This is a genomic window from Candidatus Goldiibacteriota bacterium (genome assembly GCA_016937715.1).
GTDB lineage: Bacteria > Oederibacteriota > PGYV01 > PGYV01 > PGYV01 > PGYV01.
This window is the reverse complement of sequence record JAFGWA010000014.1, coordinates 1-50,862: the sequence shown is the minus strand read 5'-3', so window position 1 is coordinate 50,862 and position 50,862 is coordinate 1. Positions and strand designations below refer to the sequence as shown.

48 protein-coding genes are annotated in these 50,862 nt (G+C 43.3%); 4 read left to right on the top strand and 44 right to left on the bottom strand.

Annotated features, from left to right (window positions below):
• The 25 genes from JXR81_02005 to JXR81_01885 form a co-directional block, all read right to left on the bottom strand.
• Positions 1-3,515: hypothetical protein (locus JXR81_02005; protein MBN2753620.1), on the bottom strand; the 3,515-nt coding region annotated here is incomplete at its 3' end.
• A gap of 664 nt (positions 3,516-4,179) precedes the next feature.
• Entirely contained in the window at positions 4,180-5,556 is a 1,377-nt protein-coding gene (locus JXR81_02000) for a Do family serine endopeptidase (GenBank protein MBN2753619.1), read from the bottom strand.
• A 68-nt stretch (positions 5,557-5,624) separates the two neighbouring features.
• Entirely contained in the window at positions 5,625-6,947 is a 1,323-nt protein-coding gene (locus JXR81_01995; protein MBN2753618.1) for a DUF4340 domain-containing protein, read from the bottom strand.
• Positions 6,944-8,473, bottom strand: a complete 1,530-nt coding sequence (locus JXR81_01990) for a GldG family protein (protein MBN2753617.1) — start codon at positions 8,471-8,473, stop codon at positions 6,944-6,946. The genes JXR81_01995 and JXR81_01990 overlap by 4 nt, the downstream gene beginning before the upstream one ends.
• A 2-nt stretch (positions 8,474-8,475) precedes the next feature.
• On the bottom strand, positions 8,476-9,252 hold the full coding sequence (locus JXR81_01985) for an ABC transporter permease subunit (protein ID MBN2753616.1): 777 nt from the start codon (positions 9,250-9,252) through the stop codon (positions 8,476-8,478).
• Positions 9,242-10,192 carry an ATP-binding cassette domain-containing protein gene (locus JXR81_01980; protein MBN2753615.1) on the bottom strand — a complete coding sequence of 317 codons (951 nt, stop codon included), beginning with the start codon at positions 10,190-10,192 and terminating at the stop codon, positions 9,242-9,244. The genes JXR81_01985 and JXR81_01980 overlap by 11 nt, the downstream gene beginning before the upstream one ends.
• A gap of 21 nt (positions 10,193-10,213) precedes the next feature.
• Positions 10,214-11,347 carry a J domain-containing protein gene (locus JXR81_01975; GenBank protein MBN2753614.1) on the bottom strand — a complete coding sequence of 378 codons (1,134 nt, stop codon included), beginning with the start codon at positions 11,345-11,347 and terminating at the stop codon, positions 10,214-10,216.
• Between the two features lie 575 nt (positions 11,348-11,922).
• Positions 11,923-13,566 (bottom strand): chaperonin GroEL, encoded by a 1,644-nt coding sequence (gene groL, locus JXR81_01970; GenBank protein MBN2753613.1) that lies wholly within the window; start codon positions 13,564-13,566, stop codon positions 11,923-11,925.
• A gap of 53 nt (positions 13,567-13,619) precedes the next feature.
• On the bottom strand, positions 13,620-13,907 hold the full coding sequence (gene groES / locus JXR81_01965; protein MBN2753612.1) for a co-chaperone GroES: 288 nt from the start codon (positions 13,905-13,907) through the stop codon (positions 13,620-13,622).
• A 34-nt stretch (positions 13,908-13,941) separates the two neighbouring features.
• Positions 13,942-15,876, bottom strand: coding sequence for a molecular chaperone DnaK (gene dnaK, locus JXR81_01960; protein ID MBN2753611.1), 1,935 nt, complete (start codon positions 15,874-15,876; stop codon positions 13,942-13,944).
• 226 nt (positions 15,877-16,102) lie between these two features.
• Positions 16,103-16,729 carry a hypothetical protein gene (locus tag JXR81_01955; protein MBN2753610.1) on the bottom strand — a complete coding sequence of 209 codons (627 nt, stop codon included), beginning with the start codon at positions 16,727-16,729 and terminating at the stop codon, positions 16,103-16,105.
• Positions 16,726-16,878 (bottom strand): hypothetical protein, encoded by a 153-nt coding sequence (locus JXR81_01950; protein MBN2753609.1) that lies wholly within the window; start codon positions 16,876-16,878, stop codon positions 16,726-16,728. The genes JXR81_01955 and JXR81_01950 overlap by 4 nt, the downstream gene beginning before the upstream one ends.
• Positions 16,875-18,053 (bottom strand): hypothetical protein, encoded by a 1,179-nt coding sequence (locus tag JXR81_01945; GenBank protein MBN2753608.1) that lies wholly within the window; start codon positions 18,051-18,053, stop codon positions 16,875-16,877. Before JXR81_01945 ends, JXR81_01950 begins: the two co-directional genes overlap by 4 nt.
• Positions 18,050-19,261 carry a beta-propeller fold lactonase family protein gene (locus JXR81_01940; GenBank protein ID MBN2753607.1) on the bottom strand — a complete coding sequence of 404 codons (1,212 nt, stop codon included), beginning with the start codon at positions 19,259-19,261 and terminating at the stop codon, positions 18,050-18,052. Before JXR81_01940 ends, JXR81_01945 begins: the two co-directional genes overlap by 4 nt.
• Entirely contained in the window at positions 19,261-19,665 is a 405-nt protein-coding gene (locus JXR81_01935) for a hypothetical protein (protein ID MBN2753606.1), read from the bottom strand. The genes JXR81_01940 and JXR81_01935 overlap by 1 nt, the downstream gene beginning before the upstream one ends.
• Before the next feature lie 35 nt (positions 19,666-19,700).
• Positions 19,701-20,624 (bottom strand): protein translocase subunit SecF, encoded by a 924-nt coding sequence (gene secF, locus JXR81_01930; GenBank protein MBN2753605.1) that lies wholly within the window; start codon positions 20,622-20,624, stop codon positions 19,701-19,703.
• A 13-nt stretch (positions 20,625-20,637) separates the two neighbouring features.
• Positions 20,638-21,975: a protein translocase subunit SecD gene (secD, locus tag JXR81_01925; GenBank protein MBN2753604.1), complete on the bottom strand. Its 1,338-nt coding sequence runs from the start codon at positions 21,973-21,975 to the stop codon at positions 20,638-20,640.
• Between the two features lie 31 nt (positions 21,976-22,006).
• The gene (locus tag JXR81_01920; protein MBN2753603.1) at positions 22,007-22,927 is read right to left on the bottom strand and encodes a transketolase family protein; all 921 of its coding nucleotides are present in this window, start codon (positions 22,925-22,927) and stop codon (positions 22,007-22,009) included.
• A 17-nt stretch (positions 22,928-22,944) separates the two neighbouring features.
• On the bottom strand, positions 22,945-24,732 hold the full coding sequence (locus JXR81_01915) for a bifunctional hydroxymethylpyrimidine kinase/phosphomethylpyrimidine kinase (GenBank protein MBN2753602.1): 1,788 nt from the start codon (positions 24,730-24,732) through the stop codon (positions 22,945-22,947).
• Between the two features lie 187 nt (positions 24,733-24,919).
• Positions 24,920-27,424, bottom strand: a complete 2,505-nt coding sequence (locus tag JXR81_01910) for an NTP transferase domain-containing protein (protein ID MBN2753601.1) — start codon at positions 27,422-27,424, stop codon at positions 24,920-24,922.
• A 235-nt stretch (positions 27,425-27,659) separates the two neighbouring features.
• Positions 27,660-28,115 (bottom strand): PilZ domain-containing protein, encoded by a 456-nt coding sequence (locus JXR81_01905; protein MBN2753600.1) that lies wholly within the window; start codon positions 28,113-28,115, stop codon positions 27,660-27,662.
• Positions 28,112-28,582: a PilZ domain-containing protein gene (locus tag JXR81_01900; GenBank protein MBN2753599.1), complete on the bottom strand. Its 471-nt coding sequence runs from the start codon at positions 28,580-28,582 to the stop codon at positions 28,112-28,114. Before JXR81_01900 ends, JXR81_01905 begins: the two co-directional genes overlap by 4 nt.
• Positions 28,583-29,007: 425 nt before the next feature.
• Positions 29,008-29,286 (bottom strand): pyrimidine/purine nucleoside phosphorylase, encoded by a 279-nt coding sequence (locus JXR81_01895; GenBank protein MBN2753598.1) that lies wholly within the window; start codon positions 29,284-29,286, stop codon positions 29,008-29,010.
• Positions 29,287-29,301: 15 nt separating this feature from the next.
• Entirely contained in the window at positions 29,302-31,563 is a 2,262-nt protein-coding gene (locus tag JXR81_01890) for a vitamin B12-dependent ribonucleotide reductase (protein MBN2753597.1), read from the bottom strand.
• A 354-nt stretch (positions 31,564-31,917) separates the two neighbouring features.
• Positions 31,918-32,280, bottom strand: coding sequence for a tautomerase family protein (locus JXR81_01885; GenBank protein MBN2753596.1), 363 nt, complete (start codon positions 32,278-32,280; stop codon positions 31,918-31,920).
• 136 nt (positions 32,281-32,416) lie between these two features.
• Between JXR81_01885 and JXR81_01880 the strand changes: the two genes are divergently transcribed.
• A complete protein-coding gene (locus JXR81_01880; protein MBN2753595.1) occupies positions 32,417-33,124 on the top strand; it encodes a glycosyltransferase family 2 protein in 708 nt (235 codons plus the stop codon).
• Positions 33,124-33,903 carry a sulfite exporter TauE/SafE family protein gene (locus JXR81_01875; GenBank protein ID MBN2753594.1) on the top strand — a complete coding sequence of 260 codons (780 nt, stop codon included), beginning with the start codon at positions 33,124-33,126 and terminating at the stop codon, positions 33,901-33,903. Before JXR81_01880 ends, JXR81_01875 begins: the two co-directional genes overlap by 1 nt.
• Before the next feature lie 168 nt (positions 33,904-34,071).
• On the opposite strand, the gene JXR81_01870 is transcribed toward JXR81_01875, so the two are convergent.
• The 15 genes from JXR81_01870 to JXR81_01800 form a co-directional block, all read right to left on the bottom strand.
• The gene (locus JXR81_01870) at positions 34,072-35,085 is read right to left on the bottom strand and encodes a DUF4065 domain-containing protein (protein ID MBN2753593.1); all 1,014 of its coding nucleotides are present in this window, start codon (positions 35,083-35,085) and stop codon (positions 34,072-34,074) included.
• Between the two features lie 19 nt (positions 35,086-35,104).
• Positions 35,105-35,404: a hypothetical protein gene (locus JXR81_01865; GenBank protein ID MBN2753592.1), complete on the bottom strand. Its 300-nt coding sequence runs from the start codon at positions 35,402-35,404 to the stop codon at positions 35,105-35,107.
• Between the two features lie 198 nt (positions 35,405-35,602).
• Positions 35,603-36,148, bottom strand: a complete 546-nt coding sequence (locus tag JXR81_01860; protein ID MBN2753591.1) for a membrane protein insertion efficiency factor YidD — start codon at positions 36,146-36,148, stop codon at positions 35,603-35,605.
• On the bottom strand, positions 36,145-36,696 hold the full coding sequence (locus tag JXR81_01855; protein ID MBN2753590.1) for an isoprenylcysteine carboxylmethyltransferase family protein: 552 nt from the start codon (positions 36,694-36,696) through the stop codon (positions 36,145-36,147). The genes JXR81_01860 and JXR81_01855 overlap by 4 nt, the downstream gene beginning before the upstream one ends.
• Before the next feature lie 21 nt (positions 36,697-36,717).
• The gene (locus JXR81_01850; GenBank protein ID MBN2753589.1) at positions 36,718-37,101 is read right to left on the bottom strand and encodes a hypothetical protein; all 384 of its coding nucleotides are present in this window, start codon (positions 37,099-37,101) and stop codon (positions 36,718-36,720) included.
• Between the two features lie 195 nt (positions 37,102-37,296).
• Complete coding sequence (locus JXR81_01845) at positions 37,297-38,319, bottom strand: VWA domain-containing protein (protein ID MBN2753588.1); 1,023 nt, start codon at positions 38,317-38,319, stop codon at positions 37,297-37,299.
• Between the two features lie 67 nt (positions 38,320-38,386).
• Positions 38,387-39,385 carry a VWA domain-containing protein gene (locus JXR81_01840; GenBank protein ID MBN2753587.1) on the bottom strand — a complete coding sequence of 333 codons (999 nt, stop codon included), beginning with the start codon at positions 39,383-39,385 and terminating at the stop codon, positions 38,387-38,389.
• A complete protein-coding gene (locus JXR81_01835; protein ID MBN2753586.1) occupies positions 39,382-40,263 on the bottom strand; it encodes a DUF58 domain-containing protein in 882 nt (293 codons plus the stop codon). The genes JXR81_01840 and JXR81_01835 overlap by 4 nt, the downstream gene beginning before the upstream one ends.
• 24 nt (positions 40,264-40,287) lie before the next feature.
• Positions 40,288-41,271: a MoxR family ATPase gene (locus JXR81_01830; protein MBN2753585.1), complete on the bottom strand. Its 984-nt coding sequence runs from the start codon at positions 41,269-41,271 to the stop codon at positions 40,288-40,290.
• A 356-nt stretch (positions 41,272-41,627) separates the two neighbouring features.
• The gene (locus JXR81_01825; GenBank protein ID MBN2753584.1) at positions 41,628-42,377 is read right to left on the bottom strand and encodes a L,D-transpeptidase; all 750 of its coding nucleotides are present in this window, start codon (positions 42,375-42,377) and stop codon (positions 41,628-41,630) included.
• A 1-nt stretch (position 42,378) separates the two neighbouring features.
• Positions 42,379-43,419: an AAA family ATPase gene (locus JXR81_01820; protein ID MBN2753583.1), complete on the bottom strand. Its 1,041-nt coding sequence runs from the start codon at positions 43,417-43,419 to the stop codon at positions 42,379-42,381.
• 191 nt (positions 43,420-43,610) lie between these two features.
• On the bottom strand, positions 43,611-44,462 hold the full coding sequence (locus tag JXR81_01815; protein ID MBN2753582.1) for a DUF89 family protein: 852 nt from the start codon (positions 44,460-44,462) through the stop codon (positions 43,611-43,613).
• A gap of 31 nt (positions 44,463-44,493) precedes the next feature.
• Positions 44,494-45,429, bottom strand: a complete 936-nt coding sequence (locus tag JXR81_01810) for a radical SAM protein (GenBank protein ID MBN2753581.1) — start codon at positions 45,427-45,429, stop codon at positions 44,494-44,496.
• 13 nt (positions 45,430-45,442) lie between these two features.
• Positions 45,443-45,757, bottom strand: coding sequence for an MTH1187 family thiamine-binding protein (locus JXR81_01805; protein MBN2753580.1), 315 nt, complete (start codon positions 45,755-45,757; stop codon positions 45,443-45,445).
• Positions 45,758-45,845: 88 nt separating this feature from the next.
• Entirely contained in the window at positions 45,846-46,499 is a 654-nt protein-coding gene (locus tag JXR81_01800) for a hemolysin III family protein (protein MBN2753579.1), read from the bottom strand.
• Between the two features lie 300 nt (positions 46,500-46,799).
• Between JXR81_01800 and serS the strand changes: the two genes are divergently transcribed.
• Together serS and JXR81_01790 are read left to right on the top strand one after the other, a co-directional pair.
• Positions 46,800-48,074, top strand: a complete 1,275-nt coding sequence (gene serS, locus JXR81_01795; GenBank protein MBN2753578.1) for a serine--tRNA ligase — start codon at positions 46,800-46,802, stop codon at positions 48,072-48,074.
• A 17-nt stretch (positions 48,075-48,091) separates the two neighbouring features.
• Positions 48,092-48,313 carry a hypothetical protein gene (locus JXR81_01790; protein ID MBN2753577.1) on the top strand — a complete coding sequence of 74 codons (222 nt, stop codon included), beginning with the start codon at positions 48,092-48,094 and terminating at the stop codon, positions 48,311-48,313.
• A gap of 98 nt (positions 48,314-48,411) precedes the next feature.
• On the opposite strand, the gene JXR81_01785 is transcribed toward JXR81_01790, so the two are convergent.
• From JXR81_01785 to JXR81_01770, 4 genes are all read right to left on the bottom strand, one after another.
• Positions 48,412-49,032, bottom strand: coding sequence for a nitroreductase family protein (locus JXR81_01785; GenBank protein ID MBN2753576.1), 621 nt, complete (start codon positions 49,030-49,032; stop codon positions 48,412-48,414).
• Positions 49,033-49,113: 81 nt separating this feature from the next.
• Complete coding sequence (locus tag JXR81_01780) at positions 49,114-49,302, bottom strand: hypothetical protein (GenBank protein MBN2753575.1); 189 nt, start codon at positions 49,300-49,302, stop codon at positions 49,114-49,116.
• Between the two features lie 124 nt (positions 49,303-49,426).
• Positions 49,427-50,482: a hypothetical protein gene (locus tag JXR81_01775; protein ID MBN2753574.1), complete on the bottom strand. Its 1,056-nt coding sequence runs from the start codon at positions 50,480-50,482 to the stop codon at positions 49,427-49,429.
• A 75-nt stretch (positions 50,483-50,557) separates the two neighbouring features.
• A partial coding sequence (locus JXR81_01770; protein ID MBN2753573.1) for a hypothetical protein occupies positions 50,558-50,862 on the bottom strand: 305 nt, incomplete at its 5' end.

The following is a 50,862-nucleotide window of genomic DNA, read 5'->3' as shown; positions in this document are numbered from 1 at the left end:
GGTGTTGATGTAAATGTTATTGTCCCCGTTGCCGTATGCGTAACCGTAGGCGACGCGGTTACAGTAGCCGTCGGTGTTGCCGTTAATGTCACTGTCGGCGTGTCTGTCTGTGATACGGAATTTGACGGCGTGGCCGTTAGAGTCTGTGTAGGAGTTGATGTAAATGTTATTGTGCCTGTCGCCGTATGCGTAACCGTAGGCGACGCGGTTACTGTAGCCGTCGGTGTTGCCGTTAATGTCACTGTCGGCGTGTATGTCTGTGATACAGTATTGGTAGGAGTAGCCGTTAAAGTCTGCGTGGGTGTGGCTGTAAAAGTTATTGTGGATGTCGGCGTATCTAAGACTGTATTTGTAGACGTAGGCGTTGCTGTAAATGTAATTGTCGGAGTATCTGTCTGCGACACCGAATTTGTAGGCGTTGCTGTTAATGTCTGAGTCGGCGTTGCCGTAAATGTTATAGTCCCTGTCGCGGTAAACGTGACCGTTGGCGTTGCTGTAACAGTCATAGTAGGCGTTGCCGTTGCTGTGACCGTAAATGTTATAGTCTGCGTGGCGGTGAGTGTGGACGTCGCGGTCACAGTCACAGTGGGCGTTGCCGTAAATGTTATCGTACCGGTCGCCGTAAACGTGACCGTAGGCGTGGATGTCACTGTCATTGTGGGCGTTGCAGTTGCCGTTACCGTAAAAGTAATTGTCTGCGTTGCCGTAAGCGTTGACGTCGCGGTCACAGTCACAGTGGGCGTTGCCGTAAATGTTATCGTCCGTGTGGCGGTAAACGTAACCGTAGGTGTTGCCGTTACCGTCATTGTCGGCGTTGCCGTTCTTGTTGCCGTAAATGTTATTGTCTGCGTTGCCGTAAGCGTTGATGTCGCGGTCACAGTTACCGTTGGCGTTGCCGTAAATGTTATCGTCCGCGTGGCGGTAAACGTAACCGTAGGCGTTGCCGTAACAGTCATTGTGGGAGTTGCCGTTCTTGTTGCCGTAAATGTTATTGTCTGCGTTGCCGTAAGCGTTGATGTCGCGGTCACAGTTACCGTTGGGGTTGCCGTAAATGTTATTGTCCGCGTGGCGGTAAACGTAACTGTCGGTGTTGCCGTAACAGTCATGGTGGGCGTTGACGTTCTTGTCACCGTAAACGTTATAGTCCGTGTGGCGGTGAACGTGACCGTTGGCGTGGATGTTACTGTCATTGTGGGAGTTGCCGTTCTTGTCACCGTAAACGTTATCGTCCGCGTGGCGGTAAAAGTAATTGTCCGCGTTGAAGTAAGCGTCGATGTGGGCGTTGCTGTATTTGTTATTGTATAAGTGATTGTTCTTGTAGAAGTCGGCGTGGCAGTCCGCGTAAAGGTGACAGACGGCGTCGCTGTTAAAGTACTGGTCGGCGTGCTTGTAAGCGTCCTTGTGCGCGTTACTGTTAAGGTGGCTGTACGTGTCGCGGTTCTTGTTACTGTCCTTGTCACAGTCCTTGTAGCAGTGGGCGTGGGCGACGCGCATAAATTATGCATATCAACGGTTGATACTATTGTAGGCGTTGTCTGATAGGCCAGCGATGCAAGATTATACCAGTCGCACCCCACGCGCGTGTCCATACGAACCCTTATAGGCAATGTATAACACCCGGTAAAACCGGGCGATGTAAAACTGACAGTGTAATCACGCACTTTACCGCTTCCACTGTGGGAAACACTGCTTATTCCGGACACAGGATTACCAATATAGTAAGGATCAAGATAACTCCAGCTGTCGGTGGAAGATGACCAGTCATCTCTTATAACCAGACTCCCAGAAGACACAGCGCCTCCTGTATTACATATCTGAATATTAAATGTTATTTCATCACCCGCCACGATACCTGTGGTCTTACTTGCCGATTTTACTATTGTGAAATTCGGCGGCATTGTAGGTGTCATTGTAGGCGTTATCGTCCTTGTCACCGAAGGTGTAAATGTCGGCGAGCAGTAATTATTCATAACCACGGTTGAAACAATTGTGGGCGAACCCATATAGCTGTTAAGGGTCGCGTCATTATGCCAGGGCCCGCAGCCGTAATTGTTAGCCGAATGCACACGGTACTCTAAATCCACGCACCCTGTAAAACCGGGCTGCTGAAAATGGATGTTAAAAGTCCTGTAATCATTGCCGCCGGTTGTATCATAATAATCTATTCCAACCGCGGGGTTGTCCACATTATACGGGCCGTCAAACTGCCAGTCCCCCGGCGCTGATGTCATATCGTCATAAATTGTCATTACGCCCTGCCACGCGGCGCCGCCCGTATTGCACAGGTGTATTGTGTAAGTAAGGTAATCGTTATTTCCGCTTACAGTTGTTTTACTTGCCGATTTTACCATTGTAAATACCGGCGGATCCGGGCAGTAATTTTCAACCACCGCAGTTGCCACAACCGTCGGCGACGCAAGGTAAGTTAAATTTGCCGTATTATCCCAGACATCGCAGAAAGTGGGAGAGCCGCTGTAAAGTTTTACAGCGTAATTGTAATCATAACATGTATCAGCAGGAAATCCGTTTGCAAAAGTAATAGAACCTGTCTGTCCGCTGCCGCTATAATCAATAAAACCAAGCATGGTATCAGTGTAATCATTTGGCCAGAAATACTGCCAGTCATCAACCGCGCTTGACCAGTCATCCGCAATTGTTACAGGATTCCCTGAAGTTCCTCCGCCCGTATTGCAGATGTGCAGCGTGAACGTAACTTCATAAGGGGTTGTAAGCCCCACATTTGTGGCCGGGTTTGCGGTCTTACTTAATGTAAAGTGCGGCGGTTCGGGAGTGGGGTCTATAGTAAGGTCAAATCCCTGCCTTGTGAATATTTCTTTGCAGTCACCGTCAGTGGTTTCAGAATCAGTGGAATAACTTAGCGCAGGCAAAAGACTGTTTGTGGCAGGATCATAAATTCTTTTGCCGTATTTCAGCCCCTCTTCATACTGCGGCAGATTCCACGATAACCCGGAATTATCCTGATCGTACAGCGGGTCATACCAATTAAGCCCCGCATACTGCGGAATATCGCCTGCAGGACAGGAATCATCGTAATACAAATCAATATTTGCAATATCCGCGCTGCTGACATAAGAATGGCCGCCTTCAGCACACACAACATCAAGGCTGTAAGATGTCCAAAGTTCATACGCGCCGGTGTTAAGCGTCCTTACAGAAATCACATTTCCTGTGGGCTGCAGCAAAGCAAGCTGCGCGGCATCTAAACTGATACAAAGAGGAGCAGGAGGCCCGGGGCTTCCGCTTATATCGGAATAAGGAAATGCTGAATCCACTTCTCCGCCGGGAAAATCCCATAAATCCGTATTGGTTATCAATGTGCCGTTTAAATACACCTGTGCTATGTCATCAACAGCCGCGCAAAGCTGGGCAGAAGCGGGGGTGCATGCAGAATAAGCAGGGGTATTAATAAGAATTATTACCATTGCCAAAAAAACTGCAATGAAGGCAATTTTTCTTATTGCGGCTGTCTTTCTTACCGCTTTTTTCCCTTTCATCGCATCCCCCTTAAACGAGAGCGCATTCCTTAATTATATTAGACATCATAACTATAAAATAGTTCCCCTAATTAATGAGTTTAACAGATATTTATATACCTGTCAAAAGAATTAAAAAAACCGGAGGGATAGAAGGTCGGATGCACGTAGGGACGGTAAAAACAGATGGTCGGATGGTCGGATGCACCGAGGGACGGAAGTTAAAATAAATATACCACCAAACATCAAAACAAGATTCGGGTGAGTTGCCTCGGGTTTAAAACAGGGGTTGGGTGTGTTTTTTCAGTACGTGCCGCGAAAGAATGGTATGTATGCGTCAGGGGCGTTTTAATGCAACGCCGGCAAATATGTATGTGCCGCAAACCCGCGATTGCCAATGAATTAACATACCTGTTGATTTCAAGTTTGTTTGAATACAAGAATACCAATTTGCGGCGCGTGCTGAAAAAACACACCCAACCCCTGTAAAAACGGAGGAATAACTCCTTCCAAGTCAAAACCCGGCTATCATGCCGTTGTACTGCCGAGCCGCTGGTTTTTCTTCCGTCCCTCCGTGCATCCGATCATCCAATCCTCAGTTCTTTCCGTCCCTCGGTGCATCCGTGCATCCGTCCCTCAGTTTTTCACCAAGCATCTAACCTTCCAAGCATCCAAGCATCCGGCTTCACTGCCTTATCGTAAACGCCAGGTATATCATCGCGTTTCTGCGTTCAATTAACATTACCACTTCACTGCCCCTGCCAAGCTTTCCCGTGACCGAATTAAACACATCTGAATTTTTTATCCTTACGGTATTTATTTCGTGAATAATATCACCTTTCATTACGCCGGCCTCATCCGCCACCGAACCGGGTTCTACATTTACCACCACAACTCCGGCTGTGGAATCCGTACCATACTGCCTTGCATATTCTTCATTCATGTCAACCACAAGCATCCCAAGCGAACCGGACTGCGCTTTTTCGCTTACCTGCGCGGTTTCAGCTTTACTTCTGTCAAATATTTTCACTTTAAGTTCTTTTTCCGCGCCTTTCCTTGACACCTTTACAATAACAGTCTTGCCCACAGGCGTGCTTGCCACAAGCGACTGAAGCTCGCGGTATTTTGTAACTTTTTTTCCGTCAAACCGCGTGATTACGTCGCCGTTTTTGATGCCGCCTTTTTCCGCCGGGCTTTCTTTGAATACCTGCGAAATAAGCACGCCTTCTTTTACCTTGAAATGTTTTGCCAGTTCGGGGGTAAGTTCCTGTATGCCCACGCCCAGCCATCCCCTTACGACTTTTCCGCCGTGCGTGATATCATCATAAATTTTTCTTGCCATGTTTGACGGTATCGCGAAACCCACACCGTCATATCCGCCGGAAGCGGAAGAAATCGCGGTATTTATCCCCACAACTTTCCCTTCCAGATCAACAAGCGGGCCGCCGGAATTTCCCGGATTAATAGCGGCATCTGTCTGCAGAAAATCATCATACGCGCCGGCGCCTATTACCCTGCCCTTGGCGCTTATTATCCCCTGCGTAACTGTTTTTTCAAGTCCAAACGGACTTCCAATCGCCACCACCCAGTCGCCCACTTTTATCGCGTCCGAATCGGCAAGCACCGCGGCCTTTAAACCTTTTGCGTCTATTTTTATAACTGCAAGGTCGGTTTCTTTATCAACGCCTATAACCTTTGCCTTATACTCTTTTTCATTGAAAAGTTTTACGGTTATTTCATCGGCTCCTCCCACCACGTGATTATTGGTAAGGATATATCCGTCATCTGATACTATAAAACCGCTTCCTAAACTTCTTCTTTTTATGGAATTGTCCCGCCCGCTCTGCGGAGGAACTCCGAAGAATTCCTGCATAAAGGGATCATTAAAAAACCTGTCATAATAAGGGTCGCGCTGCCTTTTTTCAATTTTAACGGTTGAAATATTTACCACAAAAGGCTCCGCAATCTGCGCGATTTCACTGAAACTTGAAGGTATCATGGGCACTGCCGGAAGGGTAAAAGGAAACATAAAAACCAACAACAAGACGATAAGTTTTTTCATAAATTACCTCCTGTTTTTTTACAAACCTTACTGATATTTGACGTCTGCCTTTTTAAAAAAGTTCAAATTTAAAAACTGTCAAATCCCGGCAGATTAATGCTATTCATCTTATTTTTATCAAACGAAAACACGCCGTCAGCCGTCTTTATATAATATAATTCCCCGTCTGCTTTATCACCAAAGATGACATTGATATCTTCAGCGCCCGTTTTTTTCATTATGATTTCAAGCGAAGGCTGTGACCGTGTAAAAAATTCCGCCTTTGCTCCGGCATCAAATTTTTCAGCGTACTCCATCTGCCTTATCGCGGAAATTACCGCCCCTGTATCTGTTATTTTTTTCTCTTCTTTGGATAAACCTTGCGCTTTAACGGTCTTCCATTTTTTATCTTTTCCCCTGGCTCCCTCAATAAACTTATTTTTGTATTTAATCTCCACCCTGTCAACACCGTCATCTTCAATCACAAGTATCTGTTTATTTAAAATTTCATCCGCTTTTGGAATATTTGTATAAATGTAATCCGGCAGTTCAAATATTCCGGGAACACCCTGCGCTTTGGCAAAAACAGATTTTTTCACTCCGTCCAGAACACCAAAATAAACAGTCTTTTTGCCGTCAGATGTTGTCAGAACAACCTTCTGCGAAGGTAACGCAAGGCCGAACTTAGCCGCGTCTTTGTCAGCTTCAAAATACTTAACCGCGCTGTTTTTCATATAAGCAATTATTGCGCCCGCCCTGTCTTTCTTTACAGCAGCCTTAAACGGTTTTATAAGATTCCAATTGCCTTTATCATCTTTCTCAAGCGTATATTTCCTGTCTTTTAAATCAATTTCCACGGCGCTTACGCCGGGCTCTTCTATTTTAAACAAACCTTTATTCCTGAAATCAAACAGCTTTTTTTCGGAATACCTTTTAAGTATGCTGTCAATTATATAGAAATTGTCGTCTCCATTTTTTACCACGTAAGCGTAGCTTTCCGTGGGGTTTTCATCGCCAAAATCAACAAAATATTCGCTGTCCGCATAAAACTTAAAACCCGTGTTCTCTTTTTTTCCAAGGCCGTATTCTTCCGGGTCTCCATCTTCAATTTTTCTTTGCACCTTTGCCTGCGCGAAATCTTTCAGCATTCCATTTATCATTCCGTCATCAGCCGGCGCTTTCAAAGGCGTTTCAAGCATCCATGTATCACCCTGTTTTATGACGGTAATGATTTCTTTCCCGTTATTGACCGTAATTTTATTTACAGCGCCTTCATCAAATCCCGGAAAAAGTTTTTCCTGTTCCGCCTTTTTTTCCTTATCGGCGCTTTTCTTTTTAATTTCCACAAAATAATAGTACGCGCCAAGCAGCGCGAAAATTATAAGCGCCGTCACGGTCTTATTCGGCTTCATGGCTTTCTTCTCCTTAAAAACACCAGTATTCCCGCCGTTATCACCAGCAGGGGAAGCACAATTATGGGTATTACAAACAGCATTGTTCCGTGTATTTTGGTTATAAACAGGGGCTCAAAATTCCTTCCCTTCGGCCTTATGGATATCATGTCCGAATCCCGCGCCAGAAAACTTACCACATTTAAAAACATATCCCTGTTTCCCGACGAAGCTATAAAAGTATTATTGGCAAACTCACTGCTGCCAAACACCGCCATCGCGGCTTTTGCCGCCAGGGTATTGCCTTCATTTGTAATTTCCGTAACCGCACTGACTACAAGCGGCCCTTCTATATCTTTTGAATCAAGCCCTGCCTTTGCTTCCTTTATACCCGCAAGGTCTGTTTCGCCCCAGCTGCCGGGATTTGTGCGTGACAGCGATACCGCATTGCCGGACAGTTCAAACGTACGGCACATTGGAAGAAAGGTCGCGACAGTGAAGCCCTTTGTAATTTCATGGCTTTCATACGATGAAATAACGGGCATAAGAAAATCACCGCCAAGCATCCTGCTTATCTTATCCACCACTATGTCGTTATGCGGTTTAAATCCGTATGCGGCAATCAGACTTTCAAGATTGGGCAGTTTTACAAGCGGAGGATAAAGCACAAACACCCTTCCGTTATTGGAAATAAAATCCTTTATCACCTTAATTTCACGCGGAAAAAAATCAGCCTGCGGGCCGGCTACTATAAGCACGGCCGCGTCGCGCGGCACAGATGTCATCGTAAAAAGTTCCACCTGTTCGGCTTCATAATTCTGTGAAGCAAGGGCTTTTTTTGCCGACCCATATCCGGATTTATCATTGGCAGGAGAATCAATCGACGGCTCTCCGTGGCCTTTTGTAAAATATACCTTCTTCTTTATATCGCTTGAAAGCCTTATAACGGCGTTTGTAAAACCTTCTTCAGTAAGGTCATCCACCGTTTCCGATGTATTATTATCTTTCCTGCTTATTACCACAACGCCGTAACGGTCCACGTTGAATTTTTTCCCCATCGCGGGATTTTTATCCGCGTCAACAGGGTTATATCTGAACTTTGAATTAATTTTTTCATATGATCTAAGCGTGTCTTCCACCTGCATATTTCTTGCGGTAACAGAATAGAAGTAATACGCGTCCATGTCTTTCTTTAATGCCTGAAGGGTCTTTTTGGTCTGATCAGACAGGGAATATTTTTTATTTTTCGTCAGGTCAAACTGTTTCGCGTTGGATATTGCCACAGCCAGTACAAGCGCAGCTATACCCATAACTAAAAGCGAATAAACAACAGAATTTATTCCCTGCTTCGCGTTTTTTCCGGACAGCGCCGTTATAATGGTTTTTCTCTCCATAAAAACGGTATAACCAGCGCAGACAAACCCAAGCACGAGCGAAATAAGCGCGGCTGTATTAAATTTTCCTATAAGCGCCGCTGACAGCCCTGAAAGCATTATAAGCACAAGCCCGGTTATCAGCAGTATTTTATTTAATAAATTATTGTTCATCTTTATCCCCTCCACTGTTTTGATTCAAGCACGCGAAGGCTTAAAAAATAGAAAATAAACATAAATACCCCGTAATACGCAAGGTCAGCGGTATCAATTACGCCTTTGCTGAAACTGTCATAGTGCCGTATGACGGACAGGTTTGAAAGCACCCTTCCCAATGCCGGGTCCACTACAGCGCTTAACCAGTCAATTATCCAGATAAACAAAAGCACCGCAAAAGTGATTACCGCCGCCACTATCTGGCTGTCGGTAAGCCCGGATATAAATGTGCCCAGCATTATAAAAGCGCCGCCTAAAAGCATAAGCCCAAAAAAGCCGCCGATTACCGGCGCCATATCAAAGTTAGCGGACAGTTTTAATGTAATCACGGACGACATGGCCCCTGTAAGCATTGCAAGAAAGACCGTGTACGCGCCGCAGAATTTTGCCGCCACCACAGCGGCATCGCTTACGGGAAAAGTGAAAAGCAGTTCCATTGTACCTTCGCGTTTTTCTTCCGCGAACGTCCTCATGGTTATCAGCGGCAGTATAAGAAGAAGTATGAACGAAATATTAAAAAACCACGGCCGAAAAATTCCATCCAGCGTGGTCAGGTCCATCATATTCTGCTGGTACGTGTTCATGCTTCTTAACGACACTTCGGAATAGTAATTGGCGATAGACGCGAAAAAATATCCGGAAATAGCCATAAAAACCACTATTAGAACGTACGCAATTGGCTGGCTGAAAAATATCCTTATTTCTTTTTTATACAGTCCGGTAAATTTACTGAACATTTTCATCCTCCCTGGTGACAAGCTTCAGGAAAACGTCTTCCAGTGTAAGCTGTTCGCGCTTTAATTCCAGAAGCGCCCATTTATTGCGCGCTATACTCTGCACAATTTCGCGCCTTAAATCCGCGCCTTCAGCCGTATCAATTGTATAGGTATAAATCCCCGGTTCTATTTCGTTTTTTTCTTCAGCAGATGAAACACCCTTAATGGCAAGCATTTCCTTAATAAATTTATCTTTAGGGGCTTCAACTTCAAGGTGTATTCTTGCACCTTTGTTAAAAGTCTTTTCAAGGTCAGCGACATTATCCTGCGCTATTATCCTGCCTTCATTGATGACAATAACTTTATCACACGTGACGCTTACTTCAGGCAGAATGTGGGTGGACAGTATTATGGTGCGGTCGCCGCTCATTTTTTTTATCAGCGTCCTTATTTCTTTTATCTGTTTTGGGTCAAGCCCTGACGTGGGCTCGTCAAGTATCAGCACCTTTGGGTCATTTAATATTGCCTGTGCAAGCCCCACCCTTTGCTTATAACCCTTGGAAAGTTTTCCTATTATGGAATTTTTAACACCTGTCAGCCCTGTCTCTTCCATCACGCGCTCTATCGCCGCTTTCTTATCGCCTTTGGCCACGCCTTTTATATCAGCTATAAATTTCAAATAATCACTTACAGACAACTCTTTGTAAAGCGGTACGTTTTCAGGCATGTATCCAATCTGCTCTTTTACCTTTATGGGTTCTTTGGTGATATCATAACCCGCCACTTTTACAGTTCCCGCTGACGGCGGAAAAAAACCTGTAATCATCCTCATAGTGGTGGTTTTGCCCGCGCCGTTAGGCCCAAGAAAACCTATAATTTCACCCTTGTTAACGGTAAAGGTGACGCCATCCACCACAGTTTTACCGCCGAATTTTTTGCTTACATTGACAAGTTCTATCATGGCCTCTCCCCTTAAGCGTTTTCAGTACTTCATATCTTTTAATTTTGCAAGTTCCTGTATAAGCTTTTTTTCTTTATCATTTAACTTCAAGGGAATTTCCACGTTTATAACAATAATAAGGTCGCCGTTTTTACCCGTCTTTATATTCTTGGCGCCCTTTCCTTTTATTTTTTGCGCCGACCCCGGCTGAGTGCCTGCGGGAATTTTTACCTTTACCGCGCCGTCCGTAAGAGGTATTTCAATTTCTGAACCCAAAGCCGCCTGCGCAAGATTTATTGACGCGCCGTAATAAAGGTCGTCGCCCCTGCGTTCAAACTGCGCGCTTTCTTCAACGCCAAAAATCACATACAAATCACCGCGGCCGCCTTTGCCATAATCGCCGTGCCCGCTTATTTTTAACTTTGTCCCGTCAGTCACGCCCTGCGGTATTTTTATCCTTATTTTTTCTATCTCTTTTTCACTGCCCGTACCGGCGCATTTTATGCATGGGGTTTTAATCACGGTGCCTCTTCCGTCACAATTGGGGCAGGGTTTATTTATCATAAAACCGCCCTGTGAAAAATGTATGCTTCCGCTGCCATTGCATGTGGGGCACTGCTGCACGCCTGTGCCGGGCGCAGCACCGGTGCCGCCGCACAATGTGCACTGCGAAGCACGGGGTACTTTTACAATAGTTTCGCCGCCTTTTAAAGACAGGTCAAAAGGAATTTTTATTCTTATGTTTACATCATCGCCTTTTTGCGGGGCGGCTGACCTGCCGCGGCTTTGCCCTCTGCCTCGCTGCCCGTTTTCAAAGAACATATCAAAAATATCAGAAAATCCGCCGGAGCGGTTCTGCCCGAACATATCGCCAAAAATTGATGAAAAATCCACATTCCCCTGATAATTACCATTCTGTCCGCCGCGTCCCATATTGGAAAAATCATAGCCGCCCGCCTGCGCCTGTTTTAATTTTTCATACTGAGCTTTTTTTTCAGTGTTGGAAAGCACTTCATACGCTTCACTTATCTCTTTAAAGCGCTCTTCCGCGGCTTTGTCGCCGGGATGCGCGTCAGGATGATATTTTTTTGCAAGCTGGCGGAATGCTTTTTTTATATCATCATCGCCAGCTTTGTCGGTTAACCCAAGCACTTTATAATAATCTTTTAACTGCATATAAGACACCTTTTCTTTCTGAATTTGCGCCTGTCTTAAAGTACAAACTTCGCCCTGATAAAACCGTGGTGTAAATGCCGTAATACAAAAAGTATACATTAAAATAAAACTTAAACACGCGCCGGGTGTATTTTTTTATGACTCCTGCCCAAGTTCCCTGTATCCCCCGAAATCCGGATTTAATGCAGCGCCGGCAAATCCGTACCTGTCGGGAGTAAGCGTATGCCAACGAATAAACTTACTGAAATTTTCAAGCTTTCATGACTGCAAGCATACCAATTTGCAGGAGGCATAAAAAAATATATCCGGCGCGTGTAATTATTACACTTAAATATTTATCAAAGAACACAAAATAGAACGACTGCACATTGCATGCCGCGGCCTTTTTCAAGGCCGCGGTCAGCAATATGTAATCTTTTAAACCATCCCGCTTCGCCATAAGTTAATTATAATGGCTCCGGGGATAAATAAAATCTATTTCATTAACTCAGGCGTCAGCCTTCGGCATTCCACCTGAGTAAGCGCCGCTAAGCCTCAGCTGCAGCCTTTCGGCTTTGCTTCGGCAAGCGTTCCGCTTACATCATATCCATTCCGCCGCCCATTCCGCCCATGCCGCCCGGCATAGGTGAATGTTCTTTCTTCTCGGGGATGTCTGTTATCATTGATTCGGTTGTTAACAGCAGCGCGGAGATTGAAGCTGCGTTCTGTAACGCGGAGCGCGTTACCTTTGTAGGGTCGATAATTCCGGCCTTTACAAGGTCCTTAATCTGCCCGTCATTGGCGTCAAAGCCCATGCTTGAATCTTTTTCTTTTAATACCCTGTCAATAATGATGGAGCCTTCAAAACCCGCGTTGGCCGCAATCTGCCTTATAGGGGCTTCCAGCGCCTGCTTAATAATCTTCACGCCTATTGCTTCTTCCGCGTCTGAAAGGTTTAAAGTATCCAGCACCTGCGAGCATCTTAAAAGCGCGACGCCGCCGCCCGGTACTATTCCTTCTTCAACAGCCGCCCTTGTGGCGTGAAGCGCGTCTTCAACGCGCGCTTTCTTTTCTTTCATCTCTGTTTCTGTCGCGGCGCCCACGTTAATTACCGCAACTCCGCCCGCTATCTTGGCAAGCCTTTCCTGAAGTTTTTCCCTGTCGTAATCAGAAGTTGTTTCTTCAATCTGTTTCTTAATCTGTCCGGCCCTTGCGTCTATTTTCTTCTTATCTCCGGCGCCTTCCACTATTGTGGTATTGTCTTTATCCACTGTTATTTTCTTTGCCTGTCCAAGGTCTTTTATTGTGGCCTTTTCAAGTTTTAATCCAAGTTCTTCGCTTATTACTGTTCCGCCCGTAAGAATGGCTATGTCTTCAAGCATTGCCTTTCTTCTGTCGCCGAATCCCGGCGCCTTAACCGCAACGCATGTGAAAGTGCCGCGGATTTTATTTACAACAAGCGTCGCAAGCGCTTCGCCTTCAACCTCTTCAGAGATTATAAGGATAGGCCTGCTCTGCTGAACCACTTCCTGCAGTATAGGAAGCAGGTCTTTCATGTTTGATATCTTTTTGTCATGAATAAGAATGTAGGCATTTTCCATTTCCGCAACCATCTTGTCGGCATTGGTCACAAAATACGGAGAAGCGTAACCCTGGTCAAACTGCATGCCTTCCACCACGTCAACGTGTGTTTCAATTCCCTTTGCTTCTTCAACGGTTATAACGCCGTCTTTTCCAACTTTGTCCATTGCGTTGGCAATCTTTTCGCCTATTTCGCTGTCATTATTGGCGGAAATTGTGGCAACCTGCGCTATTTCTTTTTTATCCTTTATCGGTTTTGAAATCTTTTTCAGTTCCGCGATAACCGCGGCCGATGCCTTTTCAATTCCCCTTTTAACCGGCATGGGATTTGTTCCCGCTGTGATGTTCTTAAGCCCTTCTGTGAAGATAGCCTGTGTTAACACAGTGCCTGTCGTGGTGCCGTCGCCGGCGTTATCTGACGTTTTGCTTGCAACTTCTTTAATAAGCTGAGCGCCCATATTTTCAAAAGGGTCTTCCAGGTCAACTTCTTTTGCTATGGTCACGCCGTCATTTGTAATGGTAGGCGAGCCGTACTTTTTATCAAGAACCACATTGCGTCCCCTTGGCCCAAGCGTCACTTTTACAGCGTTGGCCACTTTGTCAATACCGGCCTTTATGGACCTTCTTGCGTCTTCTCCGAACTTCATCTGTTTTGCCATCTTTCTGTTTCCTCCTGTATTAAATGTTTTATTTTTTAATTTGTTATCGTTAATTACTCTATTACAGCCAGCACGTCTTCGTCTGTCATTACAAGATATTCCTTGTCATCCATTTTTATTTCTGTTCCGCCGTACTTGGAATAAAGGACTTTGTCGCCCTTTTTAAGGTCCATAGGCTTCCTTTTTCCGTCTTCCATAATTGCTCCCGGGCCTGCTTCAACAACTTCGCCCTTTGAAGGTTTCTCTTTTGCTGTGTCCGGAATGATAATTCCGCCTTTCTTTGTTTCTTCTTCTTCAAGCGGTTTTACAATGATGTGATTCCCAAGCGGCCTTAATTTCATAATTCTGTTTCCTCCTTTAAATTTTTATTAAAATCTATTTTTTCTTTTTGTCTTCATCCACAACTTCATATTCCGCGTCAACAACACCGTCTTTGTCTTTCTTTTCGCCTGTGCCTTCTGCTCCTGCAGCTCCGGTTTCAGCTCCTGGTGCTCCGGCTGCTCCGGGCTGTGCGCCCGCGTACATCTTCTGCGCCACAGTATGGAACTTATTGGTAAGTTCTTCCATTGATTTTTTCAGGTCTTCCGAAGAAGCTTCGTTTTTAACTTTTTCTTTAAGCGATGCCACCGCGGCCTCTATGTCTTTCTTTTCCTGTTCTGTCACTTTATCGCCGGCTTCTTTAAGAGATTTTTCCACGTTATACGCAAGCGATTCAGCCTGATTTTTTGTGTCAATAGCCTCTTTCTTTTTCTGGTCTTCAGACCTGTGCGCTTCCGCGTCTTTTACAATGTTTTCAATTTCATCCTTGTTAAGCCCGGAAGACGCCGTAATGGTTATCTTCTGCTGCTTATTGGTCGCCATGTCCTTTGCGGAAACATTGATTATGCCGTTGGCGTCAATGTCAAACGCAACTTCAATCTGCGGAATTCCGCGCGGCGCCGGCGGGATGCCGTCAAGATGAAAACGGCCTATTGTCTTGTTTCCGGACGCCATGTCGCGCTCGCCCTGAAGCACGTGTATTTCCACGCTGGTCTGGTTATCAGCAGCGGTGGAAAACACTTCCGATTTTTTTGTGGGAATCGTGGTATTCCTGTCAATAAGCCTGGTGAAAACACCGCCAAGCGTTTCAATGCCAAGCGAAAGAGGGGTAACATCAAGCAGAAGCACGTCTTTAACCTCTCCCTGAAGCACGCCCGCCTGAATGGCAGCGCCTATCGCCACGACTTCATCCGGGTTTACGCCTTTATGCGGGTCTTTACCGAAAAGTTTCTTTACTATTTCCTGTACCGCGGGCATCCTTGTCATTCCGCCCACAAGCACCACTTCATCTATGTCTTTGGCTTCCATTCCGGCATCGCGAAGCGCGTCTTTAACCGGCTGAACAGTCCTTTCAACCAAATTACCCACAAGCTGTTCCAGCTTTGACCTTGTCATTGTCATAACAAGGTGCTTTGGCCCGCTTGCGTCAGCTGTTATAAAAGGAAGGTTAATTTCTGTCTGCATGGTGGATGAAAGCTCTATCTTGGCGCGTTCCGCGGCTTCTTTTAATCTCTGCAGGGACATCCTGTCTGTCCTTAAATCTATTCCGTTTTCTTTTTTAAATTCTTCGGCAATCCAGTTCATTATCGCCTGGTCAAAGTCATCGCCGCCAAGATGCGTGTCGCCGTTTGTGGACTTAACTTCAAATACACCGTCGCCTATTTCAAGAATTGAAATATCAAAAGTTCCGCCGCCAAGGTCATATACGGCTATCTTTTCATTTTTTGCCTTATCAAGCCCGTAAGCAAGAGAAGCCGCGGTGGGTTCGTTAATTATCCTTAATACTTCCAGGCCCGCAATTTTACCCGCGTCCTTTGTAGCCTGACGCTGCGAATCGTTGAAATACGCCGGCACCGTAATAACCGCCTGCGTTACAGTTTCGCCAAGATAACTTTCAGCGTCGGCTTTAAGCTTTGCAAGCACCATTGCGGAAATTTCCGGCGGGCTGTAACGTTTGCCCATTACTTCAGCATGCGCGTCGCCGTTGTTTGCCGCGACTATGTGGAAAGGAACTTCTTTGGTTTCCGTTCCAACTTCAGAATGCTTTCTTCCCATAAAACGCTTGATGGAAAAAATTGTATTTTCCGGATTGGCAACCGCCTGCCTTTTTGCCGGCAGCCCTACCACCCTTCCCCCGTCTTTTGAAAAACCCACAACCGACGGCGTAGTTCTGTTGCCTTCCGCATTTACAATTACTTTTGGTTCTTTTCCTTCCATTACCGCAACGCAAGAATTAGTGGTACCAAGGTCAATTCCGATAACTTTTCCCATCTTATCCATCTCCTTTTCCAGAGTTCAAAATCAAATATTGTAATCCTTCCATTTATTATATATAGCAATTGCTATGCCGGAATTTTTTGCCTTATTTTATAAAGGTTTTATTTCTGATAAGAAGAAATAGCGTTTCATTTTGAAACATGCTATTTTTTTGTTTGTTTTATTATGAAACGTTCTATAGGCAGGCCATATTAACTCTATCTAATAAATTGAAGCCTATTTAAAAATTAGCAACGCCTTTCAAAACCATTATCAGCAACGCCTGAAGCGAAAAAATGAAGAATAATATAGCACCAATACGCTGCGAATAACCTGATTTCAGTTTTATATAATGGAAAAGTACAAAATAAAAAACCGCTGATATTACAACAGTTAAAACTGCCTCCCCTGCCGCGGGTATTGAAACAGAAAACACAGGCCACAGATACATCAATATTTTAGTTATTTCACTGTTTAAATTCTTATCCGCGTTTTGTGCCAGCAAAGCAAAACAGACAGTGGATATTATACCGGCAGGCAGAATTATAAACGCTGCCATAACCCCCGCGCCTCCATAATATGCCGCACCGGCCTGAGCGCTTACCGCCAATAAAGCGATAAAAACATTTGATTCATTTTCACCATTTTTACCGGCAATAAATATAACGCCCGCGCAGAAAATGAAAGAATATACAGCAGCCGCATAAGCGCTTTGCCCGGTAAAATATAGCGCAAAAATTCCGGCGGTAATTACCGTCAGCACATAATCATTTATTAAAAAACGCTTCTTAAACCCCGTCCCAAGCTGCCTTATGCAAAACAGAATTATCAACAGTATAAATACCGAAAAGAAATATAACAAGTTCATTTGTCATCACCTTCAAAAAACACAAATACCAGCCCGCATATAACAGCGGCTGACGCGGCAAAAAACACCGCAGGCACGGCGCCCGCCGCGCCCGCTATTGCAAAAACCGCGCCCGCAGAGGCGAATATCAGCATTCCCGACATGTTCACAACACCCCTCCGCGGTATAAAATAAAGATAAACGAAACAGAAACAAACAAAAATTTAAAGGTATCCGCCGAAATAAAAATATTTTTTATAAAACCGGGGTTAAGTTTAGAAATTACCCCAAGTATTATTATAAGATTATTTACAGCGCTCACCAAAAATAAAGCCGCTCCAACATACCCCGCCATCTGAAGAAACTGATTCCGCGGAGGAAATAAAAAAATCACGCTTAAGGCAAAAATTTCCGCTGCCAGGGTTAAAAAAGAAATAATTACAGGAAGCGCCGGTTTAACAATTTCATCCGGCCTGAATTTCAGCTGTGTTACATTGCCCGAAGCATCTTTATGCCTGCTTAAAAGCGCAAAAGCGGCAAATATCAGAACATAATATACGCCGGCGCCTTTTAACATTAAACCCGCGCCTTTGGTAAAAAGTATTCCAAACATGAATAAAAACAGGATTGACACTGACCCCGCAAAGAAGAATTCACCGCGGTTTTCCTGCGTGATTGTATTGTAAACAGATACCGCCATAAAAAATATAAGCGCGCCGGCTATCGCATAAGGGTTAAGCAGGCCCGCCAGCGCGGTTAAGGTTATCAGTTCAAAATAAATACCCATTAACATTTCGGGCTTTGCCCCTTTTTCCGTTAAACCGTTTTTATTGCTTAAAAGCGCGCTATTGGAAGAAGCAAGCGCGAAAAAGAAACCCATACTTTGAAAAAATACGGTATTACCCGCGCTTAAAAACAGCACGCAAGCGGCAGAATAAAAAGCTTTCTGCGCTGAAAGTTCCCTGTTAATTCCTGACGCGTATAAAAGCGCAAAACCCGCTCCGGCAAAAGCCGCAGCTTTTAAAGCAGGTGTCTGCGTATTTAACGATACCATAACGCAAAACATAAATAGAAACATGGCTTTTATATCTTTACTTCCCGACAGAACCGCCATTATTAAAAGCACACACGCGGCAGACGCGGACATGGACGAAAGTGAAAAACGCGCGAAAACAGCGTCCGCACCCGCGGTATACAGCACCGCATAAGCGGCAATTATTCCCGCGGCCGCAAAAAAAGCGCTTTGCGCTTTTTGCATGATTTTAGCGTTCATTACGCTTATTAAAAAACCGGAAAACATAATAATAAGCGGCAGAAAAATAAGATACCGTTCTATAAACGTCATATCAGCCCGTTGACCTGTATTATCACAATTTTATTATCTTTTCTTGACGCCACAAAAAGTTTTCTTCCGTCTTTTGAAAATGCCATATTGCCGGGAAGGGTTCCTGCGTCAAATTTCATTGTATGCTCTGCCTGTCCCGTTTTAACATTCACCGATACCACTTCATCTTTTAAAGGTACACTTAAAAAGATGTGCCTTCTGCTTCTGGAAACCGCCCCTGCCGAAGGGCCGCCCGGAACAATAATGCTTTCCGTAATCCTGTATCGCGCCATATCAAATACAGTAACGCTGCCTTTTCCGTTATATGAATATTCCCATTCATTTACAACAGCAAGCTCTTTTTTATTCAGCTGCAGCAGCGCCACAGGCGACGTACCCGTCTGCGCCCTTGTAAAAACAATCTGCCTTTTCTCCGTTTCCGCCACTTCTATTGTATTTGTGTATTTGCAGGTAATGTACAGATACTTACCGTCAGGCGATAAAAACAGAGCCGAAGGCCATCTGCCCGATTCTATTTTGCCCGTCACTTTTTTCTGCGCGATATCTATCACGGATATCCTGGAAGAACCCATGTTGGCGGCATAAATAAGCCCTTTTTTAGCGTCATATACAACCGCGGCAGGAAACTGCCCTTCGGTGGATATACTGTATGTTTCTTTTGTTACGGTATCATAAACCGTTACCGTTCCGGACAGCCTGTCAGCGGATATTATTTTTTTATCCTGTTTTATTATATCGCAGGGATACCCTCCCGCCTGAAACTTATATTTTTCCTTCAAATCTCCGCCAAAAACCTTAACAGTATTTCCGGTCAGGCTGCCCACAATAAGTTCATCATCCTGCGACACGTAAACTTCACCCGGGGTAAATTCAAGTTTAATTTCACCCGTGACCGCCGGCATTTCCGGCTTGCCCGCGCATCCGTTAAAAAAAATAAGCGACACAAGCAGGACGCCCGCAGCCAGATAATACTCTTTTTTTATTTTCACAACGCCGCCCGCTGATGCCATAAAATAAAAACAGAATAAAACCCCCGCCAGAAATACTGTATACTGCACAGCCATACCGCCGCCCAGTATAAGATAAATAATCCCCGCTTTAAGCATAAGCGCGGACATAATAAGAAAACCTTTTTTATCGCCTTTATAAAAAAGAAAATATACGCTTATCACGGCTGCAGCCGTCAAAATAACAATAAAAACAGCCATTATTCTTTACTCCTTAAAGTATTAATCAGCATTCCGGCTGAATACAGGCATAAAAACACCAGCGATGATGAAAGAATATTACCGCTTAATGTGACATAACCGGCAAAAAAACCGGCAGCACCCCTGTAAATCGCAAATACAATGACAGCGGCTGACAGCAGAAACGGCAGAATATCCCGGAAACTCCAGGGTGATTTTTCGTCGCACCGAAAAATTAAAAGATCAGCGGCAAAAGAAAAGAAAGCAAATATCATGGAAGCCCCCGCGTCAATTCCCATTGACCGCATGCACGCGAAAATTCCGGCGCTGCATGCCGCCAGAAAAAGAAAAGCAGCGCGGCTGTTATTTATAAAATAAACAGCCGGCTGCATTATAAGCAAAATAGCTATAATAAATATCTGCACGGTCAAAGCCCTTTAAGCGGCAAAGCAAGCCGCTTTTATTTTACCGTCCTGTGTTTTTTCTCAAACATTTCCCAGTCATATACCATGGGGCTTGCCACAAATACCGAAGAATAAACACCAAGCACTATTCCGATTACAAACGAAAAAGAAAAGTTAAAGAGCACGCTGCCGCCATAAAATAAAAGCGCTGCCGCCACAAACATGGTTGTTAAAGCGGTTATTACGCTTCTGCTTAGAACCTGGTTTATGCTGGAATTCATTATTTCATTTAAAGGCTGTTTAAGGATGTTTTTCATGTTTTCCCTTATTCTGTCAAATACAACAACCGTATCTGTCAGCGAATAACCCGCAAGGGTTAAAAGCGCTGTTACAACCAGAAGGTCAATTTCTTTATTAAACAGGACAAGTATACCTATAACAACAATAACATCATGGAAAGTTGCAAGTGTGGCCGCTACCGCGAATTTAAACTTGAACCTTATCCATATATATATAAGTATACCCACAAGCGCCCAGAATACAGCAAGAAAAGCTTTCTCTTTAAGCTGTGAAGATACTACAGGCCCCACTTCACTTGTACCGGATACGGTAATTGCCTTGTCGCCTGTCCCTGCGGCAAGCGCGGACACAATTTTCTGTTCCGCCTGTCCTGCTTCCGCGTCTTTTACCCCTATCCTTATCATAAACTCATTACTGTCAGCGCCGCCCACCTGCTGAATAACCGCTTTACTGAAATCATTTTTAGTCATTACATCCCTTATCGTGCCCACCGTCATCGGCGCGCTGAACTTAACCTGCACAGTGGAACCGCCGGTAAAATCAAGCCCCATATTCGCGGTACCGGTAATAACCTTAAAAATACCAAACAGGCCGTTAAGCAGAAGTATCGCGGAGATTACATACGCGATCTTTCTTTTTCCGATAAAATCAAACTTTGTGTTTTTTATCAATTCAATCATTTTTCATACTCCTTTATATACTTAAGGTTTTATAATTTTTTCTTAAATCAAAAACAGACTTTGTAACAAAGAATGCCGTGAAGAGGCTTATGGTAATACCCCAGAACATGGTAACCGCAAATCCCCTGATAGGGCCGGTGCCAAACTGGAACAATATCGCCGCAGTGATAAGCGAAGTCACGTGAGAGTCAATGATAGTCCAAAGCGCCCTATTGTAACCCGCGTCAATGGCCGCCCTGATTGTCTTTCCTGTTCTTAGTTCTTCCCTGATTCTTTCAAGTATTAAAATATTAGAGTCAACCGCCATACCCAAAGTAAGCGTAATACCCGCGATACCCGGAAGCGTAAGCGTGGCGTCAAGCGCGGCAAGCACGCCAAAAATGAAAATAACATTAAGGGCAAGCGCGAAATCAGCTATGATACCCGACATTCCATAATAAATTGCCATGAAAACTAAAACCAATATCGCGCCGATAAACATGGACATCATACCTTTTTTAACAGCGTCGGCTCCCATTGAAGGCCCTATTATCTGCTTGTTGACAATCTTGACAGGGGCAGGCAGGGCGCCGGCCCTTAATATAAGCGCAAGGTCCCTTGAAGTATCAATTGTAAAGTTGCCTTCTATAACGCCTTCGCCGCCGCTTATCCTGCTTTTGATAACAGGCGCGGAATATACTTTATCATCCAGTACAATTGCCAGGTTTCGGTTTACATTGTCGCCCGTGATTTCGGCAAACTTTCTGCCGCCCGCGGGTGATAATTTAAATCCTACAACAGGCTCTCCGTACTGTCCCATCTGCACTTTCGCGTCAACAAGGTCAGCACCGGTAATTAAATCTTTTTTTTCTATAACATAGCGTTCGCCTTCCTTGCCTTCCAGCACCATTACTTCTGCCGGTACTTTTGCAGGGTCAATATTTCCGTCAACATCCGTCATTTCCGTTACTTTATACCTTTCACTTACAAGCTTGAATTCAAGAAGCGCGGTCTTGCCTATGATATCAAGCGCGCGGTTTGTATCTTTAATACCCGGAAGCTGGATAACAATATACTTATCGCCTTCCCTTTGAATTAAAGGTTCTGCCACTCCAAGCGCGTCAATCCTGTTCCTTAAAATTTCAAGGGCACGCGACACGGCTTCTTCAAGTTTTATGTTTTCCGGCAGCTTGGTTTCATCCACGGCAAGCTTTAAAAGCATGCCGCCCTGAAGGTCAAGCCCAAGTTTTATACTTCCTTTTTTAGTGACATTTCCTTCCGCGTCCTTTACGTCCAGCGGCGGCCATATCTGCCATACCGCAAGGATTAATAACGCGAATGTTAAAGCAGCAACAAACTGAATCTTTCTCATCAAATTTCCTCCTTATATAATTATTTCTATTTTATCTGTTAAGCAGTTTTTTTGCTTCTGCAGCTATATTATTGCCTGATAAACCGTATTTATTAAATAATGCTTCCGGTTCGCCGGATTCCGCGAACATGTCCATCATACCTATTCTTTTTACCCTTACAGGCAGATTTTCCGAAAGCACTTCACACACGGCGGAACCAAGCCCGCCTATTATGCTGTGTTCTTCTATTGTTATCACATTGCGCGTCTTTCCCGCGGACTGAATAATCATCTTCGCGTCTATGGGTTTAATTGACGGCATGTGTATTATCTCCGCGGATATACCTTCTGACGCAAGCAGCTTATTCGCTTCAAGCGCTTTGAACAACATAACACCGGTGCTGATAACGGTTATATCTTTGCCTTCTTCCGCGATTATTCCTTTTCCAAATTCAAACTTATAATTTGAATCAAATACCACCGGCGTGTTCATCCTTGCCAGCCTTAAATACACCGGCGAATCGTAATAATCCGCAAGGTATTCAACTATTTTTTCCGCTTCAACAGAGTCGGCCGGCGCAATTACTTTCATATTAGGTATTGCCCTCATTATGGCAATGTCCTCGCACGCCTGGTGCGTGGGGCCGTCTTCGCCCACGGATATTCCCGCGTGCGTCACAGCTATTTTTACAGGTAAGTTCGGATAGCAGATGGAATTTCTTATCTGTTCCCATGGCCTTCCGGAACCGAACATGGCAAAGGTGGAAGCAAAAACGGACATTCCGGATGCCGCAAGGCCCGCGGCTGTTCCCATTAAATCCTGTTCCGCGATTCCCATATCAAAAAATCTTTCAGGATAAACTTTTCCAAAACGCGCGGTCTGCGTGGACTTTGCAAGGTCCGCGTCCAATACAACCAGATTCTTATGCGTCGCGCCAAGCTTTGCCAGCGTGTCGCCGTATGTATTTCTCATTGATGTGGGTTTTGCGCTCATTTGCATTTGCACCCTCCAAGTTCATTAAGGGCTTTTTCTGTCTCTGCCTCGTTGGGCGCGGCTCCGTGATATTCAACTTTTCTTTCCATAAACGACACGCCTTTGCCTTTAATTGTCCTTGCTATTATTATGGTCGGGATTCCCTTGACCTTTTTTGCCTCTTCAAAAGCTTCCATTATTGCTTCAATGTTATGACCGTCAATTTCTATTACGTTCCAGTTAAACGCCTTCCATTTTTCCACCACAGGTTCAAGCCCGCATTTTACCTGTCCTATGCTGCCGTCTATCTGAAGCCCGTTGTAATCAAGAATCGCGCATACATTGTCAAGCCTTCGGGTATACGCGGACATGGCCGCTTCCCATATCTGGCCTTCCTGTATTTCGCCGTCGCCAAGCATTACATATACCCTGCTGTCTTTTTTCTGCAGTTTAGCGGCAAGCGCCATTCCGTTTGCTATTGATAATCCCTGTCCAAGCGAACCGGTTGTCATGTCAACGCCCGGAGTTTTTTTCATGTCAGGATGTCCGGACAGGTCCCCGTCAATTTTCCTTAACTGCCATAGTTCTTCTTCTTTTATAAATCCCGCTTCGGCAAGCGCCGTATAAAGCGCGGGAGCAGCATGGCCTTTTGAAAGGACAAAACGGTCGCGTTCTTCCCATTTTGGATTTTTGGGGTCAATCTTCATAACGTGTTTATAAAGCACGGCAATAATATCAGCCGCGGACAGCGACCCTCCCGGATGGCCCGAACACGCGTATCCAAGCATTTTGATTATATTGACTCTCATTTTCAGCGCTGTCTGTTCCAGCATTTTTATGGTGTCTGTGTATTTCTTATAGCTTCCGCCCGCCTTGTGATGTTCCGCCAGAAATGAATCCAGCTGCGCTTTGTCCGGAAGCCCTTCCTGCGCGCCTATTGTCTGCGTCACTATAGCGCCTGCCGCGTTGCCGCAGTCAATGGCGTCAATTACAAATTTACCGTCAGCAATGGCGCACGCAACCGCCCCAACAAAAGCATCCCCGCCGCCCACGGTGTCTTTTACATCCATACCATAACCGTGAAATACGGTGGAGCCGTGTTCATTTACAAGAAGCGTGCCTTCTTTTCCCATTGTTATAATTACGTGATTAACGCCAAGCTTGCGCAGTTCATTGCCCGCAAGCGAGCCGGTTTCCATGTGTGATATAAGCCTGTTTGTAAGGTAGCCGCCCTCGCGTTCGTTCATTATTACTATATCAAGGCCGCGCAGGACTTCTTTTATTTCATCGCGTTGTTTGGTGCCGGCGTTGCCTACGTTCATCACTGTCTTGACTTTATACTTCTGCGCCAGTTCCAGCGCGCGTTTGATTGCGGGTATCGGTATTTCCGTGCAGACCACCACCACTTTGCTGCGCTTAATTGCCTCTTCGGCTTTATCAATGTCAGACGGCATAAGCGTATCGTTAGACCCGGTGAACCAGGTGACCTTATTACCTTTCTGCCCTGTGGTGTTTACAAGCGCTACGCCTGTTGAAACAGATTCATCTGTTATAAAATATTCAAGATTTATATTGGGGTGTTTTAAATTTTTCATGGCAATGTCAGGAACCTGATCGTTGCCTTTTTTTGCTATAAAATTAACTTTTTTTCCAAGCCTGGCAATTGCCACCGCCTGATTAGCACCTTTTCCGCCCGGTAACACATAAAAATTATCCCCGGCAACCGTCTCGCCGCGTTCAGGCATGCGTTCTGTTTTTACCATAAAATCTATGTTAATGCTGCCTATAACCGTAATTTCATCCACTAAAAAAGTCCTCCGCTATTCTTATTATATAATGCAGTAATACGCACAAAACACAATAAAGGCAATTTTAGCCCTATATCCTGATTTTTTACCCGAAAATGTATTAAACTTACAGGTTAAAAAATGGTTTTTATATTATACACATTTTTTGGCTATTTTCTATACTTTTTTGTATAACGGCAGTTTCTTACTTTTTTATAATCTTTACCAGCATATCTTTCTGTTTCTGCATATATTTTGCCGCAGCCGCCTTTGTGGCGCCTTCCACGTAAATATGAAAATACGGCCTGTCATTATCCGGAATTATAAGCGCGTTGGACGTGGTTTCAGTGAACCTTATGCCTTCAACTTCATTAACGTCGTTCTTTTTCTTCATCTCGCCAAGCGCCATCATAACCGCGCCCCTTTTATCCCAGGGTACAGGCACTGTATCCGTAAGTTTTATGTACTTTGGAAGCGACGCCACCAGAGTGGAAAGCGGTTTGCCGTATTTTGCAAGGTATTCAAGAAATTTTACCGTGGATATCATGGCGTCAAAAGCAGGCTGAAATTCCGAAAAAATATACCCGCCTTTTTCTTCCGCCACAAACTTTGCCTTGCCTGTATTTGCGGCTGTCATCATGGCGCGGTAGCTGGTCCCCACGCGCAATGCTTTGCCGCCGTCTGCCTGCACCATTTTTTCAAAAACACCCGGCACATTTACCGGCACCGCCACAGTGGCGCCTTTATTTGAACCAAGGAAAAGTTTTACCATTATCATAAGGCCGTCATCTTCAATAAGCAGCTGGCCTTTATCATCCACAATAAATATTTTCTGCGCGCCCGCGTCTATCATTATGCCGGCGTCCGCTTTTAAGGTCTTTACCATTCCTGCAAGGCTGTCTAAGTCTGTCTGAAATTTTTCCGCGGAACGGGTCAGCTTTTTCTCGTTATTATGGGCGTTTAACGCTATTACTTCGCAGTTAAGCCCTCCCAAAATAGACGGGAAAATATTTAAAGCATTACTGTATGAATAATCTATGATTATTTTAAACCTTCTGGCTTTTATCTTTTCCACGTCCACAAATTTTATGAAACCTTCCTGATAATATTCCAGCGCCCTTGGCGGGTATGAAATTATCCCCACATCATCGCTTTCTGCCCTTCTGTATTCTTCGCGGAAGAAGGAATTTTCTATTGATTTTTCCTGCGCCAGCGATATGTCCATGCCGTCACTGTCAAAGAATTTAATATCAAGCATTTTTGAATCATACGGCGACTTTCTTATATGAAGCCCTCCCGCCACTTTTAATGACTTGGCGACGTATTTTGTGACAGGAAGCGGCATTATGCGAAAGTCGAAAATGTTGACTCCCGTTGACAGTATGCCTGCCATTATGCTGCGCTCTATCATAAATGAAGCCCTGTGATAATCGCGCGATACCAGCACATGCCCGCCCTTTTTAAGAGTGGAACCAAATGCGCCGCCTATCCTTGCGCCTATTTCCGGGGTAATTTCGGTGTTTGCCATGGCGGTTATGCCGTAAATATCAAACAGCCTGTTGCTCCACCGTTCGCCGTAAATAAGCGACCCGGAGATGACCGAAAAATCATCTACTGTCTTTTTTGGCCACAGTTTAACTTCCGGCTTAATTATAGTCTCTTTTCCTATATAACAGTCGTCAGAAATAACCGCGCCCACTCCCACATACGCTTTATAGCGTATCATGTTGTTGCGCCCAATTACGGCTTCTTTAATGTCAGCTTCTTTTTCTATTTTGTTGTTGTCCCAGATAATAGAACGCACAATTTTTGCGCCGCTGTCAATGTAACAGTTATCGCCGATTACAGAACTTGCTATTTCCGCGCCCTCTTCAATAGTGACATTATTTCCAATAACCACGGCATCCCTGAATTTTACGCCGGCTGCTATCTTTACGTCTTTTCCTACCCATACGTCGCGTCCTATCTTGCCTTTTCTTTCCCCTTTAATGTCGCATTCTATTTCGCCTTTTAATATATCCTCATGCACCTGCCTGTATTCCGCAAGCGTACCGATGTCTTTCCAGTAACCGTCCCCGGTAAAACCATACAGGGCTTTTTTCTTTGCAAGCAAATCCGGAAAAAGCTGTTTGGCAAAATCATAGTCCACATTCTCGGGAATATGTTTAAAAATTTCCGGTTCAAATATGTAGATGCCGGTATTAATAGTGTCAGAGAACACTTCACCCCAGGATGGTTTTTCAAGAAGTTTTGATACCTTCCCATCCTTTTCTGTAACCACAATGCCGTATCTTAAAGGGTCTGTGGACTTTGTAAGCACTATGGTGGCAAGCGCTTTATTTTTTTTGTGGCTTGCAATGGCATCGCCAAGATTAAAGCCGGTAAAAACATCGCCGCTTATTATCAGAAAACTGTCATCTTTCAGTTTTTCTTTTGCAAGCGTTATGCAGCCTGCGGTACCAAGGTCCTGTTCGGACGTGACGTAATTAATTTTAACGCCAAAATCCGCGCCGTCCCTGAAATAACTTGTTATCACTTCCGGCTGAAAATACAGCATCATTGTGATGTCCGTCATGCCGTATTTTTTTAAGAGGTTTATTATGTGCTCCAGCATCGGCGTGTTCATTACCGGCGCCATGGGTTTGGGAATGTTTGTGGTAAGCGGCCTTAACCTTGTTCCAAATCCGCCTGCAAGAATAACTGCTTTCATTGAATACCTCCGGTAGAGTGGTATGAATTCATATTAATTATTATATTATACAATTAATGCGGATTCAATAGTGGTTTATTTAAAGACAGAGGGTTAGAGGCTTGGATGATTGGATGCTTGGAAACCTACGAACCGCCACCTATGCTTCCGCTTATAGATTCGTGCCGGATTGGATACTAACGCTCGCATATCCGCTTTTGCTAAGCATCCAAGCCTCTAAGCATCCACGCGTCTATCAATCCAGCTTTATCTCCGCCCCTTTTATGGCAAGGATTTCTGTAAGGGTAAGGTATTTATATTTTGTCGTGTCATGGTGGATTATTTTCAAAAACTTCAGCGCTACAAGGTACCTGCCGCTTACTGTCTTTATACACCTTATGGTTTCCGCAAGCGCCGCGCATGTGCACGACAGCCCGGGCAGCGGCATATAAAAATTTACAGCCGCTATGGCTTTTTCGGGGATACTTTCGTCTGAATACATCAGAAGGCCTGATGTGGAAATATTTACCGTTTCATTTTCTTTAAAAACCCTGAAAATCTCTTCAGGGTCAAACTTTTTAACAAGTTCAGTATCTTCCTTGCTGTCGCCCAGCACCCTGTAACGCACCTTTACATTCAGCGCCACCCTGGGGTATTCGCGCCTTTCCTGCGGGAAAAGCAGGTCGCCTTCTTTCTCTTGCTTTTCGGTCATCTGCCTGCCTGCCCCTCGAAGCCCTGCTCTTTAATATTTAAAAGGTCATTTAAATTCAGATATGTATAATTTTTAAGGTTGTGGTGAATTATTTTTACAAACCGCAGCCCCACTTTATAAGCGTAAAAACCGCCTTCGGTATTGGATTCCCTTCTTACCACTTCTGCCAGCGCCTTACAGTTGCACGATATTCCCGGCACAGACAGATACATGGTAACCGCCATCAGGCTCTTTAACCGTATTTCTTCATTCACATACATGGAAAGGCCGTTCTTGGAAACATCGGATGATTCACCCTGGCTGTAATCCTGCATCATTTTATCAGGGTCAAAATGGCGTGCCATTGCTTTTTCCGCCTCTTCAGGCGTTAAAAGTTTATATCTTACGGATACTGCCATAGACTGCCTTGGATATTCCCTTTTTTCATTTGCTTTCAAGTGAAGCTCCCCGTTTTTTGTATTTTCCACAACCCACCTCCCTGTATTTATCAACGATTATATCATAAAACATTCCCGGCTAAAATCATTCTTTTTGGAATTGTCATTTTTTTTGATACTCAAGAAAACTAAGCAATAAATCAGAATTATTAATTAAATCAAATATATCCGTGGTTTGGGTATGTTTTTTCAGAAGCGCCGCGCAAACCGGCTGCGTGTCCGGCAATCCGAATGTAATGCCGCGCCGGCAAACAAGTATATACCGCAGGCTCCCGGCTGCCAATGAATTAACATACCTGTTGATTTCAAGTTTGTTTGGATACAAGAATACCAATTTGCGGCGCGCACTGAAAAAATATGCCCAAACCCCGGAAAATTACAATTATCATATATAAATACATTACGCGTACAGATAAGATTTTACATCAAAATATTTATTCAGAACAAGTCTGTAATTATTTATAATAACAGATATACGCCGCGGGCTCTTCACATTTGCAGTCAAAAGACACTTTTGGCTCCACAATAAAACTTTCGCCTTTTTTATACACTTGCCATTCCTGCCCGGGAAGCCTGGCTGACAGCTGCCCTTCCACCACTGTCATTGTTTCCTGTGTGGCAGTTCCAAAAGTATACTGACCCGGCTCTATCACGCCGACTGTGGCATTGCCAAATTTTCCGTTTAAGCTTAAACTCTGAACTTTTCCTTCAAAATACTCTGAATGTTTCATAATCGCCTCCGTTTCTTATTAAAGGCACTTGGAATAGCCGCACACCCTGCACACGTTACAGCCGCCTTCATGTTCCATTGTAGTGCCGCATTCCGGGCAGGTCTCGCCCATTGTCTTTTCCATTGTATTTTTAAAAATAAATTTTTCTGTATTCTCGCTCTTTTCATGTATGTATTTTTCCATTGCTATTCCTATCGCGTCCGGACAGCTTAATACTATTCCGCCGTCCTGCCACGCGGGCGCCGGGCAGCGGGTGCCCCTTAAATGCTTGACTATTACATCCGGTTTTACGTGCGCCCTTAATGCCACTGACACAAGGCGTGATATTGCCTCTGCCTGCGCGCTGGCGCATCCGCCGGATTTTCCCATTGTGGTAAACAATTCGCAGATACCCTCTTCGTCCTCGTTAACAGTCACATAAAGGTTGCCGCACCCTGTCTTCATCTTGATAGTACGGCCAAAAGTAATATCCGGCCTTTTTCTTGGTTCTATATCCGCATGCTTTAAAATACTGTCCGGATCAACAGCTTTTATCTTCGACTTGGAAGAATCTTTTGTTGACACCGTTAATACCTGGACATCGCGTGAGCCGTCGCGGTAAATTGTAACGCCCTTGCAGTCCATTTCATATGCCAGCATATACACTTCACGCACATCTTCTTTTGTGGCGCTGTTTTTAAAATTAACCGTTTTTGACACCGCGTTATCTGTATATTTCTGAAATGCAGCCTGCATCTTTATATGCCATTCAGGGTCAATATCGTGCGCCGTTACAAAAGTTTTCTTAATATCTTCCGGTACTTCTTTCATGTCATCTGTAATGTGCCCGTGTTCACCTATCTTCATCATCAGATTATCACTGTAAAAACCGCGCTCGCGGGCGGCTTTTAAAAAACTTTCATTTATTTCCGGAAGCCTGTCGTTATCCATAACAGTTTTAATGTACGCCACCGCAAATAACGGTTCAACACCGGAACTGCAGGCGGCTATCATGCTTAAAGTACCCGTAGGCGCTATCGTTGTTAATGTGGCGTTTCTTAATTTTCTTCCTTTCGCTTCGATCGCAGAGCCTTTATAGTTCGGAAACAATCCGCGCTTTTTTCCAAGTTCCACGGATTCTTTTTCCGCCTCTTCATGTATGAACTTCATTACTTTTTCCGCAAGTTTTACCGCCGCTTCTGATTTATATGATATTCCCATTTCCAAAAGCATATCAGCCCAGCCCATAACCCCCAGCCCAATCTTGCGGTTGCCCCGTACCATCTTTTCAATTTCTTCAAGGGGGTACTTGCTCATGTCTATTACGTTATCAAGAAAGCGCACGGCAAGTTTTACGGTCTTTGCAAGTTTGGTGTAGTTTACTTTTTTATCATCAATCATATTTCCAAGATTGACAGAACCCAGGTTGCACGCTTCAAACGGCAGAAGAGGCTGTTCCCCGCACGGGTTAGTGGATTCCATTTCGCCCACGTTGGGCGTCGGGTTGTCCCTGTTAATCCTGTCAATGAATACAATACCCGGGTCGCCGTTCCTCCACGAATATTCCACTATCATGTCAAATATTTCACGCGCGTCTTCCTGCGCTATCACTTCGCCGTTGCGCGGATTTATCAGGTCATACTTTCTACCGTGTTTTACCGCTTCCATAAACTTTTCGGTGATTGCAACGGAAATATTAAAATTATTTATGTCTTTATCATCCGCTTTGCAGGTGATAAATTCGCGGACATCCGGATGGTCAACGCGCAGAATACCCATATTGGCGCCGCGGCGCGTTCCGCCCTGCTTTACCGCTTCTGTGGCGGCGTTAAACACTTTCATGAATGATACCGGGCCGGATGACACGCCATTGGTGGTTTTAACCTTGTCACGGTTTGGCCTTAAACGCGAAAAAGAAAAACCTGTTCCGCCGCCGCTTTTATGTATTATAGCAGCCGACTTAATCGCGTCAAAAATCCCGTCAATAGAGTCTTTTATGGGAAGTACAAAACACGCCGCAAGCTGCTGAAGGTCGCGCCCGGCGTTCATTAACGTGGGGGAGTTTGGCAAAAAATCAAGCGAGGTCATAAGATTATAAAAATCTTCCGCCATATTATCAACTTCAGCCTGGTTTGCCCCGTAATTTCTTTCTGCCTGGGCAATATTATTCGCCACCCTTGCAAAAAGCTCCTTAGTGCCTTCTATGGGATTACCCTTGTCATCTTTTACAAAGTACCTTTTTCTTAATACCGTAAGCGCGTTATCCGACAGTACCGGTTCGCGCAGTTTGTTTGCGTCCATATTATTCCTCCTGAATATACGTAATAAATGCGTATAAGTTTTTTTATGGGATTTCACCATTTTTATTTAAAACAGGAATGTGATTATACACCCCAACGGTGTGGTGTCAAGCCATTTTTTACCCGTTCATATACAATATGTTGTATTTGAAGAGTGTATACACCACAATCTACAGGTCACAACTGACAGGTTACAAGTTACAGGTTACAAGTTACAGGTAACAGGTTACAGGTCACAACTTACAGGTTACAACTTGTCACTTGTCACTTGTCACTTGTCACTTGTCACCTGTCACTTGCCACTTGCCACTTGTCACTTGTCACTTGTCACTTGTCACCTGTCACTTGCCACTTGTTACTTGAATATCTCCGATGCCATCTGTCCGCCGCGGATTCCCCAGTCTTCTTTTGGCACGTCATAAATTATTATCATAACCGCCTGAGGGTCTATCCCGGCGTCATTTTTCAGATTTTCAACAATCAGCCTGTATAACAGCTTTTTCATCTCCTGTGTCCTGCCTTTAAACGCAGACACTTCTACAAGTGTAAAACTGTCTTTCCCATCCATGTTTTCCGGTTCATACTCATTCATGAAAAGCGTGCGGTCTGTCTGCGGTATTTTAAAAGCGTCCACCAGCGCTTTATGAACCGCACCGAATATTATTTTCTTCTCTGCCGCTGTCTTTCCCTTTTTTAATGATATTGTAACTTTTGGCATATTACCCTCCGTCTTTTTATTTTGAATAAGTTTATCAATAAACACCTTTAAAGTCAAAACCCGCCGTTGAAATACTTATTTACATTTTCACCGCTTTTCATTATTATAAATGCATATAAACTTTAAGGAGAAAAATTTGCCCTCAGTCTCAGTTATAATACCGGCGTTTAACGAGGAAAAACGGCTTCCAAAAACGCTTGAACGCGTAAAAGAGTACATTGCGGAAAGCGGTGCAGATGCCGAAATTATAGTTGTGGATGACGGAAGCACTGATGCCACCGTTTCTGTCGCGGAAAAATACGGTATATCCGTCGTTAAGAACCCCGGCAACCGCGGCAAAGGTTACTCTGTCGCGCACGGTTTTTTAAAAGCATCCGGCGAAATTATATTTTTTTCCGACGCCGACCTTTCCACCCCCATAGAATTCATGGCGCCTTTTCTTAAACTTCATAATGACGGTTTTGATATCGTCGTTGCGTCACGCGCGGTACCGGGCGCCGCAAAAAAAATCAAACAGCCTTTTTACAGGGACTTTATGGGCAGAACCTTTAATTTATTTGTAAAAACAATGACAGGCTTAAAGATAAACGATACCCAGTGCGGCTTTAAAAGTTTCAGGCGCAGCTGTGCCCTTGAAATAGTAAAAAGAAGAACCATAGACGGTTTCGGATTTGACGTGGAATTTTTGTACATTGCAAAACTGCTTAAATATAAAATATGCGAAAGCCCGGTGGAATGGTTTGACGCGCCCGGTACAAAGGTCAGCCCGCTGCGTGATTCAGCGAAGATGTTTTTCAATTTAATAGAGATAGTTTTTAAACGCCTGTCCGGAAGATATAAATAGTGGCTATTACTTTTATCCTCTTTTTCTGCGTCGCCGTAATATTTTCAATGCTTGGCCTTGGCGGCGGGATATTCTATGTGCCGCTTCTTCTTCAAATAGGGCTTACCTTTCACGAAGCCGCCGCGGTCTCTGTCTGTATAATGATAATAATGTCCGTCACCGCCACAGCCGTTTATCATTTAAATAAACTGATTGACTGGAAAATTGTGCTTTTTATGGGGCCCTGCGCGATAATCGGCGCGCTTATAGGAGGGCTGAATTCAGTTGTTTTTTCAGAACAGCTTCTGGAAATTCTTTTTGGAATAATGATGCTTATATCGGCGGTGTTAATGTTTAAAACTCCCGCGGAAATAAACCAGCCAAAACCCAAAAAAATAGGTTTTATAGAGAGCAGAATGCAGGGTATCACTTATTTTATTAACCTGTGGCTTGGAGTTCCTTTATTTTTTCTGGCCGGTTTTATCGCTTCCATACTTGGAATAGGCGGCGGTTTTGCCAAAGTGCCTATTATGACTTTTATTTTTCGGGTGCCTTCAAAAGTGGCTGTTGCCACATCTTCCGCCCTTATTGTCCTTACAGCCTCTGCAGCGGCAGCGGGACATTTTGCAGCCGGCAACCTTGACCTTAAACTGGTTGGAATTCTGGGTGTGGCAGTTTTTGCCGGCGGGTATTTAGGTTCGCATATCTCCGCCAAAGCGGATAAACGATTTATAAATATCGCGCTTGCGGTAATTATGCTGGGTGTGTCAATCTGGATGTTTTATAGGGCATATATTTAACCCATAGCCTTTTATCCCATATCCCATAAATAAAACGTTAATACATAACCAAATATCCCATAACCCATAAATAATACTTTTAACCCTATTTTATTACCTATGCCTTATGGAATCTTATATTTGACTTATTCATTATCTTGGCGCCTCTATAGAGTATATAAGTAACAGCTATATATTTTCAATTCTCTCCGCATACCTATAGGTAATGTACTGCCCGCTGGCTGTATCTTTCCAGCCTTGAACTTCCTTGTGTGTTTTCTCGGAAAGTTGTTTGGAACTTAGCGGAGTTAGTTTCACGCAGATTTCATCCACAAGTTTCTTTTCACTTTCAGAAAAAACCGATTCATCGGGTTCAGATAAATTCGTATACTGATGCCCTTCTCCGGTTTCAAAAGGTATAACCTGCATATTAACCATTTTCTTGGCGGCCATATAATCAAATAAGTCATGATACTCATCAACAACCGGCCCATAAGGGCCATGCGCGTAACGCAGGCCGGTCATAGATATTCCGCTGTTTTTAAAATTTAAAAAGTCAGAATAAAACAAACACTTTACCAGCTGAACTTCAAACAGGCTTTTCTTTACCGAACATTTAATAATTTTTAATATAAGGTTTGCCGCCTTTTCAATACTAAAAGGCCTGTTCCCGCTGAATTCATCGGGTTTATACCTGAATTTAAGCTGAATTATTTTTTCATAAGGATTTATCTGCCCAAGAAGCCTATCTAATGTTTTTTCAAATTCACCCCTGTCCGCTTCTGCCAGATTGTCCTTAAGTTTATCATCATATATCATCTTCATGTTTTCCGGATCATTAACAAACTTCAGGACTTCATCATGTGCATCGTCCTGCAAAGCTCCTTTTTCATACTTATAAATTGTAAGTTCCCCCCAGCCAAGAAGCAGGGAAAACGGTTTGGGGCTAAGTTCATACTTTTTCCTTATTGTTATTATCTCCTCCGCAGTTAAAAGGTTGTGTTTTTTTCTATAGATGTCATAGGCAAGCGTATACGAATCCCTGCCTTCACTTTTCATAAGCAATTCACTGCCGCAGCAGGTACATTTTGGCATATCCGATATAACAGTTATTTTCTCTCCCCTTATTATGACTTCACGCTCTGCAGTTATGATTTTCGGTACAGTTAGTTTGCCGCACTCCGGACACAATACTTTTTTCATAGCACCCTCTTATTCTTTATCAATTATGAAATGAAATAACTGTCATATACGTCATCCCGTCATCTTCCAGAAATCTTATTTTTATATAAACATTAATCCCCTGAACTATTTTCCTGAAAGTATAGATTTCCCCTTCATACCCTCCATCATCATTTTCAGGGCCTTTTGAATACTCTTCAACTTTTAAAGCGCTTATGACTTCAGATATGTCATTTATAAACGGCGGAATAAAATTCAAACGGTCAAAAGTCTCTGTATTTTTAAGCCTGTCAGCAATGGTAAAATCCTGCGATTTTGCCAGTTCGCGGATTAATTCCAACGTCCCCTCCGAAATCCCCACCCCTGCACCTCAATTATATAAAACTTTAAGATAACTTGCAACATGTAATATTTATTATCTTATGATAACTGACAATCAGTACGTCTTAGATTATTGTTATTAAAGTCCACGTATGAAAAATTTGATCTATCTGCCTTTCTTATAACTAATAAAAATTTCAACTCAATAATTATTACTTTATTTTTTTGAACTTACTTCTAAAGTCCCATATATATTTGCGCTATAAAATAAAAGGCAAAAACTGCCCATAACAACGCCGGAACCCCAAGCTTTCTTGGATATACATTCATAAGTAAGCGCCGCAAATCCAGCCGTAGAAAGAAATGCAAATATACCCTCTGATATTTTCCCGTGATAAACAAAACCCATCCCCGGTAATAACACAGACATAGCAGTCGGCACAATTGTATTAACAAACTGATCTTTTTGTCCTGCATATTCAAATATTAAATGGTCATCCGGCTTATCTGTATGATCGCTAATATCAGCCCATAAGTTACAACGCTGCAGCCTGTTTACACCCATTAATAAACCCTGAAATCCGTAATTACCAACCGCCTCTTTCATAAAAGACGAACAAGTAGGATGATATATACAGGAAAAAGGCAGCAACGGGCTTAAATAACGCTGATAATAATTCACAGCATCAATCGAGATATCAGCTTTTAACACATTACAAAAAATAAGAATAAATAACAAAACGCAGTATTTCTGTTTTTTCATATGATTACCTTTTTTGCATATTGCTGATAGAGCAATCCATACTTTTCCTTAAGATATTTTTCTTCTTCGCGTATTTTTATTAACAAGAAAATGAAAGCAACAAATAAAATTAGAATCCAGTGACCGGCAAATATTACTGCATTCCCCGCCAATGCAATAATAACGCCAAAATATAATGGATGCCGCAAAAAGGCATAGGGTCCCTTTGTTATTAATTCGTGGTTTCCATTTGGCAATATCGAAGGAGACCAGTTCCCGGCCATATATAATCTTGTGTATATGGCAATAAACAGACCCAAACAAACTAATACTAACCCGGTAAGTTTGAAAATATAACCGTTCAAAGCCGTGCTTTTATATAGAAATTGAAGATTTTGGTTATAAATTATATATATAATAAAAACAGCCACCACGGCAGAATATATCATACTTAAAATGATGAATTTATTATTCATGCGATATCTTGCTTTATTTCTATTTTTAAAAAATAAAATAATTTCTATCACTAAAAAAACGAACCAAAACGTACAAACTGTTACTTTTAACAATCGATATTTACCACCGCTATTTTATATTAAAACCAGAACTCCTATTACAGCTAAAGCTACTAACGCTATCGTTCCACACGTTGCCAAAACAGTGTTGTCTTTTTTTTCTTCTTTCTCAACATAAACAACTTTCGTAGCAGGTTCTGAAGATACAGTTAAACTATTAACCGCCGGTTTAACTTCGTCAACGGAAGTTGATACAATTTTCTTTTCAATTGCCTGAATTAACACTTTAAGATCCTGATTGGGTTTTTCCGCGTATGCTCTTTTATAAAATCCCAGAGCTATTTCATAATCCTTATTCGCGTAAGCCTCATCCCCATTTTTTACATTTACATTGTATTCAGCAAATATAATGCCAACAACAAAAACAACAAATAATAAAGCAAAGATAAATTTTTTCATTGAAACCCTCCAATTTTTTTAATAATATAACTTTTCCCGTGTCGTTTTGTCAAGTTTATTTTAACGGCTATAGCCACAAAATAGAATGACTTCCAAGACACGCACAAATAAATACTCACTTTAATTTGGTTGAAAATTAAGTCAAGAAGTTTAGACTACAACTCAAAAATAACGTTCTATATCCTATTTTATTTTTTATATCTTATTGGTTATTCTCTTTGGGCTCCGCATTATCCTTACCGGCAGGGCGTAATGAAGAATTAACAGAATCAACCCCCACAGGAGAAAAATTGTATAATTCTCTTCATACTTTATCTGTTCTTTTTTACTTTTATTCTTTTCCATTAAATACGTATCATCCTTAATCTTTCTAAACGCGCCGGCGTCCGTTATCCTGTAAAACCTGCCTTCGGTAATTCCCGCTATCTGGCGCAGTTCTTTATCATCAAGCCTGGATATTACTTCCTGCCCTTTGTATATTTTATTATAAACCCTGCCCCACGCGTCGCGCCCTTCCGGGATTTTTCCGCCCTCTTTTGTACCCACGCCCACGGCGTATATCCGTATGCCCTTTTCAGCCGCATACTTTGCCGCCGCTATCGGGTCGCCGCCTTCAGTATTTTCGCCGTCAGTAATAAGAATCAGTATCTTGGACTTTCCTCCCTTTGACTGCAGGCGGTCAACAGAACTGCGGATGGATGTATCCAGTGCGGTGCCGTCTTTTGCCAGCATTCCCGGATAAAGCCCGTCTATAATTAGATTTAGAGTTTCGTAATCCAGCGTCAGCGGGCACTGCATAAAATCCACGCCCGCAAAAGTCATCATTCCCACCCTGTCTCCCGCAAGGCTGTTTATAAAATCACGAAGCCCTTTTTTTACAACTTCCATCCTGTTGGGCTGTATGTCAACCGCGCCCATGCTTGAAGAGACATCCATGGCAATCATTATATCAATACCGGACGTTTCATTAACAAACGGAATGGGTTTTCCCTGCGGACGTGCAAGGGCAATAATTATAAGCGCCAGCGCGGCAAAAAGAAAAACATATTTTGCCGCCGCCAGCCTGTAATCTACCGGCGTCATAATATTAGCCGCCGTATTTTTGTCGGCAAATCCATACATATTACGCAGTATTCTGAATACCCTGTATCCAAGGTAAGCGCACAGCGGCACCACAGCTATTAAAATTAATAATGCCTTCTCATTTCCTAAGTTCAAAATTAACTCCTTAAAAATATTTTTGCGGGTCGCAAGGGAGCACGTCCCCCTGCAAAAACTTTCTAAATCAAATCCTTAATAATTTAACCGCTTCAAGCAGAAGCGCCAGAAGAAGCAAAATAACGCCTGCTATTAAAAACGCGTAAAACTTGTCTTCGTGCTTTTCATAATTTTTTACCTTAATTTCCTGTTTTTCAAGCTGCGCTATAGTGTCATATATTTTCTGCAGGGCATTGTTATCGGTTGCCCTGAAATATCTTCCGCCTGTCACAGCGGCCACGCGTCCCAAAGATTCCTCGTCCGGTTCTTCATACATTACAGGCCTGCCGTAATTGTCAACATAAGGCCTGCGGTTTCCGTAAATATCAAAACCATACGCCTGCGCGCCGCCTTTTTTTCCTATTCCTATCGTATATATTTTTATTCCCTTATATGCGGCAATCTTTGCCGCTTCTTCAGGCATTATTCCCCTGTTGCTTCTTCCGTCCGTTGTCACTATCATTACCTTGGAAGCGCCGGAACTTTCAAGCCTGTTTACGCCGTTTAATATGGCCTCGCCCACCGCTGTGCCGTCTATCTTTACCGTTTCAAAATTTATCTGCTCTATAAAAGTACGGATAATTTCATAATCATTTGTCAGCGGGCATTGGGTGAAACTTTTGCCGGCAAAAACCACCATACCCACCCTGTCATTTTTTAAACCCGACACAAAATCATTTATTACTTTTTTTGCCGCTTCAAGCCTGTTTGGTTTTAAATCATCCGCCTGCATGCTTCCGGAAACGTCCAGCACCGCGATTATATCAATGCCTTTTATTACCTCTTCCGTCTCTTTTTTCACCGACTGCGGCCGCAGCAGCGCTATTATAAGCAGTATTACAGCGGCTAATTTTAAGATATCCGGAAGGTACACAACAAACGGCGCGGTTGTTTTCCCCCTGCTTATCCCTTTTATATTGGAATGGACAACTTTACCCCTGAATATTATCCTAAGCACCAGAGATAATATGAATACAGCCGCCATTATCCCCGCTGCCAGAAACAGATTTTCGTTTTCAAACCTCATCTTAATCTCCTTTCGCGTTTTTTGAAAAAGGAGACTATTTCCTTAAGATAAGAACCGCCGCATTCAAGTTTAATATAATCAACCCCCGTGGACCGAAACAGCTTGAATAATTTATCATCTTTTGCTTTCTGAAGTTTTAAGGCCTTCTCTTTTCCTCCGCTGCCGGAAGTATCCACCCACTGAGTCTCCCCTGTTTCCGGATCAAAAAAAGGCACTATGCCCATATCCGGGACTTCATATTCAGCAGGGTCGCGCAGTACCGCGGCAATAACTTCATGCCTGTGCGAGAGTATCTTAAGCGGTTCCGATATGTCTTTTTCATCAATAAAATCAGAAACTATAAATACCGTACTTTTCTTTTTTAAGGCGTGCGCCAGGTACGTAATTGCAGCGCCTATATCAGTTCCTTTGTTTTTTGTTTCGTGGTAGACAATTTCGCGCAGAATCCTTAAGACGTGTTTTTTTCCCTTTTTTGGCGGAATATATTTTTCAGGAACAGAAGTAAAACCCATAAGCCCCACCCTGTCGCTGTTTATCGCCGCGGCAAAAGCAAGCGCCGCGGTAAAATCAAGCATCAGCCCGCTTTTTAAGGTCTGCCTGGTGCCAAAATTTAAAGAGCCGCTTAAATCCGCGGCAAAGACCACCTGCATTTCGCGCTCTTCAATAAATGTTTTGATATAGGGCATATTCATCCTGGCGGTGACATTCCAGTCAATTACCCTGACGTCATCGCCGGGATTATACTCCCTGACCTCTGTGAATTCTATGCCGCGCCCCTTGAACGACGAAAGGTATTCGCCCTGAAGCTCCGTGTTTACAAGGTGCTTCGCGGTAATCTCTATTTTTTTTATTCGTTTCAGGATATCTTTTGAAATCATCTGTATGCCCGTATACCGTTTATATTACGGTACTTTTATTTTGTTGATTATCTGCGCTATAACATCGTCAGGTTTTATTTCTTCCGCTTCCGCTTCGTAAGACAGGATTATTCTGTGCCTTAATACGTCATACGCGCACTCTTTTATGTCATCCGGAGAGACATAGCCCCTGCCATCCATAAAAGCCAGGGCTTTGGCGCACAGGATAAGGCTTATGGAAGCCCTTGGCGAACAGCCGTATTCTATAAGGTGGGAAAGTTTCAGTTTGTGTTCTTCGGGATTGCGTGTGGCAAATACTATATCTGTGACATAATCCTTAATACTTTCATCCACAAAAACAGAATCAACTGACGCCCTCATATCAAGAATATCCTTTGGTTTTAATATCCTGCCGGTTTTTACCTCTTCGCCCGCGGTCATCCTTGTAAGTATTTCTTTTTCTTCTTCCCTTGTGGGATACCCTACAACAGCCTTCATAAGAAATCTGTCCACCTGCGCTTCAGGCAGCGGATATGTCCCTTCTGTCTCTATGGGATTCTGCGTGGCCATTACCACAAAAGGTTCTTCAAGTTTAAAAGTCTTATCTCCTATCGTTACCTGTTTTTCCTGCATGGCTTCTAAAAGCGCGGACTGCACTTTGGCAGGCGCCCTGTTAATTTCGTCAGCCAGTATAATATTGGCAAATATCGGCCCCTGCGAAACCGAAAATTCTCCTGTCTTCGCGTTATAAATTCTTGTTCCGGTTAAATCAGCAGGCAATAAATCCGGGGTAAACTGAATGCGTGAAAACGACGCCTGAATAGTCGCGGAAAGGGTCTTTACCGCAAGTGTCTTTGCAAGGCCGGGTACGCCTTCAAGCAATATGTGGCCCCTGCATAAAAGTCCTGTTATAAGGCATCGCACCATGTGCTTTTGCCCAACAATTACTTTTTCAGTTTCATCAAAAACCGTTTGAATCTTTTCCGACAGTTCTTTATCCTTTGCCGATAATTTAACAATCTTTGCCATTTCAATTCCTCCGTGCGATATTAGTATTATTTCTGGCTTTCAATTTTTCTTTCTGCTCTTCTATTTAACTGCCGCGGGCTAAAGACCCGCGTCTACCAAACCTTCCGTGCATCCGTGCTGCCAAGTGTCTTTCTGCTGCCTTTTCGCTTCTGCTTATCTGCTTTATGCTTAATTAGTTCTTATTAAAACCAGTCCCCGCCTGCTTACGCTCGTAAACTCGCTTCAGCGGGGGGATTTCCGCTCGCAAGCTCGCTCCAACCGCACCCTAAAAGGGTGCGCCTACCAAACCGTCTGACCTTCCGTTTTTCCAAGCATCCAAGCATCCAAGCATCCAAGCATCCAAGCATCCAAGCTTCCTATCTAATAACAACCCTCATCCCTTCTTTCACATACATTGACAACTCTATAACATCTGAATTACGCATCCGCACGCAGCCCTGAGAAGCGTCATGACCTATGGATACCGGGTCATTTGTTCCGTGTATCGCAATACCACCGCCAATTTCCGCGTATGTCCCGTCTTCGTTTTTCGGCACGCGCCCTTCACGGACGGCCTTTCTGTACTTTTTATAATCTTTCGCGTTGGGAAAATCAAGCCTCATAAAAACCGGGCCGTAAGAATTAATGCCAAGGTCCTGTGTTGTCCCATACCGTGTATATCCGTCTTTTGCCCTGTAATATGTTTTATTTAAAGAAGTCAGGTTATTTCTGCCCTGATTAAAATTATCCCGCAGCTGCTTTACCTTTTGCTTAATTTCACCTGTATCTTCGTTGCGCATCACTGCGTCTTTTAACCGTTCTTCCGCAAGCACAAGCTGCCATGGTTCCATTAACGTGTATATTTCTGTTATTCTGTACTCGCCCGCCGGAGTGCACATGTCTTTCTGATATACTTTGTCGCCGCCGCCCGAACCGGACGCTATATCATAAACAAGCATCACTTCAAGCGCGGAAGAAAGCAGATAAAGCTTTTTCTCCGGTTTATTGACATATATCACATGGGTGTCGCCTTCCTCTAAAAATTCCTTAAGGAAGTCAAAATTAGACGCGTAAACAGCCGTAAAAGCTGCCGCTATGAGGGAAAAAAGAATTATTACCCTGCGCATTTTAATCAAGCACAGATATCGTGAGCTCCGGCCTTTTTACCACGCAGAATTCAATTCCGGCTTCAGCAAAAAGATCCTGATAATTTTTATCAGGATAATGGTTGGCGGTCACGAATCTTTTTATTTTGGCGTTAACAACCATCTTTGCGCAAATAATACAAGGCGAATGAGTGCAGTAAATTGTGGCGCCCTGCGTACCGCCGCCATGAAGCGCGGCCTGTATTATGGCATTCTGCTCCGCATGAATCGCGCGGCAGATTTCGTGCCTAGTTCCTGACGCAATTCCCATCTGGTCGCGAAGACAGCCAAGTTCCGTGCAGTCTTTAACCCCTGCCGCCGCGCCGTTATAACCGGTACTGACAACATAATTATTTTTAACAATAACAGCACCCACGTGGTGGCGCAGGCAGGTGGAACGCTCCGCCACAAGATACGCCATTTTCATAAAATACTCATCCCACGACGGGCGTGAATACGGCTGATATTCAAGTTCTTTAAGAATTGTATCCAGCTTACCTGTCAGCTGTTCAAAGGTTCCTGAATTATCTATTTTTATATCCGCCAGATCATAGCACCGGGAAAGCTGCTGTGCCTTTTCATCCGCGGTATTTTCTTTTTCTTCTTTTTTTATAAAGTCTTCAATGGTGGCGGCATCACCCGGGCGTGCCCGCTTAAGCGACCTTTCAAAACGCGTTTTTACGTCAGCGCTTATCCCTATTAATTTAAAGCCGGGAAGGTTCTTTCTTAATTCCTCAATTTCATATACATTTCTAATGCTGTCAATAACCGCCTGAGGCGAATTTTTTATTTTTTTGATTGTCCTTGCGGCAAGAACCGCGGGGCCTTCATTATTCCTTAATTCATTTCCTATAATAATAAGGTTGTCCCTTACCGGTTCTTTGCCCCTTAATTTGGCTTCGTCACGCAGAATATCGGACAGCGAAGCGGCTATGAATTTTTTTCTTTCAACAAGATATTTTATGGCCTCGCCTTTGCCTGACGCGTTAGGTCCCGTGAATCCCAGAAACATATTCCACCTCATCTTTTATTATTGCTTTCCCTGGCAAACATTATACTTATAGGATGATAATTATCAATAGCTAAAAATCTAAAACACGAGGGACGGATATACAGAGGGTCGGAGGGTCGGCTAAAACACAAAAGACGCTGAGACAAATACACGGATGTTCGGTTTAAACCTTCTGTCCCTCCGACCTTCCGTCCCTCTGTCCCTCATCCCTTCTTAAGTACAATCCCGCCCAGCGGTAAACCTATATGTTTTGCTATCACTTCACACTTTAATTTCAAAAGAAAAAATGCCGGTACAGGTTCCCCATACAGCGATTCAAAATTACCCTGCCCTTTGCTTATTATCATTCCCGCGGAATAAAAACGTTTTTTAAAATCTTCGGACGCGTATTCAAGGACAATGCCGGGCGAATCAGCGCCGGAGGAAATTACATCCGCAATTTTATCAATTCCCGCGAAAACCGCGTCTTCATGAAGCGCATCGTTTAAGATGGGGCTTTCTTTCACAGCATAAGTAATCTTTGTACCGTATATGCGTTTTATCTCTTCTATCAGTATCCTGTCAAATACGGTTTCTCCCGTGTTATCACCAAGATACAAAACCTCTCTATTCGCCGACAATGCCTCTTTAAAACTTTCATAATCAAACGCGGCAAAGTCTTTCCGCATTATGTCATTCAAATCAGCTTCAAGGTCAAACTCAAGCTGTACTCCAAAATCTATGACATTTCCGGCTATTGCCGCCCTTACAGCCGCCAGAAGCGGGTCATTGGACCCTTTAACTTTTACCTTCACACTCTCATACATTTCCATAGCAATACGGTTATACTTCTCTTTTATCGCCAGATACGGGTCAGAATCTTTCAATTCCGCCCTTATAAGCCTGTGCATATTACGGCTGATACTTGGAGGATTTTTATCAATATCCACGGTTTCAAGAAATTCTTCAACTTTGGCCGCGACCCTCATAATGTTCTTTTCATCAGCTCCGACAAGGCGCGCCGCCTGTATTGCCTGCTTTAAAAGGCACGGCAGGCATTCGGGATATGTTTTCATATATTATTTTCTCCGTGGGTTTATTTACAATTTAAACATGCTTGCCAATAAAGAATTCTATACCATCCCTGACTGTTTTATTCACCAGCCCGTCATATTCAAGTTCCCATAAAAGCTCCTGCGCTTCACTTTGGTTTACATTCAGCATAGCGCTTACCTCTTCGGCAGATACAGGCCTTAATCTGGCACTTTCATATACAATGCTCTTTAACTCTTCTTCCTGCGCTTCAATTCTTGCGCCGGAATATCCCGAAACCGCTTCTGCCTTTGGCCCCAGTATCAGGCAGGCGCGTTTTGCCGCGTCCGCGTCAACGGGTTTTGCGTATTCTTCCGCGCCGGCGCGGGCAACGGTGTTTAACTGTATTTTTTCTATGTTTTCAACGCTGTTAATAAATTTACGCATTTCAAACAATTCCGCAAGGCTGTCGTTTATTCCTTCCACAAGCAGTATCTCTAAAAATATCCTGCCTTTGTATCCGGCACAAAAATCCTTCAAACCCTGCAGCATTAAGTCAAAATCCACACCCGCCGCAGGCCTGTTAACCTTTAAAAAAGTATTTTTTGTGGCCGCATCAAACGAAGGCACCACTATATCAGCTTCGTTTAATGCGTCTCTTACTTCCGGCATGTATAAAAGCACGCCGTTTGTCAGGACAGCGACTTTGCAGGGTGATATTTTTTTGGCGGCCAGAATCATTTCTTTTAAATTTAAGGCAAGCGTAGGCTCGCCTGCGCCGGAAAACGTAACCACATCGGCTTTTCCGCCATTTTTGAAAAACTCTTCAAGCTCCGCGGCAACATCCTGCGTTTTAACAAACAGGCCGCGTTCAGCTGAAAGCGATTTGCCTTCTGTCCTTCCAAGTTCGCAATAAACACAGTTTAAGTTGCAGTGTTTTTTTTCAAGCAGGTCAACACCAAGCGACAAACCAAGCCTTCTTGAAGCAACCGGCCCAAATAAATATTTCACATTTCCACCGCCATTATTTTTTATACCTTACCTTGTCGTTAAGTGATTTTACCTTTTTTTCCATTGTAACCGCGTGAATATCCCGCCTGTCATCTATCTTTATTGTTACTACAACCCTCTGCACGTCAATGTCACAGAACACTTCTTCGTGCATGGTACGCGCGCAGTCATAAAGTTCATTTACTTCGCCTTCAACTACAGTACCCATGGGGCAAATGTGATATTTCGCCCCTTTTTCCTGAAGAATCTTTATCGCGTTTACCAGATACCCGCTTACAGATGTTTTATTGGTTCCTATGGGAACAATAGAAATGTCCATTATCGCCATACCTTTCCTCCTGATATTTAAAATATAGTTTTTATGTTTTACTTGTTACTCGCTACTTGTTACCTGCAACCTGTAACTTTTTTATCCGTTATGCCACAAACATCAACAGGGCAAAAAAATGGCACACAGCCGCGCCAAGTACAAACATATGCCATATGGCGTGGTGGTATTTAATCTTACGCCAGACATAAAATATTACGCCAAAAGTATAAAGCAGGCCGCCGGCTAAAAGCCACAACAGAAACTCTTTTGGAACTGTTTTTATCACAGGCCAAATGGCAGCCAGTATAAGCCAGCCCATAATTACATAAATTGCCGATGACAGTTTAATATATCTTCCCGTAAAAAATACTTTGAATACAATCCCAAGTATGGCAAGCCCCCACACTATTCCGAAAAACGTCCACCCCCACGCTCCGCCGGTTAAAAGCAGGCATATGGGAGTATATGTGCCGGCTATCAGGGTATATACGGCGGAATGGTCAAGTATTTCAAAAACATTTTTTGCCTTAACCGGAACAAGGCTGTGCGACATGGTGGACATAAGAAACATTATTATCATGCTGGCGCCGTAAATAGAAAGAGTGGTTATCCTTAAAGCGCCCCCTTTTTTAGCGGCAATTACAATAATTATAACCAGCCCGGCAATGCTTAATAAAGCGCCTATCCCGTGAATTATACTGTTGGCAATCTCTTCGCCCACTGTCTGTTTTTCTGATATTTGCACTGTGTTTTCAGCCATAATATAACAATGTTACTCCCGGCACAGGGAAAGTCAAGAAAAAATATAATAATAGAGGGACGGATGCACAGATGTACGGATGGTCGGTATAAAAAACCTTCTGTCTGTCTGTCCCTCCCTCCGTCCGTCCGTCCGTCCGTCCCTCCGTCCCTCCTTCCCTCCTTCCCTCCTTCCCTCCTTCCCTCCTTCCGTCCCTCCGTCCCTCCGTCCCTCCGCTCTTCGTACTATTTTCTTGAAAAAATCCCTCTTTCCTTTATAATATACCCTGTTTAACAATCTTACTTATATTTGGAGTGTGACATGCTTGACATTAAATTAATACGCGATAACCCGGCGGCTATAAAAACCTCCCTTGCAAAAAAAGGGGTAAAACCGGAAGCTATAGACGAAGTGCTGGCAATTGACTTAAAGCGCCGCGAAATTATAGGCACCGTTGAAGCGCTAAAAGCAGAAAACAATAAAAAGAACCCGGAAATTGCAAAATTAAAAAAAGAGGGCAAAGACGCAACAGCCCTTCTGGCGGAAATGAAAACCTGCTCTGACAAAGTAAAAGCAATGGACGCGGACCTTTCCAAACTTGATGAGGAGCTTACCCTTAAACTTTTATACATCCCCAACATGCCTGATGAATCAGTACCTGTTGGCGCGGATGAAACGGCAAACGTGGAAACTTCACAATGGGGGCAGAAAAAAACTTTTTCTTTTAAGCCAAAACCCCACTGGGAAATAGCGGAACACCTTGGCATACTTGATTCAGAACGCGCTGTAAAGGTAACAGGCGCAAGGTTCGTATTTTATAAAGGCGCGGGCGCAAGGCTTGAACGCGCGCTTATTAACTTTATGCTTGATACACAGACAGTTGAAAACGGCTATACGGAATTATTGCCCCCTATTCTTGTGAACCGCGAATCCATGACAGGCACGGGTCAGCTGCCCAAGTTTGAAGAAGACTCTTTTAAACTTACAGGCCCGGATTTCTTCTTAACCCCTACCGCGGAAGTGCCTGTGACAAATATACACAGGGACGAAATACTTCCGGAAAAAAGCCTTCCTGTCTGTTATACCGCGTATACCCCCTGTTTCAGAAAAGAAGCCGGAAGCTACGGCAAGGATATGAAAGGCATTGTACGCATGCACCAGTTTAATAAAGTGGAGCTGGTAAAATTCACCACCCCCGAATCATCCTATGACGAACTTGAAAAACTTTTGAAAGACGCAGAAAGCATTCTGCAGAAGCTTAACCTGCACTACAGGATATTACTGCTGTCCACGGGAGACATGACATTTTCTTCCGCTAAAACATATGACATTGAAGTATGGCATGAAGGCGCGGCGCGTTACTGGGAAACATCTTCCTGCAGCTGTTTTACAGATTATCAGGCACGCAGGGCCAGGATTCGTTTTAAAGACAAAGAGAACAAAACCCGCCACGTGCATACATTAAACGGCTCCGGGCTTGCCACATCAAGATTATTGCCCGCTATACTTGAAGCGTACCAGACAGAAAACATGGAAGTAATAATTCCTGAAGCCTTAAGGCCTTACATGGGCGGGATGGAAAAGATAACAAAATAGGGTTATGGAGGGATAAAATGGCTGATGAAATCAAGGAAGTTAAAAAAGACGTAAAGACAAAAAAGAAAACAGGCTTATATGTAATAGGAGTGGCGCTTGTGGTGCTTGTGCTTGGATATTATGTTTTATCGCTTGTCAATCCGGACGCCAGCAACTGGGCGGGCGCTGTGGCTCCGTTTCTTATCATTGGCGGATATGTAACGATAGCGGTCGGGATTTTAATCGGCTGGGACGAATAAACTTATCACAATAAAAAAGCCCCTGCCAAAAGGCAGGGGCTTTTTTATTAACAATCATGTTTTCCGGTTTTATGCGCTTTGTTTCCTATTCCCTGAAATTACAAATATTTTACCACCATATCAAGCGTGTGTTTGGCTGGCTGAACGCCGGGTTTAATTGGATATCCTATCGGGACAATCGCCACAAATTCTCCTCCGGGCTCGCCCAAAAATCCAAGCACCTCTTTCTGCATTAAGGCAAGCACGCCAAGCCATACTGTACCCAGCCCCAGCGAAGTTGCGGCCAACAGCATATTTTGCACGCTTGCCGCCGAACTTTGAACCTCCATTATCCTGAAAAAGTCATGCGCGGCTTCTTTTTCTATCTTAAAAAGTTCTGTTCCCCTTTCAATAAGCTCGCCGGTATTCATTACAGCCACGACAACCGGAGCGTTAATAATGCTGCGGGAAGCCATCCTTAAAAGCGCGGCTGAAGGCTTTGGAAAATTTGACGAACGCTCGCTTACCATAGCCGCAAGGCTGTTTTTCGCGCTGTCTTTTAAAACGATAAATTTCCAGGGCTGCTGATTATGGGCCGACGGCGCCTGATGAGCAGCGTGAAGAATTGTCAGCAGGTCATCGTCGCTTACCTGCCTGTCAGCAAACGTGCGTATACTCCTTCTGTCCCTTATACTGCGCAGGGTTTCATTTCTGTCCAGATGCGTTTTAGGATCCTGCATGTTTACCTCCAATAATTAGTTTGTATTTTAGATATTTAAAATAAACCGCGTCATTTTATAATATCCGGATTAAATGCCAGGTCAATCTTTTTTAAACCTTTTCTTCATAGCCCTTGTCGGAAACAGGACAGAATACTTTTCTCCCTGCCATTTTATAAACTTATCAATACAGCTTCCGCATATGTCATAAACGTGTTTTTCATCGACAACAAACTGATGAAACTGTTTGGTGTAGTTTTCAATTTCTTTTTCACATAAATTGCATTTCATTTTCTTTCCCCTTTCTTCTTTATAAATTATACCCCAAAAAGAAACGGTCAACAAATGGGAATCAAACCTCTATCACTCATATAAATAAAAGAGCCATAGAATACATATTTGTGGCCTAACAATACTAAAAATTCGGTAGATCTACTTTCTCCCAATTCTCGAAAGGTGTAAACGCAACTCGTTTCGACAGTTCATCTTGAATGAGGACTTTTGCCTCAGCCTGTAAAACTTTTAAATCATTAGTTTTTGAATATGAACTATTCAGCAACGGGTCTTGTTGTAAAGTTGCAAAAGCTAGTGCCTCACAGGTTCTTCGTGGATGATTTGTAATAAAACTATATTCTATACTTTCAAAAAAGGTATAGTGTTTTTTATCGTTAAATTTTTTCCAATTATTTGCCAAAACGCTATGATCTTTGATGTCTATTATTTCAATTTCTAATAGTTCTTTTGATTTATTGCAATTAATAGAATCAACTAATATTTTCCTTGCAGCTACATCTGTTTTAGGAATGCTATATCCAAAAATTGTCACCAAGTATGCATTTTTTATCAAAACAGACAATCTATTCCATTCGTCCTTAATATACAAGTCTTCAGTATATTTTTTGTCGCTTATTGGATATAGTAGTTGAGATGGTTTTAACTTGGCACCACACTTTAAACACACACTTCCAACATAACCTTTTATCTTGTCTTTCCTGCATATCCCAATATATGTATTACCATGAAGGAATACTATTTGCGGCAATTCTTTTAAGTGTACATTTCTTTTATAGGCCTGCATTAGTAACGGATCCCAATTAAAAGTAGCAATAATATCCTTCTTTCTAAGGGAAAGAATTAGCCTGTCATAAAGAGTAGCATGTTTAGGTAACTTCAAATTATAAAAGTATTTTTTTATTTTAGATTGCATTAACTTTAATAACTCGTGATTTTCTTTCTTGCTTGCTACTTCCGAATATATATCTTCAAAATTTCTATTTAAATAATTTATAGATTCTTTTTCTAGCAGTTTACTCAATCCTATAGTCTCAACTAAATTATTCATTAAAGGTAATCTTTTTCCCGTTGCATCACCATCCGGAAAAGCTGCAAGACTCGCACCAGCGCCCAAAATAACTACATGTGGTAAATAATTTATTTTATTATTAACATCCAAATATTGTGTTATTGACATTTTTCACCAAGTAAACACTTTTCATAAAAACTATTTATTCATTCCGTTTAATCTTTAAGAAGTAATAATTAACCCTCACTTACTGCCTTTCCATTTGTACGCTCTCCTGAATCCTTGCTCTTCCGCTTCTTGAGTCGTTTCCGCATAAAACTCTCCCATTTCTGGCTCAATTATAACTTTATCATATTGTTGATCCATAGGAAGGTGATAAATTTTATCTCCCGTGCCTTTTGAAATGTTACACTTTATGCACGGATATCTTTTAAACTCGAAACCTTCCTTCACTTCAATATTTAACTGCTCCGCAAATTTTTTAGCCACATCAGATAATTTAGTAGTTGTTACAATCACTCCATTAATCTTGCTATTTTTAGAGAGCT

Bases quoted from the DNA above. Each gene is read 5' to 3' on its own strand.
- JXR81_02000 (MBN2753619.1), bottom strand. From the start codon at position 5,556: ATGAAAAAACTTATCGTCTTGTTGTTGGTTTTTATGTTTCCTTTTACC.
- JXR81_01995 (MBN2753618.1), bottom strand. From the start codon at position 6,947: ATGAAGCCGAATAAGACCGTGACGGCGCTTATAATTTTCGCGCTGCTT.
- JXR81_01990 (MBN2753617.1), bottom strand. From the start codon at position 8,473: ATGAACAATAATTTATTAAATAAAATACTGCTGATAACCGGGCTTGTG.
- JXR81_01985 (MBN2753616.1), bottom strand. From the start codon at position 9,252: ATGTTCAGTAAATTTACCGGACTGTATAAAAAAGAAATAAGGATATTT.
- JXR81_01980 (MBN2753615.1), bottom strand. From the start codon at position 10,192: ATGATAGAACTTGTCAATGTAAGCAAAAAATTCGGCGGTAAAACTGTG.
- JXR81_01975 (MBN2753614.1), bottom strand. From the start codon at position 11,347: ATGCAGTTAAAAGATTATTATAAAGTGCTTGGGTTAACCGACAAAGCT.
- groL (MBN2753613.1), bottom strand. From the start codon at position 13,566: ATGGCAAAACAGATGAAGTTCGGAGAAGACGCAAGAAGGTCCATAAAG.
- groES (MBN2753612.1), bottom strand. From the start codon at position 13,907: ATGAAATTAAGGCCGCTTGGGAATCACATCATTGTAAAACCGCTTGAA.
- dnaK (MBN2753611.1), bottom strand. From the start codon at position 15,876: ATGGGAAAAGTTATCGGAATTGACCTTGGTACCACTAATTCTTGCGTT.
- JXR81_01955 (MBN2753610.1), bottom strand. From the start codon at position 16,729: ATGAACTTGTTATATTTCTTTTCGGTATTTATACTGTTGATAATTCTG.
- JXR81_01945 (MBN2753608.1), bottom strand. From the start codon at position 18,053: ATGACGTTTATAGAACGGTATCTTATTTTTCTGCCGCTTATTATTATG.
- JXR81_01940 (MBN2753607.1), bottom strand. From the start codon at position 19,261: ATGGCTGTTTTTATTGTTATTTTGACGGCTGCAGCCGTGATAAGCGTA.
- secF (MBN2753605.1), bottom strand. From the start codon at position 20,624: ATGATTGAATTGATAAAAAACACAAAGTTTGATTTTATCGGAAAAAGA.
- secD (MBN2753604.1), bottom strand. From the start codon at position 21,975: ATGAGAAAGATTCAGTTTGTTGCTGCTTTAACATTCGCGTTATTAATC.
- JXR81_01920 (MBN2753603.1), bottom strand. From the start codon at position 22,927: ATGAGAAATACATACGGCGACACGCTGGCAAAGCTTGGCGCGACGCAT.
- JXR81_01910 (MBN2753601.1), bottom strand. From the start codon at position 27,424: ATGAAAGCAGTTATTCTTGCAGGCGGATTTGGAACAAGGTTAAGGCCG.
- JXR81_01905 (MBN2753600.1), bottom strand. From the start codon at position 28,115: ATGACCGAAAAGCAAGAGAAAGAAGGCGACCTGCTTTTCCCGCAGGAA.
- JXR81_01890 (MBN2753597.1), bottom strand. From the start codon at position 31,563: ATGGACGCAAACAAACTGCGCGAACCGGTACTGTCGGATAACGCGCTT.
- JXR81_01885 (MBN2753596.1), bottom strand. From the start codon at position 32,280: ATGCCAAAAGTTACAATATCATTAAAAAAGGGAAAGACAGCGGCAGAG.
- JXR81_01870 (MBN2753593.1), bottom strand. From the start codon at position 35,085: ATGAAAAAAGTATTGTGTCCGGAGTGCGGCAAACTAACTGTACCGAAA.
- JXR81_01860 (MBN2753591.1), bottom strand. From the start codon at position 36,148: ATGAAAAAACAGAAATACTGCGTTTTGTTATTTATTCTTATTTTTTGT.
- JXR81_01850 (MBN2753589.1), bottom strand. From the start codon at position 37,101: ATGAAAAAATTTATCTTTGCTTTATTATTTGTTGTTTTTGTTGTTGGC.
- JXR81_01840 (MBN2753587.1), bottom strand. From the start codon at position 39,385: ATGAGGTTTGAAAACGAAAATCTGTTTCTGGCAGCGGGGATAATGGCG.
- JXR81_01835 (MBN2753586.1), bottom strand. From the start codon at position 40,263: ATGATTTCAAAAGATATCCTGAAACGAATAAAAAAAATAGAGATTACC.
- JXR81_01830 (MBN2753585.1), bottom strand. From the start codon at position 41,271: ATGGCAAAGATTGTTAAATTATCGGCAAAGGATAAAGAACTGTCGGAA.
- JXR81_01825 (MBN2753584.1), bottom strand. From the start codon at position 42,377: ATGCGCAGGGTAATAATTCTTTTTTCCCTCATAGCGGCAGCTTTTACG.
- JXR81_01820 (MBN2753583.1), bottom strand. From the start codon at position 43,419: ATGAGGTGGAATATGTTTCTGGGATTCACGGGACCTAACGCGTCAGGC.
- JXR81_01815 (MBN2753582.1), bottom strand. From the start codon at position 44,462: ATGAAAACATATCCCGAATGCCTGCCGTGCCTTTTAAAGCAGGCAATA.
- JXR81_01805 (MBN2753580.1), bottom strand. From the start codon at position 45,757: ATGGCGATAATGGACATTTCTATTGTTCCCATAGGAACCAATAAAACA.
- JXR81_01800 (MBN2753579.1), bottom strand. From the start codon at position 46,499: ATGGCTGAAAACACAGTGCAAATATCAGAAAAACAGACAGTGGGCGAA.
- serS (MBN2753578.1), top strand. From the start codon at position 46,800: ATGCTTGACATTAAATTAATACGCGATAACCCGGCGGCTATAAAAACC.
- JXR81_01790 (MBN2753577.1), top strand. From the start codon at position 48,092: ATGGCTGATGAAATCAAGGAAGTTAAAAAAGACGTAAAGACAAAAAAG.
- JXR81_01785 (MBN2753576.1), bottom strand. From the start codon at position 49,032: ATGCAGGATCCTAAAACGCATCTGGACAGAAATGAAACCCTGCGCAGT.
- JXR81_01780 (MBN2753575.1), bottom strand. From the start codon at position 49,302: ATGAAATGCAATTTATGTGAAAAAGAAATTGAAAACTACACCAAACAG.
- JXR81_01775 (MBN2753574.1), bottom strand. From the start codon at position 50,482: ATGTCAATAACACAATATTTGGATGTTAATAATAAAATAAATTATTTA.